Source organism: Paenibacillus sp. Y5S-9, assembly GCF_036894235.1.
In the GTDB taxonomy this organism is placed as follows: domain Bacteria; phylum Bacillota; class Bacilli; order Paenibacillales; family Paenibacillaceae; genus Paenibacillus.
The window spans coordinates 807,402-865,072 of record NZ_CP145887.1; the positions used below are offsets into that span (position 1 = coordinate 807,402).

Genomic DNA, 57,671 nt, shown 5'->3' on the forward strand with positions numbered 1-57,671 from the left:
GCAAGCCCCCTTTTGGCATGCCCAAATGAGGGATACGTATTTCTTGGAGTCCGGTGTCCGGAGAAAATGTGATGTTTTCGCGGGTAGCGGATTTTTTTATTTCACAATGTAATAAGAGTTCCTTAATAGTCAGATGTAATCAAAAAAGCGCAGACGGGAGTTGGATGTATTCATGTCACTGCAAGTCGCTGTAATTATGGGCAGCAAGTCGGATTGGGAAACGATGAAACATGCGTGCGAGGTGCTGGACGAGCTGGAGATTGGGTATGAGAAAAAGGTGGTCTCCGCCCATCGTACACCGGATTTGATGTTTGAATACGCAGAGCAAGCAATTGATCGAGGATTCAAGGTGATCATTGCAGGGGCAGGCGGGGCAGCACATCTACCCGGTATGGTTGCCGCCAAAACGATGCTTCCAGTCATTGGCGTACCGGTTCAATCCAAAGCATTGAACGGTCTCGATTCCTTGTTGTCCATTGTTCAGATGCCTGGTGGTATTCCCGTCGCAACTGTGGCGATTGGCAAGGCAGGGGCAACCAATGCAGGATTGCTGGCAGCTCAAATGATCGGTGCTTTTGACCCCGATGTCCAACGTCGCTCTGAAGCTCGCCGAGAGCGCATCAAACAAGAAGTACTCGAAAGCAGTGAAGAACTATGAGTAGTACAGGGAACCAATCCGGTATAACAGGAGAGCTGAAAAATGTCCTGCTGCCAGGGAAAACAACCATCGGCATTCTAGGGGGCGGACAGCTCGGACGGATGATGACGCTCGCAGGAACGGCAATGGGGTATCGATTCGTTACTCTTGATCCGGCTGCGGATGCACCTTGTGGTCAAGTTGCTCGTCAGATTGAAGCTGGTTATGACGATGCCAAAGCTGCACTTGAACTGGCTCGGCAATGCGATGTCATTACGTATGAATTCGAAAATGTGGATGCAGAAGTCGCTGGGCTGCTCGAGCGTGAGTCTTACGTTCCGCAAGGAAGTGCGTTACTGTACACCACACAACATCGGTTGCGTGAAAAACGAGCAATTGAAGCTGCTGGAGTAAGAGTTGCGCCTTATCGTGAGATCACAAGTGCGGATACGATGCTTGCTGCTGTAAGCGAACTTGGAATGCCATGTGTACTGAAGACGGTGACTGGAGGTTACGATGGCAAAGGCCAGCGTGTAATTCGGGAAGCGAGTGAGGCGGTTGCTGCATATGAAGAGCTTGCAGCTACAGGTGCGGAACTGGTGCTGGAACAATTCATCAAGTTTGAATGCGAGATATCGGTCGTTGTAGCGCGCAGTACAAATGGGGAGATCAAAACGTTCCCGCCAGCGGAGAACAGTCATGTAAATAACATTTTGCATGCTTCAATTGTACCGGCTAGAGTTGCCGCAGACATCCAGATTGAAGCGCAAAAGCTGGCAGCAGCGGTGGCAGAATCAATGAAGGCTGTCGGGTTGCTGGCTGTGGAACTGTTTGTAGCGGCGGATGGAAGACTGTACGTCAACGAACTGGCACCAAGACCGCATAATTCTGGTCACTATACGATGGAAGCTTGTGCGACTTCCCAGTTCGAACAACATATTCGTGCGATCTGCGGATTACCACTTGGGGACACTTCGTTATTGAGTCCGGTTGTTATGGTCAATGTGCTTGGAGAACATCTGGAAGGTATTATCGCCAGAACAGGGCAACCTGATGCAGAAGCGATAGAACTCGGTGTGATTCCCAAGCTTCACATATATGGTAAAACCGAAGCGAAAACAGGACGTAAGATGGGGCATGTGAATCTGCTTTGTCAGGATGTTGAAGAAGGATTGCAATGGATTGAACAAACTAATCTCTGGAGGAATACAAATTCATGATTGAACGTTATAGCAGACCCGAAATGAGAGCCATCTGGACCGAAGAGAACAAATTCCAATCGTGGCTGGAAGTTGAAATTTGTGCATGTGAGGCGTGGGCTGAACTGGGTGTTATCCCTAAGGAAGAAGCAGCATTGCTTCGTCAGAACGCATCTTTTGACATCGACCGCATCTATGAGATTGAAAAGGAAACACGTCATGACGTTATCGCATTTACACGTACGGTATCTGAAAGCCTGGGTGCAGAGCGGAAATGGGTGCACTACGGTCTGACTTCCACAGATGTCGTGGATACGGCTCTGGGTTATGTACTGCGTCAAGCGAATGAGATTCTGGAAAAAGATATCATTAATTTCATTGAAATTCTGCGTGAAAAAGCACTGGCTTATCAGCACACACCAATGATGGGACGTACGCACGGGGTGCATGCAGAGCCAACAACATTTGGACTGAAAATGGCGTTGTGGCATGAAGAGATGAAACGGAACCTGGAGCGTTTCCGTCATGCAGCAGACAATGTACAATACGGCAAAATCTCAGGCGCAGTTGGAACGTACGCGAACATCGATCCGTTTGTTGAAGAGTTTGTCTGCGAGAAGCTGGGCACGAAACCTGCGCCAATCTCGACTCAAACATTGCAACGTGACCGTCACGCGGAGTATATGGCTACATTGGCGTTGATCGCAACGTCCCTGGACAAGTTTGCTACAGAGGTACGTGCGCTGCAGAAGAGTGAGTTCCGTGAAGTGGAAGAAGCTTTTGCTAAAGGTCAAAAAGGATCGTCCGCGATGCCGCACAAGCGTAATCCAATCGGTAGCGAAAACATCTCCGGCCTGTCCCGCGTCATTCGCGGACATATGGTATCGGCATACGAGAACGTAACACTCTGGCATGAGCGCGACATCTCGCATTCTTCCGTAGAACGTATCATTCTGCCGGATGCAACGATGCTGCTGAACTACATGTTGAACCGTTTTGGTAACATCGTGAAGAACCTGACGGTATTCCCTGAGAACATGAAACGCAACATGGAGCGCACCTACGGGGTACCATTCTCCGGTCGCATTATGACAAAGCTGATCGACAAAGGTTTCAGCCGCGAGCAAGCGTACGATACCGTTCAACCACGTGCGATGCAAGCATGGGAAGAACAACGTCAGTTCCAGGATATCGTGAAATCCACACCGGAAATCACGGAAGTGCTGAACGAAGAAGAAATCGCAGATGCGTTCAACCCGTCATGGCACCTGAAGCACGTTGACACCATCTTCAAAAAGCTCGGCTTGAACGACTAATATATAACTCCCATAGGCTATAGCGCAGAATGATGGTTCAGCACTTGAACGCAGAGGACAGAAATAAGCTGAAGAAGCGAAGCTAAAAACATTCTGAAAGAAAGCTACTTCGGAAGCATACGCTGCGCCTTTATCAAATTTAGAACAAGTTTTACTCCCTAAAAGTATAGGTTGATTATGTGTTCACGCTGGAATGGAGAAGGCAGAAAAAACCTGAAGAAGCAAAGCGCTCGCCTTTATCACAGGATTTTCCCCTTTAGAAAGGGGATCAGAAAAATCCGGGGATAACAGCGATCGGAAGGTTCTTCTGCATTCGGAGTGGCCCTGCGTGATGAGGGGAATTGGACGTATACTTTACATCTCCTGAAAGAAGGTGAGCCCATGGCACTGTCCACTGCGGCAGATCTCGTTAAAGCACCTCTGTTATATAAAGGAAAAGTACGTGAATTGTACGATCTGGGTGAACATTTTCTGATCGTGGTTACGGACCGTATCTCGGCATTTGATTATGTGCTGGACCCGGCAGTTCCCGAGAAAGGAAACGTACTGAACAAACTCAGCAGCTTCTGGTTTGAACTGACAGGTAGCATGATGGACAATCACGTGGTTCATACCGATGTGAATCAACTGGGTGACCTGATCACAGACCCTGAATTGCTCAAAGACCGCATCATGGTAACCCGCAAAGCAGAACGCATTGATATTGAATGTGTCGTGCGTGGATACATCACTGGTGGTGGATGGAGACAATATGAGACAAACGGTGAAGTGAATGGGATTAAATTGCCTGATGGACTTCGCAAAAACGCCAAGCTCGAAGTTCCCATTTTCACCCCGGCAGCCAAAAACGATGTTGGTCATGATGAAGACATTCCAATGGATCGCATGAAAGAACTGGTAGGAGACGCACTTGCAGTGGAGCTTCAAGAAAAAAGCTTACGCCTGTACGAATTCGCCCGTGATTACTGTGACCAGCGTGGCATCATTCTAGCAGATTGCAAATTCGAGTTCGGCATCGTGGATGGCAAGGTCATCCTGATTGACGAAATCTTCACCCCAGATGCTTCACGCTTCTGGGCCAAAGAGAATTACGAACTCGACATCGAGATCGACAGCATGGATAAAGAGCCAGTGCGCACCTATCTCGCCGGAACCGACTGGGACAAGAACAGTAAACCTGATCCACTCCCACAAGAGGTAGTTGAAGCAACAACCGCAAGATACGTCGATATTTATAACCGTTTAACGAAATAATAAAGTTTAACGTTTGAGCGGGCTACGGGAAAGTTTGGCTTTCGATCGCTGTTGCCCCCGGAATGTTTTGATTGGAATCCTTTTTTCAAAAGGAAACATTCCGGTTGCAAAGGCGAACGCTTACGCTTCTCTAGCTCAAATCTTTCCCTCCGCCAGTGTTCAAACTGGTGGGTGAGGCAATTAAAGACAAAGACTTCTCTTCACATACAGGAAGTCTACAAATATAAAAATAATAAGGTTACTAAAGTAACTTAAAGACCATTCATTGTTTTCACGTAATGGTCAGTCTCGACCATTACACACCGTGCAACGTAAAAGGTTTAGGCCTTTAAAAAAACGTCGCATGGACTAGCGGAGGGGCGGAATTGTTCTTAAAGGAGCGAAGCGTTCGCCTTTGTCCCCGGGTTTTGACCGCAGAGCGGGCCAAAACAATCAAAAAACCTGGGGACAACAAGCGACCGGAAAGAACAATCCGCCCCGGAGCAAGCACCAAAAGTAACTTTTTTTAACAGCATAAAGCATTTATCCCGTTCATTACTGAGGAGGAACATAAGGATCATGATCAAAGCAACCGTATATGTCACTATTAAGCAAAGCGTACTCGACCCGCAAGGCGTAGCTGTTCAAGGAGCCCTGCATTCAATGGGATTTAACGAAGTGGAAAGTGTACGGATCGGTAAAGTCATGGAACTGAACCTGGATACAACAGATCGTGCGGAAGCGGAGAAACGATTGAAAGTCATGTGTGAAAAGCTGCTGGCCAACACCGTTGTTGAAGATTACCGCTACGAATTGGAGGGTTAATCTCATGAAATTTGCAGTTCTTGTGTTCCCTGGCTCCAACTGCGACATCGACTGTTACAAGGCAGTGGAAGATGCGATTGGACAAGAGGTTGATTATGTATGGCACACGGCTACAGATCTATCGGCTTATGATTGTATTTTAGTTCCGGGTGGTTTCTCTTATGGTGACTACCTGCGGTGCGGTGCGATTTCCCGTTTTGCACCGGTAATGAATGAGGTAGCGAAAGCTGCTGAACAAGGTAAATATATTTTGGGTATTTGCAACGGATTCCAGATCCTGACTGAAGCAGGATTGCTTCCAGGTGCATTGATCCGTAACACTTCCCTGAAATTCCGTTGTCACGATACGGTATTGAAAGTAGCGAACGCAGATACACCATTTACACGTGACTATGCACCGGGCGAAGAGATTATCATCCCGATTGCTCATGGTGAAGGCAACTATTATTGCGACGAGGAGACGCTGGCGAGTCTGCAAGCGAACAACCAGATCGTATTTACGTATGGCAACAACCCGAACGGTTCCCTGGGTGATATCGCGGGAGTCTGTAACGAGGGTAGAAACGTGGTCGGCATGATGCCACATCCAGAGCGTGCAGTGGACTCACTGCTAGGTTCGGAAGACGGCAAACGTATGTTTACATCTATTTTGAAAGCATGGAGGGATCGGCATGACGCAGCAGCTATCCGCTAAGGAACCAACAGCAGAACAGGTCGCAGAACATAAACTTTACGCACAAATGGGCGTATCTGACAGCGAGTACGAGCTGATCTGTGAGTTCATGGGACGCAAGCCAAACTACACGGAGATTGGTGTGTTCAGTGTAATGTGGTCCGAGCACTGTGCTTATAAAAACTCCAAGCCATTGCTGCGCCGTTTCCCAACCACTGGACCACGTGTCCTGATGGGACCTGGTGAAGGTGCCGGTATCGTGGATATCGGTGATAACCAGGCTGTTGTATTCAAAATTGAAAGCCATAACCATCCTTCCGCGGTTGAGCCTTATCAAGGTGCGGCAACAGGTGTGGGCGGCATTATCCGTGATATTTTCTCCATGGGAGCAAGACCAGTAGCAATACTGAACTCCCTTCGTTTTGGTAAGTTGGAGAGTGATCGCGTTAAATATCTGTTCGAGCATGTCGTATCGGGTATTGCCGGATATGGTAACTGTATCGGGATTCCTACCGTTGGTGGCGAAGTGATGTTTGATGAGAGCTATGAAGGCAATCCGCTGGTTAACGCCATGTGTGTGGGTCTGATTGATCATGACAAGATTCAGCGCGGCGTAGCTAAAGGTGTAGGTAACCCTGTGTATTATGTTGGGCCGCCAACAGGCCGTGATGGTATTCATGGAGCAACCTTTGCATCGGTTGAATTGACGGAAGAATCCGAGTCCCAACGGACAGCCGTTCAGGTTGGTGATCCATTTATGGAGAAACTGGTAATGGAATCCTGTCTGGAATTGATCGACACGGGCATCGTGCTCGGAATTCAGGATATGGGTGCTGCTGGTCTGACATGTTCGAGTGCAGAGATGGCAAGTAAAGCGGGTAACGGTCTGGAATTGTATCTGGATCAGGTACCACAGCGTGAAGAAGGCATGACGCCTTACGAGATGATGTTGTCCGAGTCCCAGGAACGGATGTTGTTCGTAGTTGAGCCGAAGGATGAGGCGCAGGCGATGGAAATCTTTGAACGTTGGGGCGTAATCTGTGCGAAAGTCGGTAAGGTAACGGATGACGGACGTCTGAAATTGATCCATCACGGCGAAGTGGTCGGAGATATGCCAGTAACGGCACTGGTTGACGAATGTCCAGTCTATGACAAACCTTCTTCTGTACCTGCATACTACGAGCAAAGTGCTTCTATCGACACGCTTCGTTACGACGAAGTGTCGGATCTCGGCGGAGCATTGAAACAAGTGCTGGCTTCACCAACAGTAGCAAGTAAAAAATGGGTGTACGATCAATACGACTATATGGTGCGTACAAGCACTGCCGTTCGTCCGGGTTCGGATGCAGCTGTAGTTACGATTCGTGGCACACGCAAAGGTCTCGCGATGACAACGGACTGTAATGGACGTTATGTGTACCTTGATCCTGAAGTTGGTGGACGGATTGCCGTAAGTGAAGCAGCGCGTAACATTGTATGTTCCGGTGCTGAGCCGCTGGCGATTACGGACAACCTGAACTTTGGTAACCCGGAGAAGCCGGATATTTTCTGGCAAATGGAGAAAGCGGTAGACGGTATGGCAGAAGCTTGCCGTGTGCTGGATACGCCAGTCATCGGTGGTAACGTAAGTCTGTATAACGAAAACGCCAAAGGCTCCATCTATCCAACGCCAGTTGTCGGTATGGTAGGTCTCGTTCATGATACGGATCATATCACGACACAAGCATTCAAATCCGAAGGTGATATTATCATCCTCCTCGGTGAAACAAAAGCTGAACTGGGTGGCAGCGAGCTGCAATATGCGGTTCATGGTCAGACGGAAGGTCGTCCGCCAGAACTGAATTTGCAAACGGAAAAAGCGTTGCTCAGCACGGTGCTGGAAGCAATTCAATCCGGTCTCGTTCGCTCGGCACATGACTTGTCTGAAGGCGGCTTGGCTGTTGCACTCGCAGAGTCTTGTATCAGCGGTAACGTAGGAGCACAGGTGAATGTGGAGACTGCATTGCGTGCAGATCACGCCCTATTCAGTGAGAGCCAATCCCGTATCTTGTTGTCGGCTACGCCTGAGCAAGCGGGTAAACTTGAAGCTTTTGTACGTGAGCGCGGTGTACCTGTAGCTGTGATTGGCCGTGTAGAAGGAAGTAACCTGACGATTGAATTGAACGGAACATCAGCCGTGAGCGAACCTGTAGGAGGTTTGGCTCAGGTCTGGGAGGATGCGATTCCATGTCTCATGAACTGACGACAGGACCGTTGTGGACAGGCGATTATTATAATGAAGGGTCCGGCAAGGAAGGACTCGACAAATTGAAGGAAGAATGCGGCGTGTTCGGGGTGTTCAGACACCCTGACGCGGCTTCGCTCTCCTATTATGGACTGCATGCGCTGCAACATCGGGGCGAAGAAAGTGCAGGCATGTGTGTGAGTGATGGCAGCCAGTTTAACTATCATCGCGGCATGGGTCTGGTGAAAGAAGTGTTCACCAAAGACCTGATGCAGACGTTAACCGGGGATATTTCCATTGGACATGTCCGGTATTCAACAAGTGGTGACAGTAAACTGACGAACGCTCAGCCATTGGTATTTAAATACCGTGATGGCGATTTGGCAGTAGCAACCAACGGAAACATTGTGAATGCACCAACGATCCGGCGTGAGCTGGAGCAGAGCGGTTCCATTTTCCAAACAACAAGTGATACCGAGGTCATTGCGCATCTGATTGCACGATCCTCCAAAGGGCTTGTGGAAGCGGCAAAAGAGGCATTCCAGCGCATTGTTGGCGGTTATGCATTTCTGATCATGACCAATGATAAGCTGCTCGTGGCTTCCGATCCGCACGGACTTCGTCCGCTCACGATGGGTAAGCTCGGGGATGCGTATCTGTTTGCATCCGAGACGTGTGCACTGGAAACAATCGGTGCAGAGTTAATTCGGGATATTGAACCGGGTGAGCTGCTCGTGCTTGATGCAGATGGTCTGCACGAAGATCGCTTTGATCATCACAAACACCGCAAGGCATTATGTGCGATGGAATATATTTATTTTGCTCGTCCGGATAGTGATATGAATGGTGCGAATCAGCATGCTGCCCGTAAACGGATGGGAAGCCGGATGGCGATTGAGTCGTTTGTGGATGCGGACTTGGTTACGGGGGTACCAGATTCCAGCATCTCGGCGGCGATTGGATACGCTGAACAGACAGGCATTCCGTATGAGATGGGTATGATCAAAAATAAATACACCGGACGTACGTTTATCCAGCCAAGCCAGGAATTGCGGGAGCAGGGCGTGAAGATGAAGCTGAGCGCTGTGCGTCGCGTTGTGGAAGGAAAACGTGTGGTTATGATTGACGACTCCATTGTACGGGGAACAACCTCCCGTCGGATCGTGAACATGCTGCGTGATGCAGGAGCAACGGAAGTACATGTACGGATTACATCACCACCTTTCAAAAACCCGTGTTTTTACGGTATTGATACGCCTGACAGCCGTGAATTAATTGCTTCTCAGTTGTCGGTTGAAGAAATTTGCCGTGAAATTAATGCAGATTCCCTGGAGTTCCTCAGTCCCGATGGACTGATTGCATCGATACAGGGAAATAATCAGGATGATCCTAAAGGCGGACTATGTCTCGCATGTTTTGATCATGATTACCCAACCCGCCTCGACTTTGGCGGCGAAGAAAAATTCGGCTGCAGCTGTTAGCCTTATAGCCCCGCTTTGTTGAGCAACAGGGGCCAGGCAGCCAGGCGAAGCAGCTGCCCCCGGACGCAGCCCGCGCCCTCAAGCCCCGCTTTTCGGAGCAACAGGGGCTAGGCAGCCAAGCAAAGCAGCTGCCCCCGGGCCTAGCCCGCGCCCTCAAGCCCCGCTTTGCGGAGCAACAGGGGCTAGGCAGCCAAGCAAAGCAGCTGCCCCCGGGCCTAGCCCGCGCCCTTAAGCCCCGCCTTGCGGAGCAACAGGGGCTAGGCAGCCAGGCGAAGCAGCTGCCCCCGGGCCTAGCCCGCGCCCTTAAGCCCCGCTTTGCGGAGCAATAGGGGCCAGGCAGCCGAGCGAAGCAGCTGCCCAGCGGGCTTGCCCCGCAGCGTAGCTGAGCGGGGTTCGCCGACCGATGGCTTGCAGCCAACGGAATCGGTGAACAACCCCGCGAGATCACGTACGAATCAACCATAGCAAGATCACACCAGCCACCTCTGCACCGCTTTTTTGGCGGGTGTCCAGAGGGCCTGCCAAGGTCCTATGGGGTCCTCCCGGGCGGGAGGATTTAGGTGGGGCGAAAAAAAAGGAGATGATTCCACTTGTCTGAAGCATATAAAAAGGCCGGCGTCGATATCGCGGCAGGTAATGAAGCGGTTGAACGGATGAAAAAACACGTGAAGCGTACCTTCCGTCCGGAAGTGATGACAGATCTGGGTGGATTCGGTGCCCTGTTCGGTTTGAACAAAGATAAATACGATGAGCCTGTGCTTGTATCCGGTACGGATGGTGTAGGCACCAAGCTGAAAATTGCATTTGCCATGGACCGTCACGATACCATTGGAATCGACGCGGTAGCGATGTGTGTGAACGACATTGTGGTACAGGGTGCAGAACCACTCTTCTTCCTTGACTATCTGGCATGTGACAAAGTCATTCCTGAGAAGATCGAAGCTATTGTTGCGGGTATCGCTGAAGGCTGTCATCAATCTGGTTGTGCGCTGATCGGTGGCGAGACGGCGGAGATGCCGGGCATGTACAGTGAAGGCGAATACGATATTGCTGGATTCACGGTGGGTATCGTGGACAAAGCAAAGATCATCAACGGTACAACCATCGCCCCTGGTGACACAGTAATTGGATTGGCCTCCAGCGGTGTACACAGTAACGGATTCTCGCTGGTACGCAGACTTTTGTTGGTAGATGCGGGACTTGATCTGCATGATGAAGTCGCGGAACTGGGCGGTAAGCTGGGTGATTCCCTGCTGGAACCTACGAAGATCTACGTTAAACCTCTGTTGTCATTGCTGGAAAAGGTAAAAGTAAAAGGCATGGCACACATTACAGGTGGTGGCTTCATCGAGAATATCCCACGTATGTTGCCAAACAACGTGAATGTGGATATTGACTACGGCTCTTGGCCGATCCTGCCGATCTTCAACCTGTTACAGGAAAAGGGTGCTGTCTCGAACCGTGACATGTTCACCACATTTAACATGGGTGTTGGGCTTGTACTGGTGGTTAATGAAGCAGATGCAACGGAAGCGCTGGAACAACTGAAAGCATCTGGTGAAGAAGCGTACATCATTGGACGTGTTACTGAGGGAGATGCGCGAGTAACCTTCACGGGAGCGGATGTTTAATGGCGAACTACCGCATAGCTGTATTTGCCTCGGGTGAAGGGACTAACTTTCAGTCATTGGTCGATGCAGTACGGAACGGTGGGCTGAATGCATCCGTAGATCTGCTCGTGTGTGATAAACCGGCTGCACGCGTTGTGCAGCGGGCACAGGACGCAGGCGTGGACTGTCATCTGTTTACTCCAAAAAATTATGCTTCCCGTGAAGCCTATGAGGCAGAGATCGTGGAAGTGCTTGAATCCAAAAAAATCGACTTGGTTGTTCTTGCGGGATATATGAGATTGTTGACTTCGGTTGTGGTGGATCGTTACGCAGGGCGGTTGATTAATATTCATCCGTCCTTGCTACCGGCATTTGCAGGCAAGGATGCGATTGGACAGGCTCTCGAATATGGCGTGAAAGTTACAGGCGTGACGGTGCACTTTGTGGACGGTGGCATGGATACAGGGCCGATTATTGCCCAGCATCCCGTTCCCATTTTGCCAGAGGATACACCTGAGTCAATCAGCCGTTCCATCCATGCAGCCGAACAGCAACTTTACCCTGAAGTGGTATCCTGGTTCGCTCAAGGTCTGGTTCAATTAGACGGACGTCACGTTACTGTTAACAAACCGGTTTGATATAAGTTGAAATTTTTTTGCACATTAACGGAGAGGACAGAAAAAACCTGAAAAAGCAAAGCGGTCGCCTTTATCACCGGATTTTCCCTTTAAGAAAAGGGAATCAAAAAATCTGGGGATAACAGCGATTAGAAGGTTGTTCTGTCATCGGAGTGTCCCGTGTAAACATCTTAGTTCCACTTATATAACAGAAGTCGAATATTGGTACGCATTTTGTGATATTTCTCGGGAAATAAATCGGCTGTGTTTCGTCAGGAAACGCGAAGCCATGGGACATTAAAGGAGGAGCATATTGTGAGTATCAAAAGAGCGCTGGTCAGCGTATGGGATAAAACAGGCATCGTGGACTTTTGCCGCGAGCTGTCGCAAATGGGTGTGGAGATTATTTCGACAGGAGGTACAAGCAGCCTATTGTCGAAGGAAGGCGTACCTGTCATCGGAATTTCGGATGTGACCGGGTTCCCGGAAATCATGGACGGACGTGTTAAAACATTGCATCCAGCAGTTCATGGTGGGTTGCTGGCTGTTCGTGACAGCGAAGAGCATAAGCGCCAGATGGAAGAGAACGGATTGGGTTATATTGACCTCGTTGTCGTAAACCTCTACCCCTTCCAAGATACTATCGCCAAACCGGATGTGACGTACGAAGACGCAATCGAGAACATCGATATCGGTGGTCCAACCATGCTTCGCTCTGCTGCCAAAAACCATGCCTTTGTCAGTGTTGTTGTTGACACAGCGGATTACGGCAAGGTGCTTGAAGAAGTTCGCAGTAATGGAGATACCACACTCGAAACACGCAAACGGCTTGCGGCAAAAGTGTTCCGCCATACAGCGGCTTACGATGCAGTTATTTCTGACTATCTCTCCAACCTGAACGGTGATCCACTACCAGAGCGTCTGACGGTTACTTACGAAAAACTCCAGGATTTGCGTTACGGCGAAAATCCACACCAGCAGGCGGCATTCTACCGCAAACCGCTGGCTGCTCAAGATACGTTGACAACAGCCGAGCAATTGCATGGCAAAGAGTTGTCTTACAATAACATCAACGATGCGAACGCAGCATTGCAGATTGTCAAAGAATTTGAAGAACCGGCGGTTGTTGCGGTTAAACATATGAACCCATGCGGCGTAGGTATTGGTGCAAGTATCTATGAAGCTTACAGCAAGGCATATGCTGCAGATCCAACGTCTATCTTTGGTGGCATTGTGGCAGCAAACCGCATTATCGATAGTGATACAGCAGGCAAATTGAGCGAGATTTTCCTGGAAATTATACTTGCTCCTGACTTTACACAAGAAGCTCTCGATATCCTGACGAAGAAGAAAAACATTCGTTTGCTGAAAACGGGTGAATTGAATGCTGCTCGTAAACGGGAGAGCCAATTCGTGGTAACGTCTATCGACGGTGGTATGATCGTACAACAGTCCGATGTACACTCCATCGAAGCGAGCGAGCTGAACGTGGTAACGGATCGTGCGCCTTCGGAAGAAGAACTGAAACAGCTGTTGTTTGGCTGGAAAGTAGTTAAACATGTGAAATCCAACGCGATTGTACTTGCAGCGAATGATATGACGGTGGGTGTGGGCGCTGGACAAATGAATCGTGTGGGTGCAGCCAAAATTGCGATTGAGCAAGCTGGCGAGCAAGCAAAAGGTGCTATTCTGGCATCCGATGCGTTCTTCCCAATGGGTGATACGCTGGAACTGGCAGCAAAAGCCGGAATTACAGCGGTAATTCAACCTGGTGGTTCGATCAAAGACGAAGAATCCATCAAAGTAGCCAATGAATACGGAATTGCCATGGTCTTCACAGGCGTTCGTCACTTCAAACACTAGAACGAAAAAGGTTTAATAAGGGGTGTCGCCAGTCATACTTATGACTTATGGTACACCCCCTCTTTTTTAGGTTTTTCAACACGCGATAGCGTAACAAATCCAGTTATGCACGGAGGGGGAACAGAACGAATGGATATTCTGGTAGTAGGCGGCGGTGGCCGGGAGCATGCAATCATTTGGGCTCTGGCGAAGAGTCCAAAGGTAGACAAGATTCACTGTGCACCGGGAAATGCAGGTATTGCTCAGCTCGCTGAGTGTCATGCCATTGCGGTAAATGAATTCGATAAACTAACGGCTCTTGCTGTAGAGCTTAAAGTGGGATTGGTGGTTATTGGTCCGGATGATCCGCTTGCAGATGGGATCGTGGATGCATTTGATTCGACAGGTATCCCGGTATTCGGACCCCGTCGTAATGCAGCAGAGATCGAAGGAAGTAAAACGTTCATGAAGGACCTGCTGCACAAATACAACATTCCAACCGCAGCCTATGAAAAATTCGACAACTACGAACAGGCTCAAGCATACCTGAATGAGCAAGCAATCCCGGTTGTCATCAAGGCAGATGGACTGGCAGCGGGCAAAGGTGTGACGGTAGCTTATTCGCGTGAAGAGGCTGATCAGGCACTTCGTAGCATCATGGTGGACAAAGTATTTGGTGAAGCGGGAGCCAAAGTGATCATCGAGGAATTCCTCGCAGGGCAGGAAATGTCCATTCTGGCTTTTGTCGATGGTGAGACGGTTCGTCCGATGGCCGCAGCGCAAGATCACAAACCTGTATTCGACAATGATCAGGGGCCAAACACAGGCGGTATGGGTACATATTCACCATTGCCACATATCCCTGCTTCTATTATTGAGGAAGCCGTGGAGACGATCATTAAACCAACGGCTAAAGCGATGGTGTCCGAGGGACGTCCATTCCAGGGTGTATTGTTTGCCGGACTGATGATTTCACCAGATGGTAAACCCAAAACGATTGAGTTCAACGCACGGTTTGGTGATCCCGAAACACAGGTCGTACTGCCACGCCTGAAGAGTGACTTGTTTGATATCTTCTGGGCAACCGTTCATGGCAAGCTGGCAGATATTGAGATTGAATGGAGCGATGAAGCCGCAGTATGTGTGGTACTTGCTTCAGGAGGTTATCCGGGTCCTTATGCCAAAGGCGTAGTCATTGAAGGTCTGGATCAAGTAGATAATGCCGTGGTATTCCACGCAGGTACTGCGCGTAGTGAAGCAGGAGACTGGGTCACGAATGGTGGACGAATCCTGGGCGTAGTTGGCCTTGGTGCGGATATTGCCGAAGCTAGAAACAAAGCCTATGAACAGGCGGAGCTTATCCATTTTGATGGCAAACATCAGCGGACGGATATAGCTGCCAAAGCACTGGTATAGAGTGAATACAAGAGCCCGTATAGATGTGTACCGGAAAGGTATTTGCATCTTGCGGGCTCTTTGCTGCGTATATAGATGTATCTTGTGCAAACGGCCAAACTTGTCCATAAGTGAAAGACATGGGAAAGATGCGAAACGGGATTAAATCAGGAAGATCAGGCATGTTTAATGCCCTAAAGTAAGGGGTAGTATTTTTATAAATTGGACTATACTAAACATGTGAACAATATCACATTATGAGGTAATATCAATCATATTATATAAAGTCTGTAACATACATAGAGACTAATTTGTGAACATTATACTGTAAGCTTGTGGCAAACCATAACGTGCAACTGGATGGTTGAGCGGGAAACATGGTATACTTTTCGGAAACAGGAATGAGTACGAGGGGAGGTGGATATCTATTGGGTAGGCGATATTGTAAATTGTCCAAATGGCGAATCTAGGTGGAGTTAAGCGAGGAACAATTGACAGCATGAGGGGTAACCCGATTTGAATGAAGAAGTTTCTGCATGTCATTGACTTCATCTTGAATTCCTGTTTTGGTTTTACAAGGTCAAACACGTACGACATATACAAATATGATCATTATTCGATTTCATATAAGGCATACGCCATGATGAACGACAAACAGCAGATGAATGGTTAACGTAGTTAACGGATCACGCTGTAACTATCTCTGGAGGTGAATCCCTGAGAACCGGGGAAATCATTGGACATAATTACCATATTGAATATCGCTTTACTTATTATCTTGATTGCATTGACTGCATTTTTCGTAGCATCGGAGTTCGCTGTAGTCAAAATTCGTACATCAAGAGTGGATCAACTGGTTGCGGAAGGCAATAAAAAGGCTGTACTCGCCAAAAAAGTTGTCTCGGACCTGGATTATTATCTATCAGCCTGTCAGCTCGGTATTACGGTCACTGCTCTAGGACTGGGAGCGCTCGGCAAACCGACGGTTGAGAGATTGTTATACCCGGTATTCAATTATTTAGACGTACCTGCTTCGATCTCATCAATTGCTTCCTATGCGATTGCCTTTATCCTCGTCACGTTTTTGCATGTGGTTGTTGGTGAGATGGCACCGAAAACGCTGGCGATTCAATTTTCAGAAAAACTGACATTAATGCTTGCCCCATCACTATACTGGTTTGGTAAAATCATGTATCCGTTCATCTGGGCGCTTAATGGAACCTCTCGTGTTCTTCTGCGAGGATTCGGTGTGAAGCCTGCCAAACATGATCAAGCCTACTCGGAGGACGAGATCAAGATCATCATGAACCAGAGTTATGAAGGTGACGAGAACAACAAGACCAAGCTTTCATATCTGGAAAATGTATTTGTGTTCGACGAACGTGATGCCAAAGACATCATGGTGCCACGTACGGAACTGGTGACATTAGATCAGGAAATGACCTATGACGATATTATTCCTATACTGGATGAACATAACTATTCACGTTACCCTGTCATCGAGGATGGGGACAAGGACCGCATTATTGGCGTTGTGAATGTGAAAAAGATTTTGCCCGACATGGTTGCCGCAAGATCGTATCAACTGAGCGAATTCGTTCGTGAGATCCCATTCGTTTCCGAAGTTACACGTATCCAGGATGCGATGATTAAAATGCAGCAGGAACGTGTACACATGGCCGTGGTCGTGGATGAATACGGTGGTACTTCGGGAATCATTACGATGGAGGATATTCTGGAGGAGCTGGTCGGTGAGATTCGTGATGAATTCGATGCCGATGAGGTGGCTGATATTCAGGAGACCGGAGAGAATCAATATCTCATTAATGGTCGGGTACTTTTGGATGAAGTGGAGCGACAGTTCGGGCTTAGCTTTGAAGGTAATGAAGAGATGGACACCGTTGCCGGATGGATTCAGTACCAGAAGGGTGTAGGTGTGGAAAAAGGCGACACGGTAGAACACGGCGATTATGTCTGGACCGTTGTTGATACCGAAAATTATCACATCAAACAAGTTCTTCTGGAGCGGGTAAACGGCGCGCAGGTTGAGGAAGCTACAAGCGATCTGGCGTAATCTTGCCCGAAAATCTTTTAAAAATTTTAAATGTTTTTGCGATAACGGAGAGGACAGAATAGACTGAAGAAGCGAAGCGTCCGCCTTTATCCCCGGATTTTCCCCTTTTATATAAGGAACTAAAAAATCTGGGGATAACAGTGGTCGGAAGGTTATTCTGTCATCGGAGTGGTCTGAGCAACCTTAATATAAATTTTACTTGGAGGTGAATCCCTCAACCTGAGGGAAATCATTGGACGGAATAATAGCCTTGAATTTATTTTTAGTAGCCGTATTTATAGGTCTGACAGCCTTTTTCGTTGGAGCCGAATTTGCAATTCTTAAAGTACGGATGTCCCGAATCGATCAATTGATCTCGGAAGGGAACAAAAAGGCAGTACTGGCCAAGAAAGTGGCGCACAACCTGGATTATTATCTGTCAGCATGTCAATTGGGGATTACCATCACGGCGCTGGTATTGGGAGCCTTGGGTGAACCTACCGTTGAGAAAATGCTTCATCCGCTCTTTGAGCGCATGGAAGTGCCGGCGGCGTTGTCTACCGTGCTTTCCTACGGTATCGCTCTGGCGATCATTACGTTCCTGCACGTAGTTATTGGTGAATTGGCACCAAAAACGCTGGCGATTCAGTTTGCAGAGAGAATGACGCTGCTGCTGGCACCCCCACTGTACTGGTTCGGTAAAATCATGAATCCGTTCATTTATGCATTAAATGGAGCTGCTCGTCTGTTGCTTGGTATCTTTGGTGTGAAACCTGCCGGGCATGATACCGTTCACTCAGAAGAAGAGCTGAAGCTGATTATGGCACAGAGCTATGAGAGTGGCGAGATCAACCAGACAGAGCTGGACTATCTCAAAAACATTTTTGCTTTTGATGAGCGTTTGCTTCAGGAGATCATGATTCCACGAGATAAAATTGTTACGTTGAATAAGGAAATGCCGCTTGATCAGATCATTGAAACGCTGAATCGACACGAATACACCAGATACCCTGTTATTGCGAATGGGGATCAGGCTCATTTTGTGGGCTTTATTAACACAAAAGAAATGTTGACGAGTGTCGCTGCGGGCAGAGACTTTAATATGGAGACATTTGTCCATAATACGCCGAGTTTCTCCGAGCGTTCTCCAATCAAGGATGTGCTGATCCAGATGCAGCAAAGCCGTGTACACATTGCTACCGTGAAAAACGAGGCAGGTGCTACGGTAGGTATGGTTACGATGGAGGATATCCTTGAAGAGATTGTCGGAGACATCAAGGATGAATACGAGCATAAAGATTTGGTGAATCCACCAAAAAGAATGAAACTGGTTTAAGAAGCAGTAATACAAAATTGATACAGGAATACGAAACAACTAAGCAATCGTTATAACGCTAAGCAGGTTCCCGGAGTGATCGGGGCCTGCTTTTTGTATTAAATCTTAATTTTAAAATAAAAGCTTGCATATTTAGGTACAATGGATTAATATAAATTTAAAGAATCTTAATTTAAAGATAAATGACAAAAATCAATACTATAAATAAAAGACGCAAAACTAACCTATGATACTACTAAAACCAAGGGAGTGGAGATTATGTTCAGAACTTCAGGAATTCATCATATTACAGCTTTTGTTGACGATGCGCAGAAAAACGTTGATTTTTATGCAGGTGTGTTGGCGCTCAGACTGGTGAAAAAAACAATTAACTTTGATGCACCAGACGTGTATCACTTGTATTATGGGAATGAGCAGGGTGCACCGGGCACAATCATCACCTTTTTCCCACAGCAGAATTCAAGAAGAGGTGTCATTGGTTCCGGTCAGACTGGAGTTACCGTATATGCGGTTCCTGTAGGAAGCCTGCCTTTCTGGAAAGAACGTCTTGCTTCCTTCGATATTCCATATGAAAATAAAACCAGATTCGGTGAGCAGTACATTCGTTTCTTCGACAAAGGCGGTCTGTTGCTTGAACTGGTTGAGCGTGAAGGCGGTCAGCCAAGCAACTGGAGCTTTAACGGTGTGACACCGGAGCATGCCATCAAAGGATTTGGCGGAGCCGTATTGTTCAGCCACGTTCCTGAGAAAACCATGGACGTCTTGGTGAGCAAACTGGGTCTGGAGCAAGTCGGTGAAGAGAACGGACTCCTTCGTCTTCAGGCAAGCGGCGATATCGGTCAGATCATCGATATTCAGTCCACAGGCATCCAACGCGGGATTGGTGGAGCCGGTACGGTCCACCATATTGCATGGCGTGCCAAAGATTACGTGGAGCATGAACAAATTCAGCAGGATCTTGAACAATCCGGATATCATCCAACGCCAGTCATTGACCGTCAATATTTCAACGCTGTGTATTTCCGGGAGCCGGGTGGTATACTGTTCGAACTGGCTACGGATCCTCCGGGATTTGCACGGGATGAACCAGCAGAGAGCATGGGTGAGAAACTGATGTTGCCTGAATGGTATGAACCACAGCGTGAGCAGATTGAACAATTGTTGCCACGAATTGAAGTACGTGAATGGAAAGGAGAGTCCAAATCATGACTACAACCAATACAATGAAACATATCTATAAAGCAGGTGCTCAGCCGGATGCGCCAACAATCCTGTTGCTTCATGGCACAGGCGGAACCGAGAATGATCTGATCGGTCTGGCGGAGATGATCGCACCAGGAGCTGGCATACTTGGGGTGCGGGGGAACGTATCGGAGAACGGGATGCCCCGTTTCTTCCGTCGTCTGTCCGAAGGCATTTTTGACGAAGAAGATCTGATTGCTCGTACGGCGGAGTTGGGATCTTTTGTAGATGCAGCTGCGGTGGAATATGGGTTCGATCGGTCCAACGTGTATGCACTGGGTTACTCTAACGGTGCCAACATTGCGGCAAGCTTGATCTTCCATCAGGCAGATGTATTCAAAGGTGCAATTCTGCATCACCCGATGGTACCGCTGCGCGGACTGGAACTGCCGGATCTGAAAGGTCTGCCTGTGTTCATTGGTGCGGGCGAGAACGATCCGATTGTACCAAGACGTGAAACGGAGGAACTTGCTTCGCTACTCAGCGGTGCAGGTGCCGATGTAAACACACATTGGGAGCGTCAGGGTCATCAATTGACTCGTACCGAAGCAGAAGCCGCGGCAGCTTGGTTTAAGACACAGGCGTAAATTGGGTGGATAGACGGTTATGAAACGTATAGAGACAGCCTGATCGTGAAGATCGGGCTGTTTTCTCTTTTTATTTTGATCATCGTTAGGAAGAAGAAATGATGGACTGGTGTTATGTAACCGTTACTAACCGGGTAAACATTTGAATGTGTGGTAGATAACCTTGTATGCTTAGTAATATAGCTATACATCAACATCATGAACAGGAGGGGTTAATGTGGAACGTAACATCAAGGAACTGGTACAGCGGATGACACTGGAAGAAAAAGCGGGTATGTGCTCGGGACTGGACTTTTGGCATCTGAAAGGGGTGGAGCGTCTTGGCATTCCATCCATCATGGTGACGGACGGACCTCACGGGCTGCGCAAGCAGGATGGAAGTGCAGATCATCTAGGTCTGACGTCGAGCGTTCCTGCGACCTGTTTCCCGTCTGCGGCAGGACTGGCTAGTTCATGGGACAAGGAGCTGGCGCGTCAGGTCGGGGTGGCCCTGGGTGAGGAATGTCAGGCCGAGGATGTAGCGGTACTGCTTGGTCCGGGTGTGAATATTAAACGTTCCCCGCTGGGCGGGCGTAATTTTGAATACTTTTCCGAAGATCCGTTGTTATCTACGCAGATGGCTACCGGTCATATTCAGGGTGTACAGAGCCAAGGTGTGGGTACGTCTCTCAAACACTTCGCAGTTAATAATCAGGAAGAACGACGCATGTCGATTGATGCGGTTGTAGATGAACGGACACTGCGTGAGATATATCTGGCGAGTTTCGAAGGTGCGGTGAAGGATGGACAGCCGTGGACGGTGATGTGTTCTTACAATAAGGTGAACGGTACGTACGCAGGTGAGAATGAATGGTTACTTACGGATATCCTGAAAGACGAATGGGGACACGAAGGTCTTGTGGTGTCAGACTGGGGCGCGGTCAATGAACGTGCAGACGCCCTTGCAGCAGGACTGGAACTGGAGATGCCTACAAGTGGTGGAATCGGTAAGCGTAAAGTGATTGATGCTGTAGAGAGCGGACAACTGCCGCTGGACAAGCTGGATCGGGCGGTGGAGCGTCTGCTTACGCTGATCTTCAATGCTGTTGATCAGAAGCAAGAAGGGGCAACCTATAACAAGGATGAGCACCACCAACTTGCACGCAAGGTGGCAGCCGAGAGTATGGTCTTGCTGAAAAATGAAGAGAGTATCCTGCCGCTGGGACGTGAAGGCGAAGTGGCGTTAATCGGGGCATTTGCGCGCAAACCTCGCTTCCAGGGCGGCGGCAGTTCCCATATTAATCCGACCAAAGTGGATGATATTGTAGAAGAGATGACCCAGGTGGCTGGCGAAGGTGTAACCTTCTCGTATGCCCCGGGTTATCGGATTGAAGCGGATGATGTGGATGAGACATTAATGCATGAGGCTGTTCAGGCAGCGCAGTCGGCGGATACCGCTGTTGTGTTTGTTGGATTGCCAGATCGTTATGAATCCGAAGGGTATGATCGTGCCCATCTGCGTCTGCCTGACAATCATATTAGGCTGATCGAAGAGATTGCGAAGGTTCAATCACGTGTCGTCGTTGTGCTGAGCAACGGATCTCCAGTAGAGATGCCTTGGCTACCTCAGGTGCAAGCCGTGCTCGAAGCTTATCTTGGTGGACAGGCTGTTGGTGGAGCGATAGCTGATTTGTTGTATGGAGAGGTAAATCCGTCCGGTAAACTGGCAGAGACATTTCCTGCCAAGCTCAGCCATAATCCATCTTATCTGAATTTCCCGGGCGAAGGAGATCGTGTCGATTACCGGGAAGGCATCTTTGTTGGGTACCGCTATTATGATAAAAAAGAACTGGAGCCACTGTTCCCGTTTGGCTATGGACTGAGTTATACGACATTTGAATATGCTGATCTGAAGGTAGATCGCACAGAACTGACAGATCAGGATGGGGTGAACGTGCAAGTTAGGGTCACCAATACCGGAGACAGAGCGGGCAAGGAGATTGTACAGCTGTATGTCAGCGACGTAGAGAGCACAGTTATTCGTCCAGTCAAAGAACTGAAGGCTTTTGCCAAGGTGGCCCTTGAACCTGGAGAGTCAAAAGTGGTGAGCTTCACACTAAACAAGCGTTCATTCGCCTATTACAACGTGGATATGAAAGACTGGCATGTGGAGACCGGAGAGTTCGATATTCAGGTAGGTAGTTCCTCACGGGACATTCATGTGCACGCACGTGTGAATGTAGAGTCTACAGCGACATTCCTTCCAACCTATACGCGTAATAGTACATTGGGGGATATCCAGCGTGATCCGGCCCATAAAAAGCTGCTGGACCAGGCTTTGCAACAATTCCAGGAAGCCAGTGGGTTCGGCGGTGATGATGCCGGGGATCATGCAGATATGATGGATGCGATGATGAAATATATGCCGCTGCGTGCACTGGTTGCGTTTAGCGGTGGGGCCATGACGGAAGAAGCGATGAATGAACTTCTGGAGCAGCTGAACAACAAGGATCATGGTATTAGGGGATAAGGGGCTGTGCTCTTAAACCGAGTATTCGTCCATCCTTGGATTAAGCGATACGTGCAGGAACTGCGCACGAAGCAACAAGAAGGTGTATGTGAGGTCCAGCGACACAGTGGCTGGGACAGTTACCCGATCCGATCATGGATCGGGTTTTCTTTTTCATAAGGAAAAGGAGGGTTAACGGGACGGCGGGATGTGGGGTGATCCTTGCAACGTGACAGAGGTGACAGGACTGCTGTAACTTGCTGAAGCATCATGGTTGTCGTAAAGCATGGATTATTCTATAATGAAGTAATTGATAATCATTTTCAATTAGATTCGGTGATAGATGATTATGCACGTAATCAGGAGGGGAATATGAATCCTAACCCTAGCTCACATACGTTTGGTTCAAGTGCGTTTGTTCAGACCCGCGATGGTCGCAAACTACATTATATGTCCAGGGGAACAGGAGAACTGACGGTTGTATTTGAGTCCGGTATGGGCGTCTCCAGATCAAACTGGGGACTGGTTGCACCAGCCATTGCTGAGCATGCACGTGCAGTTGTGTATGACAGGGCAGGGGCGGGACGAAGTGATGTCGACTCGGCTCCCCGCAGCCTTGAACGCATTGCAGGGGATCTTGGAGAACTGCTGACAGCTCTGGGCCCGGGCCCATTCATTCTGGTTGGACATAGCTGGGGTGGTCCGATTGTACGGGTTGCGGCAGCTGCACATCTATCTCGATTACGTGGCATTATTCTGGTAGATCCATCAGACGAGCATTGCGAAATGTATTTTTCCAAGCTTACTAAAAAGAGCTTTGCCATCAATGGTTTCATTATTCCAATCATGGCGCGGACTGGCTTATATAAGATGCTTGGCAGCAAAGCTGGAAGTGTTCAGCCTGACGATGTGGCAGCGGATCACCTCAAGGAGGATTTCACTGTACGGGCAGCCAGCACGATGCTTGCGGAAGGTAAAACATTTCTGGATGACATGGCAGCACTGCTGGAACATCCTCCGGCTCTGGGTGATCTGGAAGTTAGCGTGATCTCGGGTACGAAACCGGGCAAGGGAGAGGGGAAAATCAGACCTGCCCTCATCACGGCGCATCGCCAGACGGTGAGCCAGCTATCCAATGCGAGATGGATTGGGGCGGATCAATCGGGACATATGGTTATGTATACAGACCCTCAGGTCATTATCGATGAAATTGTACGAATGATAAATGATGTGAGCTCAAGCGCAAGAACAGATCAAAAGTGATACAATACAAAGAAAAGCAGTGCGCGACATTGCTAGACCATAAAAGCGGAGTGTGGAGACAACATGAAACCAGTTGAACAAGAACCAACGGGAACCACAAGTCCCGGTCGTGCCAGTGTTGGCATGGAAGATATCGTGCGCGCACATCATGTGCTGCGTGAAGTCATTGTAAGAACGCCGTTGCAGCGGGACGCTGTATTGTCGGCCAAATATAACTGTAATGTGTATCTGAAAAGGGAAGACCTTCAAGTGGTGCGTTCGTTCAAAATCCGAGGCGCCTACAATATGATTCGCAGTCTGACGCCAGCCGAGATGGAGAAGGGTATTGTCTGTGCAAGTGCAGGCAACCATGCTCAAGGTGTCGCTTTTAGCTGTAATGCCCTTGGAATTAACGGCAAAATCTTCATGCCGAGTACAACCCCGAACCAGAAGGTGAAGCAGGTGAGACGTTTTGGCGGCAGCAACGTTGAAGTGGTGCTGATCGGAGATACGTATGACGATGCATACGCAGAAGCAATGCGTGCATGTGACGAACAGGGCATGACGTTCATCCATCCGTTTGATCAACCGAAGATTATTGCAGGTAATGGTACGGTAGCGATGGAAATCATGGAAAGTCTCGATGAGAATGCCGACTATGTGTTCGTGACGATTGGTGGCGGAGGGCTGGCAGCCGGCGTGGGAACCTACATGAAGACCATGAGTCCGGAGACACGCATCATTGGAGTTGAGCCACTTGGGGCAGCCTCCATGAGTGAGGCGATGTTCCGCAAACAGGTTGTGACGTTGGATGATATTGATAAATTCGTGGATGGCGCAGCGGTGAAACGGGTTGGTGATCTGACCTATGATATCTGCAGCAGTATACTTGATGACATTGTGAAAGTGCCAGAAGGCAAAGCCTGCACAACTATTCTGGAGCTCTATAATGAAAATGCGATTGTGGTTGAGCCTGCCGGTTCCTTGGCTGTTGCGGCGCTGGAGCAGTATCGTGAGCAAATTGTGGGCAAGACAGTGGTTTGCGTCATTAGTGGCGGGAACAATGATATTGACCGGATGCAGGAGATCAAGGAACGTTCCCTCATCTATGAAGGTCTGAAGTATTATTTCATGGTTAATTTCCCACAGCGTGCAGGAGCTTTGCGTGAATTTCTGGAGGAAGTTCTAGGGAAGAATGATGATATCACCCGATTTGAATATACGAAAAAGCATGATAAGGAAAATGGTCCTGCCTTGGTGGGCATCGAGCTGATGTACAAGGAAGATTACCAACCACTCATTGAACGTATGAACCGCAAAGGTATCGCCTATACCGAGCTGAACAAAAATCTGAATCTGTTCAACATGTTAATCTGATGAAACATTCCAGTATGCAATCAGACCACCAAGAAACATCTCCTCTGATCAGACCTGCGCGTATGGAAGATGCAGATCAGGTCATTCCGTTACTGTATCAGGCGATAGGAGACATTGCATACGCACTTGCAGGTGAGGCGGATCATGAGAAGGCGATGCAGATTTTGCAGGAGTTCTATGTACAGGAAAACAACCGGATTAGCTATCGTCATGTGACGGTGATGGAGCAGGATGGGCTGATCGCGGGGATTCTGGTAGCCTATGATGGCGGTGAAGCAGATCGTCTGGACCAGCCGATTCTGGATCGCCCTGGACGAAGCCAGGAAGAGAAGTATGCATTGGTCAAAGAAACCCGTCCGGGCGAGTATTATCTGGATACTCTCTCGGTAAGTGAAGCTTATCAGGGGCAGGGCATCGGCCGCGCACTGATGGCTGCGTTTGAGGAGCAAGGCAGAGATCTGGGTCACTCGCAGGTATCCCTGATTGTAGAACGGGACAATGGCCGTGCGCTAATGCTGTACGAACGGCAGGGATATGTCAAAGATGACGTGATTGTCATCGCAGGACATGAGTATAATCATATGGTCAAACCGATTCAATAATCCAGAGTGCTGACGATTTAGTAAGTTTTGACGATAGAAGCAAGAAAGAAACCGCCACAGGAGCGAATCCTGTGGCGGTTTTTGTTGTGGTTATCTGTTGGAATTTAGCCTGAATTTGAAACGGATGTTAACCTGGGGAACAGATTACTTAATAATTCGCATAGTCGCTGACCGGCACATTCTGCTCCAGCCATTTCTCGACAGCAGCCGTTTTTTCATACTTCGATTCCTTAACCACGTCCATAAAGGCATCCAGCTTGGTGAGGAATTCACTATCGACGGATGCAAGACGCTGCAAGACGCCGTTGTAGCCTCTTTGGGCGTTCGCAACCATTTTGTTCGTGTCATAATCAAACAGCGGTGTATTGTTCAGCCCATAAAAGGTATACAGGGTATAACTGTTTAACAGGTTATGCACCTGCTTGGCCCGATTTGATGTTGGATGCAGCTCCAGGAATCTTTCCTGGCTGAGTGCTCGAAGGAGAATTTCCTGATAGCCAATGACCAGAGCACCGTCATCCGCAGGCAAGTTTTTCGTTTCCTTTGTCATGATATGGATGTAGCTTGAGATATCCTCTTTAATTACAGAGGTATATTTCACGAATGCCGCATAATTCATTATGGGATATAGGGAGCCTTCGAGCATGACGAGGCGATAGCCGCTGTCACGAGCTTCTTTTAACAGTGCACGCAGATCGGAGTCCTGGGTACGCTCCATAAGTTTGGTGAAGCTATCGTTCAACTTGTAAGCCTTGATCATCTTGTCCTGAACGTTAGGAACCAGCAGGCGGTCCGTCATGGCACTTAGCGCCTTCAGGCGAGCATTCTCCAATTGAAGCACCATCAGGGTGGCGTGATGCTTTGTTACTTTTTTGATATGAGATTCGAGATAAGCATCCGCGGCAGGCAAGCCGTTCTTTTTGTAGAGCATGGACTGAAATGTTTTATATATGGTTGTTGAACTGGCAGTCGTGACTTTGTTGGTATCTGTACTGGAAGATGCGGCAGCAGCGACTCCAGATAATGGAGCGATAGCCGTTTGTAGCAGCATGAGGATAGCGGTGGCTGTAATGAAGGTGCGCATGCTTTTACGTGTGGCAGATTGGAACGATGATGTCATAGATATGAACCTCCCGTAGTTAAGAAAATGATAGGCGTTGTTCACTAGTCACTATACATTAACGCAATTGGGGCAGGATGTGGTTGCGGAATAGTGACAAATTCTTCTGTTATTTTTAACTTTTGGAGGGTGGAAGATAGAGGAAGATTTCTGCGAAAATATTTTTTGTACAACTGGAAACTTTTGAGCTGATCGGAACGTCTTAGTTGTGCACAGGTAAATACAGGAATGAATGAAAAGAACAACGAATCTATTTCGATGTTAACTACATGCGAGAATGGGGATATGGGATATGAGGAAAGCGGGAGGAAAACAAGTGAAGAAGGTAATGTCAGCGCTGGCTGTATCGGCCATGCTGATGTCCGCACTTCCAACGTCGGTTATGGATGCAGCTGCGAGGATCAGCATATATATTAATGATGCGGAGTTATCATCTGCTCAGGCACCTGTGATGAAAGGTGGACGCGTACTGGTTCCGCTTCGGTCGATTTTTGAAGGATTGGATGCGAAGGTACAGTACACGAACAGAACCAAAACGATTGTTGCAACGCGCGATGATCAGGAAGTTACTTTGACACTCGGTTCCAAAACGGCATACATCAACGGGGAAGCGATATCGCTGGATGTGCCTGCAAACACGATTAAGGGTAACACGATGGTTCCGATTCGTTTTGTCAGTGAAGCTTTTGGGGAAAAAGTATTCTGGAACTCACGCAATCAACGTGTAGATATCAAGACAACGGTAACACCTCCAGTGGATGAGACACAATATGCTGCATGGAACATCTATGGTTCGGTATCCGGAAGCAACGGAGATGGTCGTGACCTGACCGTGAGCTTTACACGTCCAACTTCAGAGAAGGCGGTATCTGCCTACCGGATTATGTTGGTGAAAACTCGTGATGTGAATAGCTTCACGGAGTCCTCAGCAACTGCCGTACCTGCTGCGAACTATACATCTGTTACACCGAATGGCAGCAACCCGAAGCTGACGCTTAATGCACAGACGCGTGACGTAAACGGGGATTTGCTCAATAGCAATGAAACGTATCGCCTGTATGTACTGACTGTTGGTAACAGCAGCAATAATTATAAAAATGCATTGAACTGGTCTTCCCAAGCTTTGAAGCTCAATAATGTGAAATCCACAGTACAGGCGGTTACAAGCCTGCGTGCTACAGATATTAGCGACTATGGCGATGGTCGCGATCTGGAGATTAACTTCACGCAGCCGAGCACGACATCGAACATTACGTATTATCGTGCTTTTGTTGTTAAAGCGAAGGACTCTTCTGCGTTCAATCTGGCTGCAGCGAACAAAGTGTCCAGTGCTAACTCCACGATTATATACAAAGGCAACAGTACCGCAGTGAAAAGCCAGCTGACTTCTTCGACACGGGATACGTCCGGCGAATTGATTAAAAGCGGCACAGCGTATGTGGTATACATCTTGTCCGTAAGCACAAATACAACAACAGACAGCAAGCTGTCCGCAGCATCCTCTTCACTTACGTTGTCCGTAAACACAGCAACATCTCCGGTAATTACGCAAGTGAGAGATAACTCGGATTATGGAGATGGTCGTGATATTCAGGTGAGCTTCAACCGCTCATCGGATGAGTCCAAGGTGGCGAATTATCGCGTCTTTGTGGTGCGCAACTCGGTTGCCAGCAACTTCAATCTGACGACAGCAAGTAACCTGTCCTCCAGTCTGTACTATACGGTGAATAAAACAGGCAACAACATTACAACGACATTACCTTCATCCATGAAGGACACAAGTGGTTATAACGTAACGAATCTGCAAGATTATCGCATCTTTGTGATGGCGGTGGGCAACCAGCAAAATGGATACACCAATGCGCTGTCAGCTTCCTCCACTGTGCTGAGACTGACAACGAACGGTAGCGCCGGAGTTATTAGCAACCTGGCTGTTGCGGATATTGGTGACTACGGTGATGGTCGTGATCTGCGGGTTTCGTTCAACAAAGCCGCGGATGAGTCCAGAATCTCTGCCTACCGAGTATATGTAGTTCGTTCCGCTAATGTGGGCAGCTTCACGTTGAGCGCAGCTAATGCGTCGAGCAACTATACGCAGGTGAACAAAACGGGTGGTAACCTGTCAGTAACGCTTCCGAACTATGCGGTAGATACCAATGGTTACACCATTACGAATAACGTTGCTTATCGAGTATTTGTGCTGTCGGTGAATAACAACGGAAACTCCAGTCAAAATGCTTTGTCTGGTTACTCTTCCCAAATTACGCTGACACAGAATGCAGCTATAACGGCTCCGAGTAATGTGGCTGCAACGGACATTGGGGATAATGGAGATGGTCGCGATATTCAGGTAACCTTCAATAAATCCGCAGATGAGACGAATGTAAGAGAATATCGAGTGTTCGTAGTGAAGGCGAATAGTACGTTGAGCCTGTCTACGGCGAGTGCTTTAAACAGCGCATACTATACGTCAGTGGGGAAAACGGGAAATAACCGATCGTTCACATTGCCGAGTGGGACAATAGCGACGGATGGTAGCAAGATTATCAACGGTGTAGAATATCGTGTATACGTTTTAGCTGTAAATAACAACGGGTCCCTGTCAAATGCGCTTTCTTCAGCATCAGGCATAATCAAATTAAACACTACGTCTACAGTGGAAGCAGTGAGCAGTGTTAAGGCAACTGTGAAAGAGGCATCGCAAGCAACAGGGGATGCAACAGATATTTTGATTACTTTCACGAAGCCCCGGAATGACACTGGAATTTCCAATTATGCAATAATGATAGTGCCTTCAAGTCAGGTTGATGTGTTTAACTTAAGTACAGCTAAAGCAGTTTTGAAATTAAATAACTACTTGAGTGTATCTAAGAATGGGTCAAGTACCGACGTCCAGCCTTTTGCGGTTACAACTGATGTTAATGGAGCTCCAATCGACTCAAGTAAATCCTATCAGGTCTTTGTCTTATCCGTGTCTGACAGCAACACACGTGAATCAAGTCTTTCTGGAGCGTCTAATATTATTAAGGTGAATCCGAAACAGCAACAACCGGTCGAAGTGAAGGCCGCAAGCCTTACTGCAACCGATGCAACTGGAGCTCAAGGACCTGCAATAAAAATTAATCTTACTCCGAATGCAACTGAACAAGGAATATCTCAATATAAAGTTTTTGTTGTGAAAAACGGTTCTAACTTTACTTTACCTGTAGCAAACGGTGTAAACAATACTGATCGCTTCCAGATTTTAGTAACAGGATCTAAAGAAGACCTGACACTGACCCTTTCGAAAGATACAGATGGCGATGCAATTGCTGCTGGAACGTCTTATCAAGTGTATGTCTTGTCTGTTGCGGATCAACAGCAAGCGACGGTTAACGCTTTATCCGCTCCTGCCTCAGTGCAATTGGCAGCTGCTCAGCAGCCAGCAACAGGTAGTCCAGCTTCTGATACCCCAGTGGTAGATCCAAATAATACAACATCACCATAAATTTGTGGCTCACGTGTTTCAACTATGAATTACTGTTTAACTACTCAAAACTCTCTTTTCATTTGAAAAGGGAGTTTTTTTATTATCCTAGCGCAACTGTCTCAATTAATAATTGAAAATCTTGTCGTCAAAAAGGTTCCTTAGACCATTGCTGGAACAGGACAAGCCGATGGATAATAGAAGGAATAAGCTAGAAGCCTATGAGCCGAAAGGAATGATGGAATGCTTGCATTTCGTTTGACGGGCCTGCCGGATTCCCGGTTGCCGCTGTACCTGTATTGTGTGGGCACGCAGGAAGAGAAAGTTCTGCATAGACCGGATGGTTTTCCGGTGTATCAGTTGTTTTTGTCAGGCGGCGGTGAAGGGCAGTTCAGGCTTCCGGGAAAAGGGACATGGACGATGGGAGCAGGGCAGGTATTCATCGTGGAACCTGGGATTGCGCATGAGTATGTGCCTCATTCCAAATCCAAAGGGGAACTGGGTTATATCGGCATTGGCGGTGCATCGGCTGGATCGGTACTTCAAAGCGCAGGTTTGCTTCAGAACGAGCCGTACCCCATCTCCGGTTTTGAAATCATCTGGTCACGGATGACCAATCTCTGGCATGCGCTGGATCAAGGTGCAACGGAGATGTGGAACACATCAACCCTGATCTATCAGCTCATTTTGGATATAGCACAATCCAAAATTCCATCTACTGTCGATACTGTCGATATCGGAAGTGTTAGACCATCTAAGGAACAGGAGAGCACTCTAACACGTTCTAATCGGGAGTCAGATCAGGGCAAGGATGCACTCATCCGAGCAGTAGCATTGATGCATACACATTACCAGGATGACCTGTTATTGAAGCACATCGCTGACGCAGTGGGTTATTCGGTGCAGCATCTCAATCGATTATTTCATCATCATTATGACGTGACAGGACATCAATATATGCAGCGATTACGTTTGCAGAAGGCTTCAGAATGGCTGGACAAGCACCCACGAGCAAGTGTACGAGAGGCGGCAGAGACTGTAGGCATGGAAGTGAACTATTTTATCCGGATGTTCAAGCGGGAGTTCGGAGAGACACCGGGCAAAGGAATCAAACATAGGAACCGGCTCCAAATGGAAAAAGACCTCACGAGTTCGTGAAGTCCCTTAATCGATTATATAACGTGTTATGCAGTTTTCTTTTGTCCAAATAAAGGCCTTACCGTTGCAAGTCCCACAACTCCGATCACTGCACTCACCCACGGAGCCAGTGCAAATACCGGAAGTTTATCACGCAGTGGATACCCTACAAACAGCACGAGTACTACGATGACGATGTAAATGATGATTCCCTTAAGTTTAACCTTAGGTACGGTGTTCTTGTCCGCTCCTTCATCGTCCGGTCGCTCAGCAAGGCGGCGAAGCATCTCCACCAATGCGATCCCACCAACTGCCGCAACGATTAGAGAGAACAGACTGATGTGTTGGAACGGCTCCGTATCTCCGCCAGTCCAACCCACGAACAATCCCACACATCCTTGAATCAACATGACAAAAGACAAAGCCGCCCAAGCAATCATGGCATACCACTTTGGTGTCCGTTTCACAGGCTCTGGATTCTCCGTTGACTGTGGTTCTACAGCGATGGCTTTCTTTTTCGATGAAGCTGATGGACTATTACCACGGGTTGGGCTGGATTTACCCACCTCAACGGCATCTGTCTTCTCCGGTGCTGTATTTGTTATCCCGAGCTGTGCATGGATGTCTTGTTCCAGATCAGGTCCGTATAACTCACGAGCGGGTTTGTTATCCCGCTGAGCCTGTACGATTGCTTTTCCTGCGGAGAGTATCCACTCTTCCTGTGTTCTCTCGTCCGCTGGCGCATGACGTGCAATTGTGCTGATCTCGTCATACAATTTCACATGTTCAGGTGTCATTCGACTCATCTCAGTTATTTGCCGATTCTGTATTTCTTTAAGCTTCTTATAGGAAATCCCCAATGATTGCTCCCCCTGTCTACACACGTTCTGATCTTCCAATTGACTGAAGACCCTGACGGTATTTTAGTATACGGGAAGGGCTCTCGTTTCGCAAAGTCATTCCTTATAAAAAAGCTGCTCATGGTGGACCCATATCCATACACAGGCCAGTATAACGCAGGTGCATAACAGCACCAGTTTACCGTGATGTTGAATCCATTCCAGTAGATGTTCCATGAATTCATTCCTTTCGGCATAAGGACTCCGAGGCATATGCTGCCAATGATTGTTCGTTTATTTTCCCCCGTTCATGTGAAAAAAATCCCTCAGGCCTCCCAGATCTAACGATTGTGTGAAGTATGCATAAAGAGCAGCCGATTCCATCACAATAGTAGCATTTCCAACAGAAATCCAAGATTGGAGTGTGCTTGTTATGGATAAACAAACAGATTTGACGCGGAAGCTGCTACTGAACAGCAACTCCCGTGGAGTGGTGGACGAGGTTGTATCCTTTGAGGAGAACCTGGAGGATACGGAGTATGCAGAAGAGCTGACAGATGGCAATCTGAGGGGAAGAAGTTTCTGGGACAATAGTGATTCGGGGCATGAGCATGAGTGGAATGGACGGGTGGAGACCCACGAGATGTTCCGTAGAAGCTACGAATAACGATCCTGCAACACTTGGTTTGAATTCCAAATGATATCGGGGCCAGCTGTCACCAGTTTGGCTCATTTTTTTGCGCTTATCAACCGATAAAATGTAGATTAGCAGTCAACGTAGAAAGGGTTCTTACTTACGTTGACTTGCAGGGTACGGGATGATAATATATGAATAACATCTTAATACACACTAAACTTATCGGATTATATATATTTAATAAATGGAACTCAACAGGCTAAGCGTGGAAAGGGGAAATCGGTATGGAACGTCAGATCAGTATCCGTCATGGACAGGAAGAATTAACAGCCACCATTCATTATCCGGTTGTGAAAGATATCAAGGAGGGGAAGAGTCAGCAGCGCGTACCTCTGGCAGTCATCTGCCACGGCTTCGTTGGTAGCCGGATCGGCGTGGACCGTTTGTTTGTAAAGACTGCACGGGAGCTGGCTGAAGACGGTTATCTGGTCCTGCGTTTCGATTATATCGGTTGCGGAGAGAGCAGTGGGGAGTATGGAGCGGAGGGACTGGAGTCCATGGTGCTGCAGACCCGTTCGGTGCTGGATTACGCGGTGAATTGCAGTGATGTAGATCCTACGCGTGTTACGCTGATTGGTCATAGTCTGGGGGGTGCCGTTGCATTGCTAACTGCTGTGCGCGACAAACGTGTTAAGAACCTGGTGATGTGGTCCTCCGTGGGTTATCCATTCAATGATATCGTGAAGATTACGGGACGGGAAGTATACGATGAAGGCGTGAAACTGGGTGCGGCTGATTATCTGGGATACAAATTCACACCAACCTTCTTCGAGTCTCTTGCTGAACAACAGCCATTCCAGGAAGCAGTTAAGTTTAGCGGTGATGTTCTCGTCGTGCATGGTACATCAGATGAGATTATCCCTGTAGACTACGCATTCCTGTATCAAAAGGTATTCTGGATGCGTCAGGAAGGTCGTTGCGACAAGGAGATCATCTTCCAGGGCGATCACACCTTCTCTTCAGGTAAAGAGCGGGAACAGCTCATTACGCGTACGAGAGAGTGGCTGGGCGAACGTCAGAAGATCGAGCAGGATTGGCAGCACTGGATGATATAAGTGGCAGGATTACAACTGTTTGGGGATGTCAGCTTGGAAAAGCGCCTTCTTAGGGGTAAAATAGAAGAGTAAGCATTCTATCCGTGTCTGGAGGTTGGCAGCAATGACATTACCCGCACTTTTCATTGCGCATGGTTCTCCCGCTCTGGCGGTGGAGAGCAATGACTACACTCACTTCTTGAACCAGCTTGGAGACAGGCTGCCGGCTCCGAAAGCCATTGTCGTATTTACGGCGCATTGGGATTGTCCTGAACCGTCCGTGACGATGGATGATACACATCAGACCTTGCATGATTTTTATGGATTTCCTTCTACGATGTATACGATGGAATACCCTGCATCTGGGCAGCCAGATCTAGCGAACGAGATATGTGCTTTGTTCACCCGCAGCAATCTGGCACATCAGCCGATTCGTGGCCGAGGGCTGGATCATGGCGTATGGGTACCGTTGCTCCATATGTATCCCGAGGCTAATATCCCTGTGATCGCTGTATCGGTAGACTCGCTGCGTACGCCGCAGGAACAGTATGATATTGGCCGAATGCTGGAACAGCTGCGTCATGATGATGTGCTGATCATTGGCAGTGGTGGAACGGTTCACAATTTACGATTGCTGGGCAATACGGATGAACCGCAAGCGTGGGCGGTGGAATTTGATAACTGGATCGGTGACCGCTTGCAGCAGTGGAACACAAGAGAACTGTTTCAATATGAGAAAAAGGCCCCTCATGCACGCACGGCAGTTCCGTCGTATGGTACAGAACACCTTGCACCTTTGTTCTACGCCATGGGTACAGCGGATATGTCCCGATCCGCGAAGCGTTTATTCCAGTCCTACCCTTATGGAACGCTCAGCTTGAACTGCTGGCAGTTTGGAGACGGCGTGTAACTTGGAACAGACAACAGCCTAATTGTGGTGTTTGAAGCCAGGTGGGTACGGATAACGTGTGTTAATGTATACAATTACAATATATAAACAAAAGAAGGTTCCTGTACACCCTTGATGGGTTAAAGGAACCTTCTTTCAATACGAGGACTTATTTTCATGAAATAGATCTTTATTTGCGGATTTCGAACAATTCACAGTCTGTACGTGAATGATAAGCGAGCTCACTGACACTGGATTGTACAACTACGGTGTTGCTGTCAAAACGGATAATGATGCCACCCGAGTCAATCTGGTGATTATCTTTAAAAACTCGAACCTTATACTTCATATTCATGGCTTCCTGGAAGTCCGCATCGGTCTCAAGACGTCGCTGGGTCGGCATATCGTGTACTCCTTTGAAGTTCAACTTTATTTCATCATAATATGATTTTCTGTGGATGAGCAAGTCAGTGAGGGCATTCAGGCTGATCTTGAAAAGTAAAAAGCCCTGCTCTCCAGGGGGATTGGGAGCAGGGCTGAGAATTCTATGAATGATTGCTTAAGCTGTTTTGTGAGTTGGGCTAATCGTTGGTGTGTCTTTAGGATGATTGCCTTTATTGCGAGTGATCAATCCGCGAAGGTAAGGCAGTACCCAGTTGTCCAGACCGATTTTACCTGCATTTGCACCAGCAACAACAAGGAAGATTTCCATTACAACCAGTTGAGCATTCGTGCTTACTGTTCCCGAGAAGAGGAACGCGAAGTTCATGACCATAGCCATCAGTGCTGCCAGTGTAGTGAAGCAGCCAAGGATGAGACCCAAACCTACAAGGAATTCACCCAAAGGGATAACGAAGTCGAACAGTCCTGCGTTTGGTACTGCGAATTTCTCAAGGAACGTTCCCCACCATGCTTGAACTGCTGGATGATCACCCGTTGTTTTTTCCAGTGCTCCTGCAAGGAACCCGCCAGCTTCGAATCCGCCAGTCAATTTGCTCCATCCGTGAGTCATCCAATCGTAACCGATATACACCCGAAGTACTGTCAAAATCCACATTGCTACTTTGTTTTCTCTAAGCCATTGGTTGAAGCTGAACATATGAACCACTCCTTCATGGAATCTAGTGTGTGTTGTTTTTGTTTTTTCTAAGTGATCACCTTTGATGTCTTTATTGTATAGTTCAAAAGTCGTTTTGTTTGTGATTAAAATCACAATCTAGTTCAAATTTTAAGTAAGGTTTGAGAAGTTCACATTTAGGACATATTTTTCTCGCGATTCGCTGTTTCAAATGTGAATTTCACGCTGTATCAAGGCCTTCTGGGCGCAGACAAATCGGATGGGGTGTGATTAAATGGAAAGAAATACGTGAAATGGTTGCCCACATGAGACATATATCACAACTTAGAACCAGGCCATATCGTTCAGGAGGTCCTATATTGAAGCTTTTTAAATGGAACAAAGCAGCATCGGCTGCATCTCTGTTTATTCTCTCATTAAGTCTTGTTGCCTGCCAAAACCAGGAGGTGGCGCAGATGCCAGTTCAGCCAGAACCGACACCTGCACCTGTACAAGAAGAACAGAACGTGGAGGAGTCCAACACGTCTCTCTATACAGCACCTCTGACAGGTCTGCCTGTAGATGAAGCAATTACACGTCGACCACTCGCCGTAATGATTAATAATGCACCAGCGGCTCGGCCCCAATCGGGTCTAAGTTCAGCCGATATCATTCTTGAAGTTCTCGCTGAGGGAGGCATTACCCGTTTCATAGCTATCTTCCAGAGTGAAGGCGGTGCGGAAACGGTTGGACCCGTTCGTAGTATACGTCCATATCTGATTGAGCTCGGCGAGAGTTATGACGGGGTACTTGTTCATGCCGGAGGCAGTCCGGAGGCGTATTCCATTTTGCAAAGGCAGCAGAAACAGCATATGGATGAAATCTCGAATGGTGGACCTTACTTCTGGCGTTCCTCGGATCGTAAAGCCCCACATAATCTGTATACTTCAGCGGACAAGCTGAGAGAAGGAGCAGATATCAAGGGTTATAGCCATGATTTCAAGTCTCCCGTATACATCTACAACGAAGAGGGTGCGACATCCGCAGGAGAGGCAGTGAAGCAATTCGATATCCATTATTTATTGGATAGTTACCGGGTGACGTATGATTATGATGAAGTTAGCGGACGATATATGAGAATGGTGAATGGCAAGGCAGATCAGGATCTGGATAATGGGACACAACTTGGCGCAGCGAACATCATTGTGGCAGGTGCAGATCACAAGGTGCTTGATAGTGTAGGTCGGTTGTCCGTTAATTTGGAACAGGGCGGGGAAGCCATGTTGTTCCAGAAAGGCAAGATGATTCGTGGGCAGTGGGTGAAGAAGCAAGGGGATATTATACGGTTTGTTCAGGATGGCAGTGAAGTGGCTCTTGTGCCTGGCAAAACCTTTATCAGCATTGTTCCCAATCACCCGGAATTTTCTAGTCATGTGAAGCTGGCTGTGCAGCAATAAAAGGATGTAATGAAAGAAAACGATGAAACATGTATCCATTTTGTCGTCGAAAAGGCATGATATTGTACCTTGGCGTGAAAAGTAGAATCGTGTCGGTTATGTGTTTTGATGTCGAATTGTAAACGTAGTGTAAAATCTTGACTTGAATTTACCATTATTCCAAATAATTAAGATTCATTTCAGATTAATGTGATAAGAATATAAAAAAGGATCACACCTTTTGTACAAACCATGAAACAAATATGATAAGATATCAAAGGTTGTCATTTCATGTTTCATCGGTTATCGGCAATTTTTCTCGTAAAGGGGATAGAGCTATGAAGCTTAAGAAGAAGAAGGATATATTTTTTGAAACACTGGAGAACATGGCAGATACGGTTGTTCAAGCGGCAGATTATTTCTCCCAGCATGTTTCCAACCTTCAGGATGTGACTCTTTTTGCCAATGAAATGAAGAAGTACGAGTCGAAATGTGATGATTACGTGCATACGATCATTACAGAACTCAACAAAACATTTATCACGCCGATCGAACGCGATGATATTATGGAGCTGACAACAACACTTGATGACGTATTGGACGGACTCGAAGCAACGGCTTCCCGTTTCTATATGTACCAACTGACGGATCCGGACGAATTTATCGTTCAGTTCTCTGAAATTTTACGCCAATCGGCTTACGAAATTCAGAAGGCGATTCATCTGCTGTCACAGAAGAAATTGCTGGCCATTCGTGAATACACCATTCGTTTGAATGATCTGGAAAACCAGGGCGACGAAGTGCTGCGCATGTGTATCAAACATCTCTTCGCTACCGTGTCTGATCCGATTGAACTGATCAAGCGTAAGGAAATTTACGAACGTCTTGAGACAACAACGGATGCTTGTGAAGACGTGGCGAATGTGCTCGAATCCATCATTATGCGTAATTCTTAAGGAGCCAGAGAATAATGGAAACAACGATTTGGGTATTAGGTATAGTCGTCTTCCTTGCACTGGCGTTTGACTTCATCAACGGTTTTCACGACACTGCGAATGCCATTGCTACTTCGGTATCAACACGGGCACTAACGCCACGTCGCGCGATCCTTTTGGCAGCGGTGATGAACTTTGTCGGTGCGATGATGTTTACAGGCGTTGCGAAGACGATTGGGGGGAGTGTGACCGACCCCACCACGCTGGATAACGGGATCGAGGTCGTCATAGTCACCTTGATCGCAGCGATTATCTGGAACCTGGTTACATGGTGGTTTGGTATTCCGTCTTCCTCATCACATGCACTTATCGGAGCCCTTGCAGGTGCCGTGCTTGTTGGCGCAGGAGCTGACAAAGTGAAGTGGAGCGGATTCATTGATATCGTCGGAGGTTTGCTATTATCACCTCTGATCGCGTTTGCCATCGGTTATGTGGTCATGACGATTCTCAAATATATTTTCGCCAAACGCAGTCCGCATAACGTGAATAAAGGTTTCCGTACGGTACAGATTTTCACGGCTGCACTGCAAGCATTCACACATGGTACAAATGATGCACAGAAAGCGATGGGTATTATTACGTTTGCTTTGGTTGCAGCAGGTGTGCAAGATCATCTGGAAGTGCCGCTGTGGGTTAAAATCTCAGCAGCAACCGCGATGGCTCTGGGTACATCCATTGGTGGTTGGAAAATCATCAAAACGATGGGTACCAAAATCTTTAAAATTGAACCGATTAACGGATTCGCCGCCGATCTGTCAGCTGCTTCCGTTATTTTCACAGCAACGTTGCTTCACCTTCCAGTTAGTACAACGCACGCGATCACATCAGCTATTCTGGGTGTGGGTTCCGCGAAACGTTTCTCTGCTGTGAAATGGGGACTTGCTGGACGTATCATTATTACGTGGTTCATTACGATTCCGATTACTGCGGGACTGGCAGGATTGTTGTACTGGATCATTTTCTAAAGAGAGAAAGTTATCCCGAACGAATTCTGGATTACCAGACAAACTGTTCATAACTGTGTGAATATCGGGATATGTGGATAAATATACAACCAAAATCAAGAGACGCCTGTGCATGAACGTGTGGACAGGCTGGATATGTGGATAGCCATCCGTGGAATGATAAACCAAAAGAAGATATTCCTGTGGATACAGGGAACTGTGGATAGGGAAATGAGAGAAGCCAACAGGGTTGGCTTTTTTTGTTGTCGAGTTTGAAGGCACCTGTGTACAATAACGTATAGATACAGGACAAGGATGTGATCTGATTTATGATTCGTACACTCGCCATTACACGAGAACATCAAGTCTCCGTTAACGTACCACTTACACAGTTGGATCTGAACGATTACGCCTGGGTATGGGCGGATTTTAACCAGCCAACGGAAGAGGAAAGCCGTTTGCTGGATACATATTTTCATTTTCATCCATTAGCCATAGAGGATTGTCTGCATGTGTTGCAGCGGCCCAAGCTCGATTATTATGATAATCTGCAGTTTCTTGTGCTGCATGCACTGAACCCGTCCACACTGGAAGCCGAGGAGGTTGACTTGTTTCTCGGATCAAACTTCCTAGTGTCTTTTCATCATGGCGTATTGGAGGAAGTGGATGAAGCGTGGGAACGGTTGTTGCACCATGCACATGAACGAACCATCTGGGCGCGAGGTCCAGTGGCAGCAGCCTATACGGTGATGGACAAGCTGGTCGATCATTATTTTCCGTCTTTATTTGCGATTGAGGATGAACTGGCTGAACTGGAGAACCGGGGTGGACAAGAATCGGTTGAGGACTTGATGAACCAGGTGTTTGATCTGCGGACTCGATTGCTGAAGCTTAGAAGAACCGTAGTACCGATGCGGGATCTGCTCTATCGGGTGGTGAACTCCCAGCATGTGCAGCGAACAGGCGAACACACGGCTTATTTTACCGATATCTATGACCATTTATTGAAACTGACGGATATGATTGAAGCCGATCGGGAGATGACGGCCGACCTACGTGACAGTTATATTTCCCTGAACTCCAACCGGATGAATCAGATCATGAAGACACTCACGGTGATTACGACCGTATTTATGCCGCTCACACTGATTGCGGGTATATATGGCATGAACTTTGCCTATATGCCTGAACTTCAGTGGAAGTTTGGGTATGGGGCGGTGTTATTGTTAATGTTTGTACTTGGAGGTAGCATGGTGGCCTGGTTTGTAAAGCGGGGATGGTTTAAGTAGAGAACGTGACACTTTACTGCTCTAAATGCAGTTCCATCTTTCGGTGATAAGCGCACGCTATTACGAGCAGATCATCAGAAGAAGATTGCATAGTTGAAGCAACGTTTGTTACATATGAAAAGGGCCACTGGACAAGGATCTCAGGCAGGAATGGATTAACCTGTCGGAAGATGATTGCCAGGTGGCCTTTCTGATTCTTCTATTGGAAGTTTTGAAAATAAATGTATCCACATGTGAATAACTATTCCGCAGCAATAAGCTGTGTATAACTTACGATGTCTTCCTGTTACTCCACTTCAAGGATAAAAGAAGTCGTTGCCGCCTCTTTACCATTCACAACAATTGTTAGCGTATGCAGTCCAGCATAGTATTTTCTCGTTGTGATGACTTTGAAAGATTGTTTGGTGGCTACCTTGGTTCTGCCTGTCGGGTACATTTTATCAGAGCATTTGAATCGTTTGGGAGCCTGTTTGCCGTTTGCCTTCATATAACCCATCTCATATTCAATTCGCAGCATCTGTGACTCGCCGCTCTCATTAACGACATCAAACGAGAAATGAAGATCCTCGCCAATGCTAATCGTATCCTGGACAAGCTGAAGCTGCTCAATGTGAATCGAATCCTGCTCGTTATAACCAAAAAGACTTAGTGCTTTGCTATGTCCTTTCTTCAGTAATGACCTGCTGGCATGCCGGACAATCCAGTCGGTGTGTACATGTTGTCCGTACCAGGTCGTGGCCAGATCCATAACCAGTTCAGGGTGGTCCTTGGAGATGTCATTCAGATGATTGGCGACACTTTTGCGAACATAGAGGGACTCGTCCTGTTTCAATGCATGCAGAATCGGAAGTACAGGTGTTGGATCAGTGATAAAGTTCTGGAGTTTGGCACCCCATGGCAAACGTGGCCGGCTGCCTTCACTGGCAAGTCTGCGGATATGCTCGTTGTTGCTCTCTGCCCACGCCATCATATGTTTCATCGTTTGGATTGGATAATGTTTAATAAACGGGCGTACCGCGAACTCGGAGCTGGAATAAGGTGTGAAGAGGGTCAGATACTTCATGGATAACTCGTAATCCTCTGGGTCAAGTCCGTTCACTTCGATAAAATCCGGTACAAAGAGATATTCAACGCCTCTCATATTCGGAGCGGCTTGTTCAATAATATGTAATGCTTCTTCATAATTGTCGGGCAGTACTGAAGTCAAGGCCAGTGTGATTCGGCGAATGCGCGCTTTGAATTCCAACTGTTCCCAGCCTTCAGCAAAAACCAATTCATGAAATTGCTGTGTATCCAGCTTCGGGTAGAATTGACGCAACTGTTCGCCGGTCCGATCGATTAATGCGGGAGTGTATTTGTCTTTGATAAGTTCCATGGTCCGCCTCCTTTAGTTATTATCAAGTATACCTCAAATTGCAGAAATAAGAACATAAGTTCCTGAAATTTTTGATATATTAATGAACGGTGTTAAGGCACCCACCTTCTGTAAGGGGGTGCCTGGATGAATTTAACCTTTGCGACTTTTGGGACGGCGCTTGGTGGTATTGGATTTGCGGCGGACTGGAGTTGTATTGCGGCGACGTGTAGCATTCGTTGTTTTGTTCCGACGTTTGCTTTTACGTTTCCGGGGCGGCGTATATTCTTCATAGTCTGCATCAGCTGCGCTGTTATTCGATTTTCCTTTTCCAAAAGGCAGAATGCCCATAACGAGTTTCATCATCGGAGCCATCTGCTGGATACCACCAACGACCTTCTGCATTTTGCCTATTCCACTCATAATCCCGTCAATTCCGCCGAAGCGGTCAATCATTCCTTTTAACTCACCGATGTTGGCTAACGAAAACCCGGAACTGCCTGTAGCAGCAGGCGCCTGTACCGGAGCAGGGGGAACCACCTGAGCTCCACCTCCATAAAAGTTCCCGCCAGCCACACCTTGCCCATAGGGTACGACTGCAGAAGCTTCGACTTCACCGAAGCCCGGGTAATGGGGTTCTACGCCAGGATACATCGGTTGAATCTGAGTTTCATTTAAAGACCGCGGAACCACACCGGGCGGCATATAGGCAGAAGTATGTGCCTGCCGATGAGCATGAGAAGACGGACGCTGCCCTGGTGCTGGCTGGCGGTGATAATAATGCTGTGGCATGAACGATCACGTTCCTTCTATTGGATTTCGGAATTGCGTTCCATGAGTTGCATGACAGATGTACATCATAGACCCTTGTGGAACTCCCTTTTGTTATACTGTATGTCATTCGCGGAGAGACGGCGTAGGCGGGTATCCCGGAAAACGGGATATTTGCGGATTTGGGCGCATCTATGATGGCAGGTTCACGAAGAGTAAAATGAAGTTTAGACACAAAATTGTAACATTTAGGAGGATTGAAATCCTACATAAGTAATCGGATATATACAGGTGAAAACTGGGAAATAGCGCGCTAAATTCGCCCGATGTACGCGAGGGGAGGACAATAGTACCTTTTGTAAGCGGTAACATGTATTTTTATTCTGTAGTGCGTGAAATCGGTAACGCTTGAAATACCAACTCAGGGTGAGTACAATGTAGGTACACAGTAACCGCTAGGGGATGATGATGAAATGCAGCTGAAAAAGCTAAATGATAAAAGCATTGAACAACTATTCGAGGCTATTTTGACGCTAAAAGATATTGAAGAGTGTTATGTTTTCTTTGATGACCTCTGCACAGTTAACGAGATCCAATCCATGTCCCAGCGGCTGGAAGTGGCTCGTATGTTGGGTAAAGGCAATACGTATAACCAGATTGAAGCAGAGACAGGTGCGAGTACAGCTACAATTTCACGTGTGAAACGCTGCCTGAATTACGGCAATGATGGTTATAAAATGACGCTGGAACGCCTGGGACGCTAACATGAAGAAGCCGGGTGTACTCATCATCAGTCACGGTTCACAGGAGCAGACCTGGGTGGAATCCGTCGATGACGCGATCTCCCGGTTGAATCTGCCTGTTCCATTACCGGTTGAAGCCGGTTTTCTTGAACTTGTGGAAGGACGCCTGATCCAGGACGGTATCGACCGACTGGAAGCACAAGGCGTAACCGATATTCTGGTCGTACCTCTATTTGTTTCGTCCGGGAGTACACATGTGGATGAAATTGAATATGCCATTGGTGCAAAGGAAACACCTGATCGCGAAACGGATCTGGAACCGTTCGATGTGAAGGCTCGGGTTCACTTTGGTTATCCAGTGGATAACGATCCGGATATTGCCGTGATGGTGTGGGACAAAGTCCGATTATTGTCGCAGCAACCGGAGAAGGAAACGATTTTGCTGGTAGGCCATGGGAGTATTCATGATGGTTTTCGCGAGCGTTGGGAAGCCGGAATTTCTTCCCTTGCAGAGCGTGTGCAGGAAGTTAGTGGTGTAGCCCATACGGATTATGCATTGCTGAATCCGGAGAGTGTGTACAACAAAGTGAAGTACTGGAGCGAAGAGCGGGGGAACCGAGTCATTGTGGCGCCGCTGTTTTTGAGTGCCGGTTATTTCACGAGGAACGTTATTCCGGATCGGCTGCAGGAACTGAACTATGTGTACAGCGGTGAGACACTGTTACCACATCCATACCTTGTGCAGTGGCTGGAGCGCCAGATCCAGATTTTGCTGGAGAGATGTAATGAAGTTAAAGTTTCTTCTTGAAATGATTGCTTTGGCATAGGTGTAATCACATCGCTCGCAGTAATGTCGCACCAATTGATTTGAACTCCATAGCTTCATAAACAATCAAACCACGTCGAAGGACGTGGTTTTTGTTTGTTGTAGATCACTTGAAAGAGATTGGGCTATCCATTAATGGGTGCGTGCAATTGCAGATGTAGCTCCAGTAAACTTATTAATTGGTCAACGATCTCCTCGGCCGGATAAGGCATGGAATTCATAATCCACCACTCCAGGAGGCCCACAGCAGCGGAAGCAAGAAACTGTATGGTGATCTCTTTTTTCATACCCTCCTGAATGCCACAGGCATCCATCTGTTCCTCCACTCCCTGGACCAACAATCCCATCAACTTACTACGGAATGCCGGAATACCTTTTTTGGTTAGAAGTGTAGTATAGGTAGAGGCATGCTGTTCCAGATAACGGAAAGTTCTGAGCAGCGCATCCTTGGCTGTAACGGGTGTTGTAGTAGAGCTTTCGATCATACAGGCATCTAACAACTGCTGCAAATAGGTCTCAATGCATTGATCCAACAGGTCGAACTTGTCAGCGTAATGCAAATAGATGGTTCCTCGATTTACATTAGCCCGATCAGCAATATCGTTTATCGTAATTTGCTCAAAATCCTGTTCCTCCAGTAACCCCACAAAAGCTTCAATTATCGCCTTTCGTGTCTTGAGTACTCGTCTGTCCATGGCCCCTCCTATGATGGTTTTCAACAATAAGGAATCATTCGTTGATTATTCAACAAAAACGGATATTTTAACGATTGAAGCACAGTAGGTGCTTTGTTACTCTTATTTTATCAACAAATGTTGATAAAACAACGATTATTTATAAACTATGAAATTGAGGGATAACCAATGAAGATATTAGTGTATGGTGCGGGGGTTTTGGGCAGTCAACTGGCACAGGTTCTGGTGCGCGGCGGCAATGATGTTACTATTCTGGCTAGAGGGAAGCGGGCAGAGGAGCTGGAGAAGGATGGAATCGTCATCCGGCATATTTTTCAATTCAAAACGACAGTTGATCAGGTTCGGGTAGCCAGAACGTTGGAAGTGGATGACCAATATGATCTGATTTTTGTTGTCATGAAATATAACGATTTCCCTTCAGTGTTACCTATCCTGGCAGAGAATCAGAGCAGCAATATTGTGATTGTGGGAAACAACGCAGATGCACGGAGCATGCAAAACTTTTTGGAGGAAAACAGCAGGGTAGCAAAACAGGTCGCGTTTGGATTCCATGTGAGTGCAGGGAAGCGGGAAAAGGACCGCATGTTATCGGTCGGTGGAGGCAGCGGACAAATGGTGATTGGAAGTCTGGACGGAGAGATAAGCTTTAAACCTTTGCTGGATCAAGCTTTCCAACATGTGAAATACAAGTTAAATGTTCTGAGCGATATTGATGCATGGCTGAAAAGCCATATCATCCCCATTCTGATGCTTAATGCGGTGAGCTTTAATGAGCAGTATGAGTTAAAAAAACTGGATGGCAACAAGCGGCAACTTGTGCATATGATTGAGGCGATGGATGAGGGTATCAGCGTACTGGAGGCTATGGGTATATCGGTTATACCAGAGATTCAAGGCAGATTGATTCGTAAACATAAACGCATGTTGTATCTATTATTGAAAATCTATAGCCTTCTTCCGATGCATAAACTTTTAGCTGGTGTTTTTGGTGAAATCGAAGCGTTAAGTGACGCATTCACGGATTGGAAAAAGACAACAGGCACCCCGACTCCCCATTGGGATGTATTGAAAAGAGATTTTACTCGCCTTAAATGAAGTGTTGCTCATTCCCTGCATACCGACTACAATAAAACCAACTAATAAAATGGGGATAAGGAGATATACAGATGCGGGAAGTGCCCATGCGTTATGTGAAAGCAAATCAGGTCGGTATTGTATTGTTTGTTTTACTCTCGTTTGTGTTCAATCCAATTGTAGTGCTGGGAGCGCTGTGGAGCATTCAGGTGGTTGGTCTGGCTTCCAGTGGAAAGCTTAATCTGTTTGTGCAGATTGGGAAAGCTGTGTTAACTGGTAAAGGGACAGAGACGCAGGCGGTGGAGCTGCAGCGATTCAACAATATTCTGGCTGTGCTCTTCCTGTCTCTGGCACTCATCTCGTTCTCGCTTGGCTGGGTAGCCGCAGGTTATGTATTCTCCGTCATGCTTCTCGCAGCTGCAAGCGCGGCACTGCTGGGTTATTGTGTAGGCTGCACCGTCTATTTCTGGTATAAACAGCTGCGTGCGGGCAGAAAAATCGGATTTTGAGGTTGGCTGAAGAAGTGATATAAGTATCCGGGATGCTACGATAACTTTATAACGAAATCCCCCTCAAGTGAGTTGTTCACTTGAAGGGGATTTTCTTTTTTTTCTTATCTGAACCAGGCTTTATTTAAATTGTTGGTGAAATTGTTATCGTTGAAAGGCACGTTGGCACTGCCAAAGTTCGTCGTATTGAGCGCATTTCGTGCGGCAGAAGTCAGGTCGTCCCATCCGATTAAAGGTTGTGTTCCCCCAACAGTGTTGGTAACGCCAAGCTCATGGTTCAGCGGCCAGGTACTATTATAGGAAATCAACGGATGGTTACCTTGTGTATTGTTATTGCTCGGTGTAACTTTGGTGAACTGGCCGTGACCGGAATAGGCGATGGAGAGGATTTGGGGATTGGCCGCTGCCGGATTATCTACCCACACGACGATTCCTTCCCAATCATGACGATGGCCGAGTCCAGAGGAAGGAGAGTCTTTGGGAAAATACCACGAATACATGATGGCCCACACCCCATTGTGCCAGGTGGAACGGGAGTAGATCTGTCCTGTACTTGAGCTACAGTTCCCATTCGATGACCCGGACGTATTCAAGCCAGCGCTGGTATTGCCCTGTTGATCCACTGCGGGGAAAGGTACACAACCATGATAGACCTTCAAAAACGGCTGAAAACGCTTGGCGGCTTGTTGTGTCACGGTGACTGGTGAGACTTCCTGAAATCCGACAACCTGATCATGATTAATTTCTGCTGCTTCAACAACGGTGATCCAAGGAATACATGCCATAAGCGAAACCATGAGCATTAACACGATTTTTTTCATTCACAATTCTCCTTCACGGGTATGATGTGGTGTTAAGTTGAGGGTGCACTAAAACTATAGTGGAAAAAGGTTTATATTATTTATCTTTTCATCTTAAGATTTGTAAATTTGTAGCATATCTATGTCATAATCATATGAAGATCATCGAAATCGAAGACTAATTCCTGTCCAAGCGGGCAGAATGGTTGATTAATGAGACTATTTTACATAAAAGGTAGTGGGGAAGATTCAGGATCGGTGCAGGAGGTTTATTGGGTAATGGATGGATTAGTGGATACATATATGAAAAAATATACTTATAGATTACAGGCTAGGACATCTTTACATTTGATGATATGATAGGAGTTAAAGGCTTTGGAATGAGACGGAATTCCTGATGCATAGATATAGGTAAGACTAAAGATTAGAGCAACATTAACCGAAGTTCATTATTGTGTAAAAAATATGCCCTTTTGTGGACTGATGCAACGTAAGAATATGAGGTCGTTTAGACTCATGGATAATGTGGAATAGGTGGCGTATGAGATGAAAAAAGCTCGCTTAATATATAATCCGACCTCAGGCCGGGAAGAAATGAAGAAACGTCTGGCTGATATTTTGCAGCGTTTGGATCAAGGTGGTATTGAAGCTTCATGTCATGCAACAACGGGTGAAGGTGACGCAACCCGGGAAGCTGAACTTGCAATAGAACGCGGATATGACATGATTATTGCTGCTGGTGGCGATGGCACGTTGTACGAAGTGATTAACGGTATGGCCGAGCGGGAGAACCGTCCTCCGCTGGGTGTGTTTCCTTTGGGAACGACGAATGATTTTGCACGTGCACTCGGCATTCCGAGACAGTGGGAAGATTACGTGGATCTGGTCATTAACCAGCAGCTTCGTCCGCTCGATCTGGGCAAAGCAAATGATAAGTATTTTATCAACATCGCTGGTGGTGGCTCATTGACTGAACTGACCTATGAAGTACCGAGTCGTCTGAAAACGATGATTGGGCAACTGGCCTATTATATGAAGGGTATTGAGAAAATGGCGAGCCTGTCTCCTCAGGAGCTGATTATTCGCGCCGACGGTCAGGAAGAGATCCATGATGAATTCATGTTATTCCTCATCGCCAATACCAATTCGGTCGGGGGATTTGAGAAGTTGGCTCCAGGTGCAACCATTGATGATGGTCTGTTCGATGTCATTTGCGTGAGGAAATGTAATTTGGCTGATATGATCCGCCTCGTAACGCTTGCGCTGCGTGGGGAACATCTGAACGACAAGAAAGTGGTTCATTTTCAGACGAGTCATATGGAAGTTACGTCGCCAGGCTATGTGCAACTGAACCTTGATGGAGAGTTAGGCGGCACGCTGCCAGCTACGTTTACGAACTTGCGTCATCATCTGATGTTGTATCGTTAAACATGTGAGTGCTGGGGGCAATGTGGTTCGCTTGTGAAAAGCAATGTTGAGCGCTTCAGAAAAGCTATGATGCTATAGCAGTAGTTGCATAGTATCATATAACTGTTGAGGAGAGTTGGATTCAGCTCTGCCGTAAGGCGTGATGGAAGTGTATTTTCCAGTTGCTGTGTACAGTTGGATCGCGTATAATCTCATGTGGTCACTATGCGTTGAACTGTTACAGCAAGGCACATTGTGGTAATTGAGTGAACGTGAACAGCGAACATTGAAGGTTAAAAGCGCTGTTATTGTTCGATGGTACTGCGATGTGGTACACCGTGCTGAATGTAACAGTTTGGTCGGGTGCCGGCTGGCGGCTAACGAACTCAGAAAGCCTTAATGTGGTGAAATCGCCGAAGCTGTGAATCTAACGAATTTCAGCGTCGTTATTTTGGAGAAAATGACCGGAAAAGATCGGAAAACACTATCCGAACTTGATATAACGTTTCTGAAGTTCATTAGAAATTCGGAACGTTATTTTTGATGTGAATAAGGTGTGCCAGGTTCGTTAGAATCGGGAACAAAATGAAATAGAAATTTCCCCTCGCCTGCACAGGTGGGTACTATATAAGAAGAAAGAAGTGAATGTACGTTGTCTAATACGAACCGCAGCGGTCGTGGAAAAAACCGCCGGAATTCGGCTGCCTCTCAGGGGCAAGGGAACGCTTCAGCGTCCCGTCAGCCAAGTCAATCATCTCGTCCATCTACACGTCAGCAGGGAAAAGAGGTGCGGCCACAAGGTGCATCTCTTTCTGCCGTTCGTTCAAAGGGGAGAGCGCGTGAATCTGCACCAATCGAAGGACTGCCCGTTAGCAAAAATGAAGAGACCGTCATCGACATCATTGGCATGAACCATGACGGTGAGGGTGTAGGTCGTGCGAATGGGTACACGCTCTTTGTGCAGGGTGCGCTTCCAGGTGAAACCGTGCGTGTTCGCGTGATGAAGACCAAGAAGCAGTATGGTTACGCCAAACTGCTGGAGATCGTGAAGGCAAGCCCGGATCGAGTGTCCGCGCCTTGCCCGATCTATGATCAGTGCGGCGGCTGTCAGATCCAGCATATGAGTTATGCTGGACAGCTTGCATGGAAACGCCAGTTGGTGGTCGATAATTTGCAGCGGATTGGCAAATTGAACGTGATGATGGAGGATGCAGAAGATACGGAGCAGGGCATTCGTGTACTGTCTACGATGGGCATGGACGAGCCATGGCGCTATCGGAATAAGGCACAGGTGCCGATTGGAGCTGCCGAGGGTGGCCTGGTAGGTGGTTTTTACGCTAAAGGAAGTCACAGAATCATCGATATGGAAAGTTGCCTCATTCAGCATGAGCACAATGACGAAGTGGTTGCAAAGGTTAAGGAGATTGGCAGTCATTTTGGAATTAGCGCCTATAACGAAGAGACAGGTCGCGGCTTGCTGCGTCACGTGGTCGTGAAGAAGGCATTCCGTACAGGCGAGATGATGCTTGTTCTAGTCACCAATGGTCGAGACATTCCGTACAAAGACGAATGGATTGGCAGTATCCGTGAAGCGATTCCGCATGTGGCGAGCATCTGCCAGAACGTGAACAAGAAACAGACCAACGTCATTTTCGGCGATGAGACCCGTGTCCTGTGGGGCCGTGATGTAATCTATGATTATATCGGTGATGTGCAATTTGCGATCTCAGCGCGTTCGTTCTATCAGGTGAATCCGGTGCAGACGGAAGTCCTGTATGGCAAAACGGTAGAGTACGCAGGACTGAGCGGCAAAGAAACTGTAATTGATGCCTATTGCGGCATCGGAACGATTTCTCTTTTCCTCGCGCAACATGCGGATCAGGTGTACGGGGTAGAGATCGTACCTGAAGCGATCGAGGATGCGCGTAGCAATGCCATGTTGAACGAGATGCGTAACGTGAAGTTCGAAGTGGGTGCATCCGAGGACGTTATTCCACTCTGGAAAGAACAAGGTATCGAAGCTGATGTGATCGTTGTCGACCCGCCGCGGAAGGGCTGTGATCCACGCTTGCTGGAAACGATCCTGGAGATGAAGCCGGAGCGAGTGGTGTATGTGAGCTGTAATCCGAGTACGTTGGCACGTGATCTACGTGTGCTGGAGGATGGCGGATATCGGACGGTCGAGGTGACGCCAGTGGATATGTTCCCGCATACGGTGCATGTGGAAAGTGTAGCGATGTTGGTGAGGGATAATTACAGATACTAAGAACAATTGATATCTAAGAGATTATCGTCTGATGCAAATATCCTTGGTTTATATAACAGTGTACTCGAAGCAGAATTACCGCAAATATGCTTAAGGCTCTAAACCGAAGAAGACTAACAGATGATAAAGAAATGAAAGACGCTGGGAAGAAATTTACCCAGCGTCTTTTTTGTCAGTATGTCTTTTAATCTATTCTAAATCGATTCTTGAATTTATCTGCCGCGGCCTGATCAGCGGGATGAAGAGCATGTCCATACTAGCATCAGACTTGGTATAGTGCTGTAAAAAACTAAGATTCCCCTTTAATACGGAGTAAGAATTCTCTTCCATAAAAAATTTGGTGTGGGGGGAATGCTTCGAATGAGGAAATCATTTAAGCAGGTCGTTTCCGGGTTACTCGCAGCGGCTCTGCTTCTTCCGGGCGGCTTGATAGCCTATCGGCATCTAATTCACAAATTGTGTATCAGGAAACATTCCAGAATAGCCAAGGCAAGGTAACTCAATCAGGTGGTGCTGGATTCGAAGCGGAATCGTCAACGAAAAAGGTGGAAAAATTGCACCAACTGAATTATTGACCCGCGCTGAAACAGCGATGATTCTGTCCCGGATCTGGGCAACTCATTGAAGCTGCTGTCTGTACTTTACAGGCGGCAGCTTTTTCATATTCCATGGCCCTCAATCATGATTGTAAAAGAGATCGTTAACCAACCGATTCCATTTGCAGCTCAGCACAAATCATTCGTTCAGGCAATTTTATTACAGGAGGAACCGCTACTCAATGCTGAATATTGTCGATCCAATACATAGACATCATAAATTTTACTTTTTTCCACTTTGCAATAAAGATGGAATCTGATAGGATAAGTTTATAAATACGATGGTTTTAGTGAGGATTAAAAAGGAGGCCGCCTTGCCATGCAAGAATTAACACATCTGGATCAACTTGAGGCTGAAGCGATATACATTATCAGAGAAGTAGCAGCGGAGTGCGAGAAACCGGTCATGTTGTATTCCATCGGCAAGGACAGCTCGGTCATGCTGCACTTGGCCCTAAAGGCTTTCTACCCCGAGAAGCCGCCGTTCCCATTCATGCATATCGATACAACCTGGAAATTCAAGGAGATGATTGAGTTCCGCGACCGAAAGGCGAAGGAATTTGGTATCGAGATGATCGTGCACTCTAATGAAGAGGCTATTCAGCAAGGAATCAATCCCTTCGACCATGGTTCCGCATATACCGACATTATGAAAACCACAGCCCTGAAGCAGGGATTGGATAAATACGGATTCACGGTTGCGTTCGGTGGCGGAAGACGTGATGAGGAGAAGTCGCGTGCGAAGGAGCGGATTTTCTCGTTCCGGAACAAGAATCACTCGTGGGACCCGAAGAACCAACGTCCGGAGATGTGGAAGCTGTTCAACACGCGAATCAACAAGGGAGAGAGCATTCGAGTCTTTCCGCTGTCCAACTGGACTGAGAAGGATATCTGGCAATACATTCGTCGGGAGAACATTGATATCGTTCCGCTTTACTCCGCGGACGTAAGACCGATCGTTAATCGTGACGGGCATATCATCATGGTGGATGACGAGCGGATAAAGCTTGAGCCTGGCGAGAAGGTAGAGATGAAGAAGATTCGCTTCCGCACGTTGGGTTGTTACCCGCTCACGGGCGGAGTCGAGTCCGATGCCGTTACGCTGGATGAGATCATTGAGGAGACATTGGGTGCGTTATCTTCCGAACGGACCAGTCGGGTTATCGATCAAGAAGCGGCGGGAAGCATGGAACGACGCAAACGGGAGGGCTATTTCTAACATGAAGAGTCTACTTAAATTCATTACCTGCGGAAGTGTGGATGATGGCAAGTCCACGCTGATCGGACATATGCTCTATGAGGCCAAGCTGCTGTTTGCCGATCAAGAACGCGCGCTTGAGCTCGATAGTCGATTGGGAAGCCGAGGCGGCAAAATCGACTACTCGCTGCTCCTCGATGGTTTGCTGGCCGAACGCGAACAAGGGATTACCATTGATGTGGCATATCGTTATTTTACGACGTCTCATCGTTCCTTCATCGTGGCGGACACACCGGGACACGAAGAGTATACTCGTAACATGGCTGTAGGCGCTTCCTTTGCCGATCTAGCCATCATTCTGGTGGACGCTACCAAAGGCATCATTACCCAGACCAAACGCCATGCCCGGATCTGCGCCCTGATGGGGATCAAGCATCTCGTATTGGCTGTGAACAAGATGGATCTGGTCGGCTTCGATCAGAGGACGTTCGAGGCAATCAAGGAAGAGTTCATCCAAACGACGGCCGAATTCCAAATCAAGAGCATCCAGGTCATTCCCGTGTCCGCTACGGAAGGGGACAACATTACAACCCAGTCGCCGAATGCTCCCTGGTACGAGGGGTTAGCTTTATTGCCGTATTTGGAAAGTATAGATGTTCATACTACCGATGATACGAAGCCTTTCATGATGCCGGTTCAGCGTGTAAGCAGACCGGACCATACATTCCGTGGGTTCCAGGGCCAGATCGAGGCTGGAAAGATTTCGGTCGGAGACGAACTCATGACTCTGCCAAGTCGGGAGAAAGCCAAGGTTAAGCAGATTTTGGTGACGGACCAAGCTAAGGATTCGGCTTATGCTGGCCAACCGGTTACGATACAACTGGACCGCGAAGTTGATGTCTCGCGGGGCTGCGTGCTCACGATAGACAATCAAGTCCAAGAAGCTGACAGCTTCGCTTCTACGATCCTGTGGATGGACGATTCCGTCCTGACTCCGGGCAAGCATTATTGGGTAAAGGTCGGAACGAAGACTCTTCCAGGCACTGTAACGGCGATTACCCATAAAATTGACATTAACACGGGCCATACCGTTCCGGCCGATCAAATTGTTAAGAACGAATTGGCCAAGTGTGAATTCACGCTGTCGGATCAGATCGTCTTCGATTCCTTTGAGCACAATAAGAGCATCGGAGGTTTTATCCTCATTGATCGTGTCACCAACATGACGTCTGCTTGCGGAGTCATCGATCAAGCTCTGAAGGGAGAAAGCCGATTTGCCACGCTGGATACGGGGATCACGAGAGATATTCGCGCCCAGCAGAAAGGACAATCTCCGCTCACGGTCTGGTTGGCTGGATCGGATACGGTAGCTCTCGCCAAGGAAGTGGAGAAGCGACTAATGTCATCCGGTTACCATACGATGCTGCTTGAGAGCGTCAGTGGAGAAACGCTCCGCGGCACGGCGGAGATGGCGAAGGTGTTGAACGACGCCGGCCTGATCTCACTGGTATCCCATGATTCTATCAGTGCGGGCGAACTTGAGACAGCTCGAGAGATCATCGGGGGCAAAGGATTTATCGAAGTTAACGCGGACGAGATCGGCGGAATGTCCACCCAGGATGCCGCGAAATCCGTGGTTAAACGAGTCGTGCAATCCGTTATCGATCACAGTCCTTCGAATAACTACGACATTTAATAAGCATATCCGATAGAGCGGTTGCCGATCAGGCAGCCGCTTGTTTGTTTTGTCTAACAGCTTAACGAACAGTCTGTATTCAGTGGTATGGCACCCGTTGATGTTCAAAGATGTAGAAAATCATTGGGCTAAGGATGCTGTCAATGATATGGGCTCTCGCCTCATTGTGAATGGCATTGGTAACGATCTATATAATCCAAATACGGATATGACACGTGCTGAATTCGCAGCGATTAAAAGGCTTGGGACTGAAGCCAGTTGATGGCAAGGCGCCTTTTGCAGATGTGGATGCTTCCGATTGGTATCATTCCGCTGTTGCTGCAAGTATTGAGGCAGGTGTAATCAGCGGCAGAGGATCACATGAACTGGCTTCGAAAGCCAACATCACCCGTGCTGAGGTTGCAGCTATCGTCCAAAGAATATTGAAGGCTTCGGACTTGATTTAAAGCACCAAAAGGGTTCCCCATGCAGGAAGAACTGCATAAGGGGAGCCCCTTTTTGTCTTTGTTTCAATACCACCCATTAACTACAGTAGTCTAAAACTCCCCAACATCCCAGGCGATAATTAATACACATGCACATCCGTACCAAGCACGGATTTGTTTTGTACGGAATTTCCGGATAGATATACCTTTTGCAGATTAGGTAGCTGGCTTAGGGTCTCTATATTGGAAATGGCATTGTTCTCAAGATGAAGTTCTTCTATGGCCTGCCAGTTGCTCATGAATTCGAGAGAAGCCAAATTGCTGTCTTGCATAGTGAAGGAACGCAGAGCGGACAGTTTGGCAAAGTAAGGCATCATTTGGTCAACTTCAGTAACAGAGGTGTTGTTTATGCTGAAATATGGATGGTCTAAGGTCAAATGTTCAAGCACGCTGTTCTCCCCAGCCGCCTTTGGTTCAAAGTTCAGCCTACACTCGGAGCACATCAGAGATTTCACCTGATTTAAACGAAATAAAGCATCGCTCTCCTTATATAGTGACGAGTCGTAAATGTTTAAGGTCTCTAGGCGGGACAAGCCGTCCAGGGCGGCCAGACGGGTTATTTCACTGATCTCCCAGAGGGAAAGCTGCTTCAGCTTCGGGAATTTCCCCAGCGCAGCCAAGTTCAACTCGCCACTTCCGCCACGGAGCGTCAGACTGGTTGTAGCCGGGGCCTCTAGTCCGGTGAGAAAGGAGCTTGGAATTTCCACTCGCTCTACTTTAGGCAGCGTCAGCGCTTCTGCATTCTCGTAGTAGCCAGACAACGTTAATTTCCGCAGAGAGGGCAGACTGTTTATGGCTTTTACCGAACCAAGCTGACTTAGAGAAGCCAGGCGCAGCGTAGTAATGGAGTTTTTACCAGCCAAGCGCTCCAGACTGGAGAAGTTTACATTTTCGATATCTAACGTTTGTAGAGCAGGCATATTTTGTACAAAGTCGATGGACTTTACATTCGATAAATAGGACAACTGAAGCTCCTGAAGCTGGGTCAGGGCGTACAGCGGCTGCAGGTCTGTGGCTTCGCTGTAATGTATGGACAAGGATGACAGCCCGGTCATGGACGACAACCATTCGAGTTCATCGACAAAGGTGAGCGACAGGGACTTTATTGGCAATTGGTTTAACAAGTGAAAATCTGTTACGGACTCATCCACATAGGTAATGGATAAAGAGCTCAGATTGGGGAATTCCAGCAGCAGGGCCAATTCCTGATTGCTGCGAAGCTGCGTGGAAAGCTCCGTGATTTTAGACTTGTCGCCAAAGTAGCCCGAAAATGTACTAAAGGATTCGTTAAAAGCGCCTCCATAACTTTTTAATCCGGACATATGGGCCAAAGTGGTTTGGTCCGTCTGGGATATTTCATAGGTATTCGTCAGGTCCAATGCCGTCAGTCCCTTAAAAGCTTCAAAATCTCGCTGATCAATCCGCTGGCTATTCAGTTTCTTGTCCTGAGTAATATAAGTGATCTTCTCGGCCTGTTCATCGCTGAATGGATCGGAGAGACTATATGTAAACTTCCACTGATCATTCTCCGAATGCTCTACGGTTAAATAGCGAATACGAGCCAATTCCTCCTCTGTTGGCAAGGCAGACCCTTTATCGAAGATATCTCGCAAAAATGAGAGCAAAACCTCGCTTTCAGGCATCTTTCGCACAGGCAGATTGGCTTCTGTTTTTGAATAGGTGGAGCTGTTGCTATAATAAAAATATGTACCGATGGCGCCAGCCAGGACTAACATCAGTATCAGCATTACCTTTACGGAGGCAGTCTGCTTCAGCGGTGCTTTAGGGGGCGTTCCGTGGTAATGATTAATGGTCTGGTCTACGTAATAGACATGATTTTGCTTCAATAAAAGCTCTGTTTCACAATAGGGACACTTTAAAACCTCATCCTTCTTGTATTCAATTCTTCCGTTGCAATTGGGGCAGTTTAGCGGGATAAACGCCACGAATGTCCCCTCCTTCATTATGATGGTCATAAGATCATGCTGAACGGTCATCTGATTTCATTATACCTTGTGAATTTACGTTTGATGAGAGAAAGAAGTTTCACATAGCGAAGGAGCAGGGGAATCCTGCTCCTTTTTGGTCTTATTTAAAGTGTGGCTGGTGGTAGGCATTATTAAATCAATCATTAAGCGATCGAAGTAATCGGATGTTTAACGTGCACAGGGTAGAGATGTTCACCATGGGTTCTTACAAATAAACCTTCATTGGTGATTATACTTTTTAGAACGATATGATCTGTTGCATCTGGCGTGAAATGGAAAGTTATTTTCTCCGTATCATCATCTGCGATCTTATCCAAAATATCGTTCATATTCATTTCGTTTAAGCTAACAACGTCGAAGAGCTCAATATGATTGTCTTCT

At 47.5% G+C, this 57,671-nt stretch carries 49 protein-coding genes (1 of these 49 only partly in view); 39 read left to right on the plus strand and 10 right to left on the minus strand.

The genetic code is table 11. From position 1 onward, the window contains the following. The first annotated feature begins 172 nt into the window (after window positions 1–172). The 20 genes from purE (at window position 173) to V6669_RS03790 (ending at window position 25,979) form a co-directional block, all read left to right on the plus strand. Window positions 173–658 (plus strand): 5-(carboxyamino)imidazole ribonucleotide mutase, encoded by a 486-nt coding sequence (gene purE, locus V6669_RS03695; protein WP_017690699.1) that lies wholly within the window; start codon window positions 173–175, stop codon window positions 656–658. Further along, window positions 655–1,857 carry a 5-(carboxyamino)imidazole ribonucleotide synthase gene (gene purK, locus V6669_RS03700; RefSeq protein ID WP_338590801.1) on the plus strand — a complete coding sequence of 401 codons (1,203 nt, stop codon included), beginning with the start codon at window positions 655–657 and terminating at the stop codon, window positions 1,855–1,857. The genes purE and purK overlap by 4 nt, the downstream gene beginning before the upstream one ends. Beyond that, complete coding sequence (purB, locus tag V6669_RS03705) at window positions 1,854–3,152, plus strand: adenylosuccinate lyase (protein WP_338590803.1); 1,299 nt, start codon at window positions 1,854–1,856, stop codon at window positions 3,150–3,152. Before purK ends, purB begins: the two co-directional genes overlap by 4 nt. A gap of 381 nt (window positions 3,153–3,533) precedes the next feature. Then, window positions 3,534–4,406 (plus strand): phosphoribosylaminoimidazolesuccinocarboxamide synthase, encoded by an 873-nt coding sequence (locus V6669_RS03710; RefSeq protein ID WP_338590805.1) that lies wholly within the window; start codon window positions 3,534–3,536, stop codon window positions 4,404–4,406. A 558-nt stretch (window positions 4,407–4,964) separates the two neighbouring features. Continuing rightward, the gene (gene purS / locus V6669_RS03715) at window positions 4,965–5,210 is read left to right on the plus strand and encodes a phosphoribosylformylglycinamidine synthase subunit PurS (protein WP_017690695.1); all 246 of its coding nucleotides are present in this window, start codon (window positions 4,965–4,967) and stop codon (window positions 5,208–5,210) included. 4 nt (window positions 5,211–5,214) lie between these two features. Continuing rightward, entirely contained in the window at window positions 5,215–5,904 is a 690-nt protein-coding gene (gene purQ, locus V6669_RS03720) for a phosphoribosylformylglycinamidine synthase subunit PurQ (protein WP_338590807.1), read from the plus strand. Continuing rightward, window positions 5,882–8,125: a phosphoribosylformylglycinamidine synthase subunit PurL gene (purL, locus tag V6669_RS03725; protein WP_338590809.1), complete on the plus strand. Its 2,244-nt coding sequence runs from the start codon at window positions 5,882–5,884 to the stop codon at window positions 8,123–8,125. The genes purQ and purL overlap by 23 nt, the downstream gene beginning before the upstream one ends. Continuing rightward, window positions 8,110–9,588: an amidophosphoribosyltransferase gene (gene purF / locus V6669_RS03730; protein WP_338590811.1), complete on the plus strand. Its 1,479-nt coding sequence runs from the start codon at window positions 8,110–8,112 to the stop codon at window positions 9,586–9,588. Before purL ends, purF begins: the two co-directional genes overlap by 16 nt. A 590-nt stretch (window positions 9,589–10,178) precedes the next feature. Further along, the gene (gene purM / locus V6669_RS03735; protein WP_338590813.1) at window positions 10,179–11,219 is read left to right on the plus strand and encodes a phosphoribosylformylglycinamidine cyclo-ligase; all 1,041 of its coding nucleotides are present in this window, start codon (window positions 10,179–10,181) and stop codon (window positions 11,217–11,219) included. Beyond that, window positions 11,219–11,836 carry a phosphoribosylglycinamide formyltransferase gene (gene purN / locus V6669_RS03740; RefSeq protein ID WP_338590815.1) on the plus strand — a complete coding sequence of 206 codons (618 nt, stop codon included), beginning with the start codon at window positions 11,219–11,221 and terminating at the stop codon, window positions 11,834–11,836. The genes purM and purN overlap by 1 nt, the downstream gene beginning before the upstream one ends. A 294-nt stretch (window positions 11,837–12,130) precedes the next feature. After that, complete coding sequence (gene purH, locus V6669_RS03745) at window positions 12,131–13,678, plus strand: bifunctional phosphoribosylaminoimidazolecarboxamide formyltransferase/IMP cyclohydrolase (protein ID WP_133387391.1); 1,548 nt, start codon at window positions 12,131–12,133, stop codon at window positions 13,676–13,678. A gap of 129 nt (window positions 13,679–13,807) precedes the next feature. Next, a complete protein-coding gene (purD, locus tag V6669_RS03750; protein ID WP_338590818.1) occupies window positions 13,808–15,073 on the plus strand; it encodes a phosphoribosylamine--glycine ligase in 1,266 nt (421 codons plus the stop codon). A gap of 715 nt (window positions 15,074–15,788) precedes the next feature. Continuing rightward, the gene (locus V6669_RS03755) at window positions 15,789–17,126 is read left to right on the plus strand and encodes a hemolysin family protein (RefSeq protein ID WP_338590820.1); all 1,338 of its coding nucleotides are present in this window, start codon (window positions 15,789–15,791) and stop codon (window positions 17,124–17,126) included. A 232-nt stretch (window positions 17,127–17,358) separates the two neighbouring features. Further along, window positions 17,359–18,441, plus strand: coding sequence for a hemolysin family protein (locus tag V6669_RS03760; RefSeq protein ID WP_124118555.1), 1,083 nt, complete (start codon window positions 17,359–17,361; stop codon window positions 18,439–18,441). A 255-nt stretch (window positions 18,442–18,696) separates the two neighbouring features. Then, window positions 18,697–19,650: a ring-cleaving dioxygenase gene (locus V6669_RS03765; protein WP_091038938.1), complete on the plus strand. Its 954-nt coding sequence runs from the start codon at window positions 18,697–18,699 to the stop codon at window positions 19,648–19,650. Between the two features lie 14 nt (window positions 19,651–19,664). Beyond that, entirely contained in the window at window positions 19,665–20,270 is a 606-nt protein-coding gene (locus tag V6669_RS03770) for an alpha/beta hydrolase (RefSeq protein ID WP_338594831.1), read from the plus strand. 217 nt (window positions 20,271–20,487) lie between these two features. Further along, window positions 20,488–22,779, plus strand: coding sequence for a glycoside hydrolase family 3 C-terminal domain-containing protein (locus tag V6669_RS03775; protein WP_338590823.1), 2,292 nt, complete (start codon window positions 20,488–20,490; stop codon window positions 22,777–22,779). Between the two features lie 351 nt (window positions 22,780–23,130). Further along, window positions 23,131–24,021, plus strand: a complete 891-nt coding sequence (locus tag V6669_RS03780; protein ID WP_338590825.1) for an alpha/beta hydrolase — start codon at window positions 23,131–23,133, stop codon at window positions 24,019–24,021. A gap of 63 nt (window positions 24,022–24,084) precedes the next feature. Then, complete coding sequence (ilvA, locus tag V6669_RS03785) at window positions 24,085–25,377, plus strand: threonine ammonia-lyase IlvA (protein ID WP_338590827.1); 1,293 nt, start codon at window positions 24,085–24,087, stop codon at window positions 25,375–25,377. A 14-nt stretch (window positions 25,378–25,391) separates the two neighbouring features. Then, entirely contained in the window at window positions 25,392–25,979 is a 588-nt protein-coding gene (locus tag V6669_RS03790) for a GNAT family N-acetyltransferase (RefSeq protein ID WP_338590829.1), read from the plus strand. Between the two features lie 148 nt (window positions 25,980–26,127). Here V6669_RS03790 and V6669_RS03795 read toward each other — a convergent pair whose 3' ends face one another. Next, window positions 26,128–27,099 carry a hypothetical protein gene (locus tag V6669_RS03795; protein ID WP_338590831.1) on the minus strand — a complete coding sequence of 324 codons (972 nt, stop codon included), beginning with the start codon at window positions 27,097–27,099 and terminating at the stop codon, window positions 26,128–26,130. 316 nt (window positions 27,100–27,415) lie between these two features. Between V6669_RS03795 and V6669_RS03800 the strand changes: the two genes are divergently transcribed. Together V6669_RS03800 and V6669_RS03805 are read left to right on the plus strand one after the other, a co-directional pair. Beyond that, window positions 27,416–30,586 (plus strand): copper amine oxidase N-terminal domain-containing protein, encoded by a 3,171-nt coding sequence (locus tag V6669_RS03800; RefSeq protein ID WP_338590833.1) that lies wholly within the window; start codon window positions 27,416–27,418, stop codon window positions 30,584–30,586. 222 nt (window positions 30,587–30,808) lie between these two features. Continuing rightward, the gene (locus tag V6669_RS03805; RefSeq protein ID WP_338590835.1) at window positions 30,809–31,723 is read left to right on the plus strand and encodes an AraC family transcriptional regulator; all 915 of its coding nucleotides are present in this window, start codon (window positions 30,809–30,811) and stop codon (window positions 31,721–31,723) included. 26 nt (window positions 31,724–31,749) lie between these two features. Here V6669_RS03805 and V6669_RS03810 read toward each other — a convergent pair whose 3' ends face one another. After that, window positions 31,750–32,562, minus strand: coding sequence for a hypothetical protein (locus V6669_RS03810; protein WP_338590837.1), 813 nt, complete (start codon window positions 32,560–32,562; stop codon window positions 31,750–31,752). A 412-nt stretch (window positions 32,563–32,974) separates the two neighbouring features. Between V6669_RS03810 and V6669_RS03815 the strand changes: the two genes are divergently transcribed. From V6669_RS03815 to V6669_RS03825, 3 genes are all read left to right on the plus strand, one after another. Beyond that, window positions 32,975–33,208: a hypothetical protein gene (locus tag V6669_RS03815; protein ID WP_133387380.1), complete on the plus strand. Its 234-nt coding sequence runs from the start codon at window positions 32,975–32,977 to the stop codon at window positions 33,206–33,208. 254 nt (window positions 33,209–33,462) lie between these two features. Next, window positions 33,463–34,293 carry an alpha/beta fold hydrolase gene (locus V6669_RS03820; RefSeq protein ID WP_091038809.1) on the plus strand — a complete coding sequence of 277 codons (831 nt, stop codon included), beginning with the start codon at window positions 33,463–33,465 and terminating at the stop codon, window positions 34,291–34,293. Window positions 34,294–34,396: 103 nt separating this feature from the next. Continuing rightward, window positions 34,397–35,182 (plus strand): class III extradiol ring-cleavage dioxygenase, encoded by a 786-nt coding sequence (locus tag V6669_RS03825; RefSeq protein ID WP_338590840.1) that lies wholly within the window; start codon window positions 34,397–34,399, stop codon window positions 35,180–35,182. Window positions 35,183–35,351: 169 nt separating this feature from the next. Here the strand turns inward: V6669_RS03825 and V6669_RS03830 are convergent, their stop codons facing one another. Both V6669_RS03830 and V6669_RS03835 read right to left on the minus strand, forming a co-directional pair. After that, entirely contained in the window at window positions 35,352–35,564 is a 213-nt protein-coding gene (locus tag V6669_RS03830; protein ID WP_017690673.1) for a hypothetical protein, read from the minus strand. 156 nt (window positions 35,565–35,720) lie between these two features. Further along, the gene (locus V6669_RS03835; protein ID WP_338590843.1) at window positions 35,721–36,260 is read right to left on the minus strand and encodes a DoxX family protein; all 540 of its coding nucleotides are present in this window, start codon (window positions 36,258–36,260) and stop codon (window positions 35,721–35,723) included. A gap of 338 nt (window positions 36,261–36,598) precedes the next feature. Here V6669_RS03835 and V6669_RS03840 point away from each other — a divergent pair, with 338 nt between their 5' ends. The 4 genes from V6669_RS03840 (at window position 36,599) to corA (ending at window position 40,882) form a co-directional block, all read left to right on the plus strand. Then, on the plus strand, window positions 36,599–37,675 hold the full coding sequence (locus tag V6669_RS03840) for a DUF3048 domain-containing protein (RefSeq protein ID WP_338590845.1): 1,077 nt from the start codon (window positions 36,599–36,601) through the stop codon (window positions 37,673–37,675). 317 nt (window positions 37,676–37,992) lie between these two features. Next, complete coding sequence (locus V6669_RS03845; protein WP_076215091.1) at window positions 37,993–38,610, plus strand: DUF47 family protein; 618 nt, start codon at window positions 37,993–37,995, stop codon at window positions 38,608–38,610. A gap of 14 nt (window positions 38,611–38,624) precedes the next feature. Then, the gene (locus V6669_RS03850) at window positions 38,625–39,614 is read left to right on the plus strand and encodes an inorganic phosphate transporter (protein WP_124118567.1); all 990 of its coding nucleotides are present in this window, start codon (window positions 38,625–38,627) and stop codon (window positions 39,612–39,614) included. Between the two features lie 308 nt (window positions 39,615–39,922). Beyond that, window positions 39,923–40,882, plus strand: a complete 960-nt coding sequence (gene corA, locus V6669_RS03855) for a magnesium/cobalt transporter CorA (protein WP_036668386.1) — start codon at window positions 39,923–39,925, stop codon at window positions 40,880–40,882. Between the two features lie 286 nt (window positions 40,883–41,168). Here the strand turns inward: corA and V6669_RS03860 are convergent, their stop codons facing one another. Both V6669_RS03860 and V6669_RS03865 read right to left on the minus strand, forming a co-directional pair. Beyond that, complete coding sequence (locus V6669_RS03860; RefSeq protein ID WP_338590850.1) at window positions 41,169–42,257, minus strand: DNA alkylation repair protein; 1,089 nt, start codon at window positions 42,255–42,257, stop codon at window positions 41,169–41,171. A 132-nt stretch (window positions 42,258–42,389) separates the two neighbouring features. After that, window positions 42,390–43,028: a tyrosine protein kinase gene (locus V6669_RS03865; RefSeq protein ID WP_133387375.1), complete on the minus strand. Its 639-nt coding sequence runs from the start codon at window positions 43,026–43,028 to the stop codon at window positions 42,390–42,392. 452 nt (window positions 43,029–43,480) lie between these two features. Between V6669_RS03865 and V6669_RS03870 the strand changes: the two genes are divergently transcribed. Continuing rightward, complete coding sequence (locus V6669_RS03870) at window positions 43,481–43,771, plus strand: YerC/YecD family TrpR-related protein (RefSeq protein ID WP_017690665.1); 291 nt, start codon at window positions 43,481–43,483, stop codon at window positions 43,769–43,771. 1 nt (window position 43,772) lies between these two features. Then, window positions 43,773–44,558, plus strand: coding sequence for a CbiX/SirB N-terminal domain-containing protein (locus V6669_RS03875; RefSeq protein ID WP_338590853.1), 786 nt, complete (start codon window positions 43,773–43,775; stop codon window positions 44,556–44,558). 143 nt (window positions 44,559–44,701) lie between these two features. Here the strand turns inward: V6669_RS03875 and V6669_RS03880 are convergent, their stop codons facing one another. Further along, on the minus strand, window positions 44,702–45,271 hold the full coding sequence (locus tag V6669_RS03880; RefSeq protein ID WP_091038820.1) for a TetR/AcrR family transcriptional regulator C-terminal domain-containing protein: 570 nt from the start codon (window positions 45,269–45,271) through the stop codon (window positions 44,702–44,704). A gap of 168 nt (window positions 45,272–45,439) precedes the next feature. Here V6669_RS03880 and V6669_RS03885 point away from each other — a divergent pair, with 168 nt between their 5' ends. After that, complete coding sequence (locus tag V6669_RS03885) at window positions 45,440–46,366, plus strand: 2-dehydropantoate 2-reductase N-terminal domain-containing protein (RefSeq protein ID WP_338590856.1); 927 nt, start codon at window positions 45,440–45,442, stop codon at window positions 46,364–46,366. Window positions 46,367–46,437: 71 nt separating this feature from the next. Further along, window positions 46,438–46,854, plus strand: coding sequence for a DUF4395 domain-containing protein (locus V6669_RS03890; RefSeq protein WP_338590858.1), 417 nt, complete (start codon window positions 46,438–46,440; stop codon window positions 46,852–46,854). Window positions 46,855–46,958: 104 nt separating this feature from the next. On the opposite strand, the gene V6669_RS03895 is transcribed toward V6669_RS03890, so the two are convergent. After that, complete coding sequence (locus tag V6669_RS03895) at window positions 46,959–47,675, minus strand: NPP1 family protein (RefSeq protein ID WP_338590860.1); 717 nt, start codon at window positions 47,673–47,675, stop codon at window positions 46,959–46,961. Window positions 47,676–48,200: 525 nt separating this feature from the next. On the opposite strand from V6669_RS03895, the gene V6669_RS03900 reads away from it, so the two are divergent. From V6669_RS03900 to V6669_RS03925, 6 genes are all read left to right on the plus strand, one after another. Then, window positions 48,201–49,082: a diacylglycerol kinase gene (locus V6669_RS03900; protein ID WP_047840512.1), complete on the plus strand. Its 882-nt coding sequence runs from the start codon at window positions 48,201–48,203 to the stop codon at window positions 49,080–49,082. A 631-nt stretch (window positions 49,083–49,713) separates the two neighbouring features. Further along, the gene (rlmD, locus tag V6669_RS03905; protein WP_338590863.1) at window positions 49,714–51,327 is read left to right on the plus strand and encodes a 23S rRNA (uracil(1939)-C(5))-methyltransferase RlmD; all 1,614 of its coding nucleotides are present in this window, start codon (window positions 49,714–49,716) and stop codon (window positions 51,325–51,327) included. A gap of 915 nt (window positions 51,328–52,242) precedes the next feature. After that, window positions 52,243–53,142, plus strand: coding sequence for a sulfate adenylyltransferase subunit CysD (cysD, locus tag V6669_RS03910; RefSeq protein WP_076333411.1), 900 nt, complete (start codon window positions 52,243–52,245; stop codon window positions 53,140–53,142). Window position 53,143: 1 nt separating this feature from the next. Then, window positions 53,144–54,817 (plus strand): GTP-binding protein, encoded by a 1,674-nt coding sequence (locus tag V6669_RS03915; protein ID WP_338590866.1) that lies wholly within the window; start codon window positions 53,144–53,146, stop codon window positions 54,815–54,817. 148 nt (window positions 54,818–54,965) lie between these two features. Beyond that, a complete protein-coding gene (locus tag V6669_RS03920; protein WP_338590868.1) occupies window positions 54,966–55,079 on the plus strand; it encodes an S-layer homology domain-containing protein in 114 nt (37 codons plus the stop codon). Then, window positions 55,033–55,263, plus strand: coding sequence for an S-layer homology domain-containing protein (locus V6669_RS03925; protein ID WP_338590870.1), 231 nt, complete (start codon window positions 55,033–55,035; stop codon window positions 55,261–55,263). Before V6669_RS03920 ends, V6669_RS03925 begins: the two co-directional genes overlap by 47 nt. A gap of 119 nt (window positions 55,264–55,382) precedes the next feature. On the opposite strand, the gene V6669_RS03930 is transcribed toward V6669_RS03925, so the two are convergent. Both V6669_RS03930 and V6669_RS03935 read right to left on the minus strand, forming a co-directional pair. After that, window positions 55,383–57,149 (minus strand): leucine-rich repeat domain-containing protein, encoded by a 1,767-nt coding sequence (locus tag V6669_RS03930; protein ID WP_338590872.1) that lies wholly within the window; start codon window positions 57,147–57,149, stop codon window positions 55,383–55,385. A 284-nt stretch (window positions 57,150–57,433) separates the two neighbouring features. Further along, window positions 57,434–57,671, minus strand: the final stretch of a protein-coding gene (locus tag V6669_RS03935; protein ID WP_338590874.1) for a GNAT family N-acetyltransferase. 644 nt of this gene lie beyond the right edge of the window; 238 of the gene's 882 nt are visible here — the last part of the coding sequence; its start codon lies beyond the right edge, outside the window — the gene reads right to left on this strand; its stop codon occupies window positions 57,434–57,436.

Excerpts from the sequence above, each read along its gene's own strand:
- purE (WP_017690699.1), top strand. The coding sequence starts at position 173 with ATGTCACTGCAAGTCGCTGTAATTATGGGCAGCAAGTCGGATTGGGAA.
- purK (WP_338590801.1), top strand. The coding sequence starts at position 655 with ATGAGTAGTACAGGGAACCAATCCGGTATAACAGGAGAGCTGAAAAAT.
- purB (WP_338590803.1), top strand. The coding sequence starts at position 1,854 with ATGATTGAACGTTATAGCAGACCCGAAATGAGAGCCATCTGGACCGAA.
- V6669_RS03710 (WP_338590805.1), top strand. The coding sequence starts at position 3,534 with ATGGCACTGTCCACTGCGGCAGATCTCGTTAAAGCACCTCTGTTATAT.
- purS (WP_017690695.1), top strand. The coding sequence starts at position 4,965 with ATGATCAAAGCAACCGTATATGTCACTATTAAGCAAAGCGTACTCGAC.
- purQ (WP_338590807.1), top strand. The coding sequence starts at position 5,215 with ATGAAATTTGCAGTTCTTGTGTTCCCTGGCTCCAACTGCGACATCGAC.
- purL (WP_338590809.1), top strand. The coding sequence starts at position 5,882 with ATGACGCAGCAGCTATCCGCTAAGGAACCAACAGCAGAACAGGTCGCA.
- purF (WP_338590811.1), top strand. The coding sequence starts at position 8,110 with ATGTCTCATGAACTGACGACAGGACCGTTGTGGACAGGCGATTATTAT.
- purN (WP_338590815.1), top strand. The coding sequence starts at position 11,219 with ATGGCGAACTACCGCATAGCTGTATTTGCCTCGGGTGAAGGGACTAAC.
- purD (WP_338590818.1), top strand. The coding sequence starts at position 13,808 with ATGGATATTCTGGTAGTAGGCGGCGGTGGCCGGGAGCATGCAATCATT.
- V6669_RS03770 (WP_338594831.1), top strand. The coding sequence starts at position 19,665 with ATGAAACATATCTATAAAGCAGGTGCTCAGCCGGATGCGCCAACAATC.
- V6669_RS03780 (WP_338590825.1), top strand. The coding sequence starts at position 23,131 with ATGAATCCTAACCCTAGCTCACATACGTTTGGTTCAAGTGCGTTTGTT.
- ilvA (WP_338590827.1), top strand. The coding sequence starts at position 24,085 with ATGAAACCAGTTGAACAAGAACCAACGGGAACCACAAGTCCCGGTCGT.
- V6669_RS03790 (WP_338590829.1), top strand. The coding sequence starts at position 25,392 with ATGCAATCAGACCACCAAGAAACATCTCCTCTGATCAGACCTGCGCGT.
- V6669_RS03795 (WP_338590831.1), bottom strand. The coding sequence starts at position 27,099 with ATGACATCATCGTTCCAATCTGCCACACGTAAAAGCATGCGCACCTTC.
- V6669_RS03805 (WP_338590835.1), top strand. The coding sequence starts at position 30,809 with ATGCTTGCATTTCGTTTGACGGGCCTGCCGGATTCCCGGTTGCCGCTG.
- V6669_RS03815 (WP_133387380.1), top strand. The coding sequence starts at position 32,975 with ATGGATAAACAAACAGATTTGACGCGGAAGCTGCTACTGAACAGCAAC.
- V6669_RS03820 (WP_091038809.1), top strand. The coding sequence starts at position 33,463 with ATGGAACGTCAGATCAGTATCCGTCATGGACAGGAAGAATTAACAGCC.
- V6669_RS03825 (WP_338590840.1), top strand. The coding sequence starts at position 34,397 with ATGACATTACCCGCACTTTTCATTGCGCATGGTTCTCCCGCTCTGGCG.
- V6669_RS03830 (WP_017690673.1), bottom strand. The coding sequence starts at position 35,564 with ATGCCGACCCAGCGACGTCTTGAGACCGATGCGGACTTCCAGGAAGCC.
- V6669_RS03835 (WP_338590843.1), bottom strand. The coding sequence starts at position 36,260 with ATGTTCAGCTTCAACCAATGGCTTAGAGAAAACAAAGTAGCAATGTGG.
- V6669_RS03845 (WP_076215091.1), top strand. The coding sequence starts at position 37,993 with ATGAAGCTTAAGAAGAAGAAGGATATATTTTTTGAAACACTGGAGAAC.
- V6669_RS03850 (WP_124118567.1), top strand. The coding sequence starts at position 38,625 with ATGGAAACAACGATTTGGGTATTAGGTATAGTCGTCTTCCTTGCACTG.
- corA (WP_036668386.1), top strand. The coding sequence starts at position 39,923 with ATGATTCGTACACTCGCCATTACACGAGAACATCAAGTCTCCGTTAAC.
- V6669_RS03860 (WP_338590850.1), bottom strand. The coding sequence starts at position 42,257 with ATGGAACTTATCAAAGACAAATACACTCCCGCATTAATCGATCGGACC.
- V6669_RS03865 (WP_133387375.1), bottom strand. The coding sequence starts at position 43,028 with ATGCCACAGCATTATTATCACCGCCAGCCAGCACCAGGGCAGCGTCCG.
- V6669_RS03870 (WP_017690665.1), top strand. The coding sequence starts at position 43,481 with ATGCAGCTGAAAAAGCTAAATGATAAAAGCATTGAACAACTATTCGAG.
- V6669_RS03875 (WP_338590853.1), top strand. The coding sequence starts at position 43,773 with ATGAAGAAGCCGGGTGTACTCATCATCAGTCACGGTTCACAGGAGCAG.
- V6669_RS03880 (WP_091038820.1), bottom strand. The coding sequence starts at position 45,271 with ATGGACAGACGAGTACTCAAGACACGAAAGGCGATAATTGAAGCTTTT.
- V6669_RS03885 (WP_338590856.1), top strand. The coding sequence starts at position 45,440 with ATGAAGATATTAGTGTATGGTGCGGGGGTTTTGGGCAGTCAACTGGCA.
- V6669_RS03890 (WP_338590858.1), top strand. The coding sequence starts at position 46,438 with ATGCGGGAAGTGCCCATGCGTTATGTGAAAGCAAATCAGGTCGGTATT.
- V6669_RS03895 (WP_338590860.1), bottom strand. The coding sequence starts at position 47,675 with ATGAAAAAAATCGTGTTAATGCTCATGGTTTCGCTTATGGCATGTATT.
- V6669_RS03900 (WP_047840512.1), top strand. The coding sequence starts at position 48,201 with ATGAAAAAAGCTCGCTTAATATATAATCCGACCTCAGGCCGGGAAGAA.
- cysD (WP_076333411.1), top strand. The coding sequence starts at position 52,243 with ATGCAAGAATTAACACATCTGGATCAACTTGAGGCTGAAGCGATATAC.
- V6669_RS03915 (WP_338590866.1), top strand. The coding sequence starts at position 53,144 with ATGAAGAGTCTACTTAAATTCATTACCTGCGGAAGTGTGGATGATGGC.
- V6669_RS03920 (WP_338590868.1), top strand. The coding sequence starts at position 54,966 with ATGGGCTCTCGCCTCATTGTGAATGGCATTGGTAACGATCTATATAAT.